This is a genomic window from Actinoplanes palleronii, assembly GCF_016862315.1.
GTDB classification, from domain to species: Bacteria; Actinomycetota; Actinomycetes; order Mycobacteriales; family Micromonosporaceae; genus Actinoplanes; species Actinoplanes palleronii.
Genome location: NZ_BOMS01000025.1, coordinates 1 through 56689 on the forward strand (window position 1 = coordinate 1; position 56689 = coordinate 56689).

The following is a 56689-nucleotide window of genomic DNA, read 5'->3' on the forward strand; positions in this document are numbered from 1 at the left end:
GGGGTGCCTCACGGGCCGTGAGGCACCCCTGAGCACCAGCCGGGACCGCACGCGGCCCACGCTCAGCGGGTGGCGCCGACCACCACCCATCGCGGGGAGCGCCAGCGGGTGACCGTCGCGACCAGGCGGACCATGACGAACAACGCCAGGCCGGCCCACACCCCGCCCAGGCCGAGGTCGAACGCGTACGCCAGCCAGATCATCGGCAGGAAGCCGCACAGCGCGCCGAGGATCGTGGTGGTCCGCAGATAGGCGATGTCGCCGGCGCCGATCAGCACCCCGTCCAGCGCGTAGACCACCCCGGCGAACGGCAGCAGCCCGACGAACCACGGCCAGATCACCGCGGTCTGCTCGCGCACCGACGGGTCACCGGTGAACCAGCCCGGGATCACCGAGGCGCCGGCCGCCACCAGCGCCGCGAAGACCACCGCGGCCGCACCGCCGGCGATCGTCACCCGGCGGGCGACGTCCTTGGCCTGGTCCACGTCACCGGCCCCGAGCGCCGCGCCGACCAGCGACTGCGCGGCGATCGCCACCGCGTCCAGCACCAGCGCGGCGAAGAACCACAACTGCAGCGCGATCTGGTGCGCGCCGACCGCGGCGACGCCGAAGCGGGACGCGACTGCGGTCGCGGAGAGGAAGCAGGCCTGGAACGCGGCGCCCCGGATCAGCAGGTCGCGGCCGAGCACCACCTGCTGCAGGATCACCGACGGCACCGGGCGCAACTGCCGGGTCTCACGGATCAGCGACCACAGGAAGAGCGCGCCACCGATCGACTGCGCGGTCACGTTCGCGATCGCCGAGCCGGTCAGGCCCAGCCCGGCCGGGTAGACCAGCACCGGGCAGAGGACCGCGGAGAAGACGTTCGCGCCGAGCACGATGATCAGCGGGCGGCGGGTGTTCTGCACGCCGCGCATCCAGCCGTTGCCGGCCGCGGCGAGCATCAGCCCGGGCGCGCCGAGGACGGCGATCCGCAGCCAGCCGGCCGCGGCGTCGGCGGTCTCCGGGTTCCCGGCCAGCGCGTGCGCGACCGGGCCGGCGAAGACCGTGCCGAGCACGACGAGCAGCAGGCCGAGGCCGAGCGCCAGCCAGGACGCCTGGACACCCTCGGCGACGGCGGCCGGGCGGTCACCCGCGCCGAAGCGGCGGGCGGCGCGTCCGGTCGTCCCGTACGCCATCAGCGTCCCGAACCAGACGGCGACCGACATCACCGTGCCACCGACGGCGACCGCGGCCAGCGGGACCGGGCCGAGGTGGCCGACCACCGCGGTGTCCACCAGGACGTAGAGCGGTTCGGCGGCGAGCACCACGAGCGCCGGCAGGGCGAGCTTGGCGATCTGCCTGGTGCTGGCGGAGGACTGGACGGACAGGCTCATGGTGTCCCATGATGCCCGCCCAGCGGTAAGGGTTACAAGCCCAGTTGAGGCCTTACAACCTACTGACGCGTGTCCAGTGAGGTCTGCAGCGCGCGACGCGCCTGCTCACGGGCGGCGTCGTCGGTGGGCTGCGGCTTCGGCTTGGCGGCCATGAGAGTGGTTCCTTCCAAAGTTTGGGTGGGGCGCACCGCGCAGCGGGCGCCCGGGAGCGGTCGAGCAGAGCGTCACGAGAGGCCGGTCCGGGATCGCCGGACGCCTGGCGGAGGTGACGCGCCCGGGGCGGTGGACCCGGGTGGGCTCGCGGTCTCGCGGTGGCGGAGGTGTCAGCCGCACGAAACCAAATCACCGTTCAGCACTCAAACTAACGTTCAGTCAGCCCCGCGCAGGGTGGGATCCCGGGATCCGGGAAGAAAAGAAGGGGGCCACCCCTTCGGGCGACCCCCTATGAGCTGTTGAAACAGCGTCAGGTCAGATAATCGTCAAGAAGCCGACGCACAGTGGCCACCACGTCACCCGCAGCACCGTGACCGGTGAAGCCGGCCGCCAGGCGGTGACCCCCGCCACCCTGCGAGATGGCCAGGCGGCTCACGTCGACAGCGCCCTTGCTGCGCAGCGACACCGCCCACTGCCCGTCGGCGATCTCCTTGACCAGCACCGTCACGTCCGCCTCGGCGACCGAGCGGACCGGGTCGATCAGGGTGTCCAGCACATAGGGCGGCTGCGCGTGCCGGGCCAGGTCGGCCAGCGTGGCATACGTCCAGACCAGACCGAGCCCGCCGGCCGCGGCCGGATCCAGCACCGCCCGGCCGAGCACCTCACCGGCCAGTTTCATCGCGCCGAACGGCTTGGTGTCGAAGATCCGCCGGGAGATGTCACCGGGCCGCAGCCCGGTGGCGATCAGCCGGGCGGCCAGCTCGTGCACCGCCACCGTGGTCATGTCGAACTTGAACGAGCCGGTGTCGGTCGCCAGCGCGACGTAGAAGCACTCGGCGATCGCCGCGTCCAGCGGCACACCGAGCCGGGTGATCAGCTGCTCGGCGAGCACCGAGGTGGCCGCGGCGTGCGGGTCCACCAGCCGGATCGTGCCGAACCCGGTGTTCGACGCGTGGTGGTCGACGACCACGCTGACCGGCGCGGCCTCGACCAGGGCCGCGAGGCCACCGAGCCGTGACTCACTGGCCACGTCGAAGACCAGGACCAGGGCGGGCTCCGGAAAGCTGTCCGCTTCCGGCACCAGCAGCTCGAGGCCCGGCATCTCGGCGTACGGATCGGGCACCCGGAAGTCGCCCGGAAACGTCGCCCGGACCCGCGAATACCCGAGCCGTCGCAGCCCCAGCCCGAAACCGAGCATGCTGCCGAGCGCGTCCCCGTCCGGGCTCACGTGGCAGATCAGCTGGATCTCGGCGTCACCGCCGAGCGCGCGGACCGCCGCGACGGCGGCGTCCCACTGCTCGGCGGCAGGCCCGCTGGACGACTCGGTCACCCGATTTCCTTGCGGGCACCGACCCGCTCGGACTCATCCTCGTCGTCGTCGACCTCGTCCTCGTCGCTCTTGTACGGGTCCGGCTCGCCGGCGTACTCCTTGCCGGCCGCGAGCCGCTCGATCTCCTCGTCGCGGTGCTTCGCCGCGGCCAGCAGATCGTCGATCTCCTTGACGTTGTCGAGCACGTTGTCGAGCTTGAACGCCAGGCTCGGTGAGTGCCGCAGCTTGAGCGCGTGACCGACCCGGGTGCGCAGCATCCCCTTGGCGCTCTCCAGCGCCGCCGCGGTGCCGGCCTGCTCGACCACGTCACCCAGGACGGTATAGAAAACGGTCGCCTCACGGAGGTCACCGGTGATCCGGGCGTCCGTGATCGTCACCATGCCGAGGCGGGGATCCTTGATCTCCCGCACCAGCGAAGCCACCAGCTCACGGATACGCTCCGCGTGCCGACGCGTCTTGGCCGGATCCGACATCTCGCCCACCTCCGACTGTGTAACCCGCGGGTTTCATGACCCCGCCCAACTGGTGAAGCGTACCCAGGCGACATTGCCTGGCCACTACCTGGTTTTGCCCATGACGGGCGTACTCAGTCGTCGTCGCCGTAGAGGCGACGCCTGACCGAGAGCAATTCGATCTCCGGGCGACCGGCCATCTGGTTCTCGCAGGTGTCGATCACCGCGCGCGCCTGCGCGGGATCGGGCGCGACGATGGCCACCCCGACCTGCGCCCGGCCGTGCAAGTCGTGGAAACCGACCTCGGCGACGCTCACCTCGAACTTCTTCAGCATCGCGATGATCGGGCGGAGGTACGAACGTTTCTGCTTCAAGGACCGGGAGTCGCCGGGCAGGAGCAGGTCGAAGACTGCAGTCTCGGTATACATCAGCGAGACAGGCTACGCCCCGGCCCGCCGCTGGTCAGCTCGTTTTCCGGGCCACCACCACGTCACGCTCGATGCCCTGGTCGACGCGGTGCGCCAGCGGCGCGTGCTCGACGAGTTCCAGACCGGCCGCCAGCAGGATGTCCTCGGCGAGCTCCCGCCGGGCGACCTTGGTGTTCCAGGACAGCCCGATCGCGCCGCCCGGGCGCAGCAGCGGCAGCCACTCCGGCACGGCCCGCTCCAGCAGGTCCAGCGGGCGCCGGGAGATCCCGCCGTTGTCGTCGTAGGAGCCGTGCGCCACCCCGTACGGCAGGTCGGTCACCAGCACGTCCGCGAAGTTGCCGCGGATCAGCCCGTCCAGCTGGGTGGTGTCGGCCTCCAGCACCGTCAGCTTCTGCACCGCGCCGGCCTTGTGGTCGTCCTTGCTGGCGGCCATGGTGACCTCCAGCCGGCGGGCGGCCCGGCGACCCTGGCGGCGCATCGGCACCAGCTCGGCGGTGTGCTTGAGCCGCTTGCGCTTCAGCCACGTCTGCAGGAACAGCTTGTACGCCTCGACGTCCTTGCCGTCGATCTCCACGCCCACCGCGTCGTAGCCGTACATCAGCGCCTGGTTGAGCGTGGTGCCGCGGCCGCAGAGCGGGTCGAGCACGGTGAGGTGACCGTCGAGCATCTTCTCCGCCGAGGCCGAGGCGAGCAGGGTCAGGTTCAGCACGAGCTTGGTGAACTGCTCGTTGGTCTTCCCGGCGTACTTCGGGATGGTGATCAGGTCGCTGTCGTACTGCGCCAGCGCGGTCATCGTGACCGGGCGCAGCAGGTCGCCGTCGAGCAGCTCGAACAGGGCGTAGGCCGACGACAGGTTGCTCAGGTAGGCGACGTCCCGCGCGCTCAGGGCGGCGGTGAACGTCACGTACTCCACCCCGCCGATCACAGCCAGCCCGATCTCGTCCAGCTCGCCGGAGAGCACCGGCGCGAACGCGGCCAGCTCCGCCTGGGACATGCGGGACGCCTGGTCGGCGTAGACACGGTTGGCGGACGGAGCGAGCAACATGGCGTAGCGGGACATGCCGCACATCCTCCCAGCCCCGGCCGCGCCGCCCCAAATCCGGGGCTCGGGGGTGACGCTCACGGCGTACCGGAAAAGAAGCGGCCCCGACGCCGAAGCGCCGGGGCCACCAGAAACTCAGCGGGGCATTACGCCCGCGGCTTCTCCCGCATCTCCCAGGTCTCGATCACGTCGCCGATCTGCGGCGTGCCGAAGCCCTGCAGCGTCAGACCACACTCGAAGCCCTCGCGGACCTCGGTCGCGTCGTCCTTGAACCGCTTGAGCGAGCTGATCGTGACGTTGTCCGCCACCACGGTGCCTTCCCGGAGGATGCGCGCCTTGGTGTTGCGACGGAGCAGGCCCGACCGGACGATACAGCCGGCGATGAGGCCGATCTTGGACGAGCGGAAGACCTCGCGGATCTCCGCGGTGCCCAGCTCGACCTCCTCGTACTCCGGCTTGAGCAGGCCCTTGAGCGCCGCCTCGATCTCCTCGATGGCCTGGTAGATCACGCTGTAGTAGCGGATCTCCACGCTGGCGCGGTCGGCCATTTCCTTGACCTTGCTGGAGGCCCGGACGTTGAAGCCGATGATCGTCGCGGTCTGCTCGGACGAGGCCGACGCCAGGTTGACGTCGCTCTCGGTGATCGCACCGACACCGCGGTGGATGACCTTGAGCTGGATCTCGTCCGGGATCTCGATCTTGAACAGCGCGTCTTCGAGAGCCTCGACCGAACCCGAGCTGTCGCCCTTGATGACCAGCGTGAGCGAGGTCTTCTCGCCCTCCTTCAGCTGGGCCATGAGCGTCTCGAGAGTGGCCTTGGCACCCGAGTTGGCGAACGAGGCCGCACGACGGCGAGCCTGCCGCTGCTCGGCGATCTGCCGGACCGTGCGGTCGTCCGCAGCCGCCAGGAACGTGTCGCCGGCGCTGGGCACCGACGTCAGACCCAGGACCAGCACGGGACGGGCCGGACCGGCCTCGGCGACGTTGTTGCCGTTCTCGTCGAGCATGGCGCGGACGCGACCGTGCGCGCCACCCGCCACGATCGAGTCGCCGGCCCGCAGCGTGCCCTTCTGGACCAGGACGGTCGCGACCGCACCGCGGCCCTTGTCGAGGTGCGCCTCGACCGCGACACCCTGCGCCGGCCCGTCGATCGGAGCGGTGAGCTCCAGCGACGCGTCGGCGGTCAGCAGGATCGCCTCGAGCAGCTCGTCGATGCCGATACCCGGCTTCGCGGCCACGTTCACGAACATCGTGTCGCCGCCGTACTCCTCGGCGAGCAGGCCGTAGTCCGTCAGCTGCTGCCGGACCTTGTCCGGGTTGGCGTCCGGCTTGTCGACCTTGTTGACCGCGACCACGATCGGCACACCGGCCGCCTTGGCGTGGTTCAACGCCTCGACCGTCTGCGGCATGACGCCGTCGTCGGCCGCGACCACGAGGATCACGATGTCGGTCACCTGGGCACCACGAGCACGCATGGCGGTGAACGCCTCGTGACCCGGGGTGTCGATGAAGGTGATCGCGCGCTCTTCGCCCTGGTGGGGGACGACGACCTGGTAGGCACCGATGTGCTGGGTGATGCCACCCGCTTCGCCGGCGACCACGTTGGTCTTGCGGATCGCGTCGAGCAGCTTCGTCTTACCGTGGTCGACGTGACCCATGACGGTCACCACCGGCGGACGAATGACCAGACGGTCCTCGGCCACCTCGGCGTCGAGGTCGATGTTGAACCGCGACAGGAGCTCACGGTCCTCGTCCTCGGGGCTGACGATCTGGAGCTCGAAGCCGAGGTGCTCGGCGAGGAGGCCCAGGGTGTCGTCGGAGCACGACTGCGTCGCCGTGACCATCTCACCCAGGTTGAACATCTCCTGGACGAGCGAGCCCGGGTTGGCGTTGATCTTGTCGGCGAAGTCGGAGAGCGACGCGCCGCGGGAGAGCCGGATCTCCTGGCCCTGACCACGCGGAGCGCCGGAGCTCATCTGCGGGGCGGACAGGTTGTCAAACTCTTGACGACGCTGCTTCTTCGACTTCCGGCCACGGGTCGGCCGGCCACCGGGACGCCCGAAGGCACCCGCCGCACCGCCACCGCGACCACGGCCACCGGCGCCACCGGGACGACCCGGAGCACCCGAGCTGGCCGGACCACCGGTACCGCCGCCGGGGCCACCACGGTAGCCACCGCCACCGCCGGCACCGCCGCCACCACCGGGACGGAAACCGCCACCGCCACCGCCACCGGGACGGAAACCGCCACCGGCACCGGCACCGGGACCACCCGGACGGAAGCCACCGCCACCGCCACCGGGACCGCCACGACCCGCACCGGGACCACCGGGACGGCCAGCGCCGCCACCGGGACCACCGCGACCGGCACCACCGGGACCGGCGGGCCGCTGCGAGGGCATGGACGCCGGGCTGGGCCGAGGCGGCATCGAGGCCGGGCTCGGGCGCGGCGGCATGCCGGGCTGGTTGGGACGCGGCATCTGAGACGGCGACGGCCGCTGCGCGGCACCGCCGGAGACACCGAACGGGTTGTTACCCGGACCACGAGCCGGGGGACGCGGAGCGCCACCGGCCGGACCCGGACGGGGACCACCCTGGCCGGGCTGGTTGCCACCGGTGCGGCCGGCGGCCGGGGAACCCGGACGCGGAGCCATGCCACCGGGGCCGCCAGGACCGCCCGGACGCGGGCCACGCGGGCCGGCGTCGGTGGGGTTCTGCGGGCTGGGGCGACGCTCGGCATCCCGGGTGCGGGCTGCCGACGCGGCCTGGGCCGCCTTGACGGAGGCCTCCTGCTCGGCCTTCAGCGCCGAGGCGCGCGCCTCGGCGGCCGCCACCTCGATGTCGTGCGCGCTGGCCGGCTTGGCGACCGGGCCGGGCGTCGGGCCCGGACGGCCGGGCATGGCCGGCTTCGGCCGCACGAACGGACCGGGCGCCGGAGCGGCCGGGGACGTCGGAGCGGCAGACGTGCCCGGAGCGGGCGGCGGGCCGGGACGGCGCGGCGGACCGGGCCGGGCGCCGGACGGGCCGGGACGCGGAGCCCCGGACGGAGTGGCGACGCCACCGGACGAGGCGGAGTCGGACGCCGCAGCGGCCGGAGCCGCCGGAGCGTTGCCGCCGGCCTCGAGGGCGCCACGGAGCCGGCGAGCCACGGGGGCCTCGACGGTGCTCGATGCGGATTTAACGAACTCGCCCATGTCTTTCAATGTGGCGAGCACGGTCTTGCTGTCGACCCCGAGCTCTTTGGCGAGCTCGTGAACGCGGGCCTTGCCTGGCACTGCACTCCTCATCTCGAGGTCGTGCGAGCAGTACCCGCACTGACCTCACTCGTGCACTAGAAGCCTGGTCATTTCAGGGACTTCATCGAGTGCTCATCTGGGTCGTCCTACCTTGCTGGGACGTGACGGGGCTTTGACGCCTCGTCATCGGTGGTTCCGGACGGCACGGAGACCGTTCGGATGTGCTCGGCAAGCAATCCGGCGTCAGCAACACCGGTGAGACGCAACGCACGCCCGAAGGCGCGACGGCGCTCCGCCTGCGCGAAGCAGGCCGGATCGGGATGCACATGTGCTCCCCGGCCCGGCAGTCGGCGGTTTGGATCTGGCAGAAGCCTGAGGTCTCCCTCGGATCCTGCCGCGACGAACCGGAGTAATGAAGCGGCCGGTGCGCGGTTGCGGCAGCCGACGCAGGTTCGCGTCGGTCCGACCGAGGAGAAGTCTACCCCTCGATCGCGGCGACCGCGTATCCGGTCAGTTCCCCGCCTCGGCCGCATGACGGTCCGCGCTCGGAGCGGGTTCGTTGTCCGGCCGGATGTCGATGCGCCAACCGGTGAGCCGGGCGGCGAGCCGGGCGTTCTGACCTTCCCGTCCGATCGCCAGCGACAGCTGGAAATCTGGCACGGTCACCCGGGCCGTCCGGGTGGCCAGATCGACCACGTCGACCCGCAGCGCCTTGGCCGGCGACAGCGCGTTGCCGACGAACTGGGCCGGGTCGTCCGACCAGTCGATGATGTCGATCTTCTCGCCGTGCAGCTCGCTCATCACCGCGCGGACCCGCTGGCCCATCGGGCCGATGCAGGCGCCCTTGGCGTTCACGCCCTGGACCGTCGACTTCACCGCGATCTTCGTACGGTGACCTGACTCACGCGCGATCGCGGCGATCTCCACGGTCCCGTCGGCGATCTCCGGCACCTCGAGCGCGAACAGCTTCTTGACCAGCGCCGGGTGCGAGCGGGACAGGGTGATCTGCGGACCGCGGAACCCCTTGGCCACGTGCACCACGATGCAGCGCAGCCGGGAACCGTGCTCGTACGACTCGCCCGGGACCTGCTCGGACTGCGGCAGCACCGCCTCGACCTTGCCCAGGTCGACGATCACGATGCCCTTCTCGGCACGCGCGGCGTCGGCCTGCACCACACCGGTGATCAGATCACCGTCGCGGCCCGCGTACTCACCGAAGTGCTGCTCGTCGGTCGCCTCGCGGAGCCGCTGCAGGATGACCTGCTTGGCGGTCATCGCGGCGATCCGGCCGAAGTCGTGCGGGGTGTCGTCCCACTCGCGGACCAGCGTGCCGTCCGCGTCCAGCTCCTGCGCCAGCACCGAGGCGACGCCGGTCTTGCGGTTGATCTCCACCCGGGCGTGACTCTCCGGCCCGTCGGTGTGGCGGTACGCGGTGAGCAGCGCGGTCTCGATAGCCGAGATGATCGTCTCGAACGGGATCTCCCGCTCGCGCTCCAGGGCGCGCAGCGCCGCGAGGTCGATGTTCACTCCTCGCCCTCCCCTTCGTCTTCTATTTCGTCGGCTTCTTCGTCGGTGTCGTCTTCGTCGCCGAAATCGGCTTCGTCCAAGCGCTTGAACTCGATCTGGACCTTGCCCGAACCGAGGTCGGCCCAGGCCACCTCGCGCTCGGCGCCGTCCACGTCCAGCGTCACGCCGGTGTCGTCGGTGCGCAGCACCCGGCCGGTCAGGCCGTTCACCGCGACCAGGCGGCCGGTGTTCCGGCGCCAGTGCCGCGGCTCGGTCAGCGGCCGGTCCACACCGGGTGAGCCGACCTCCAGCTGATATTCCCCGGCCAGCAGCTCGCCGCCGGATTCGTCCGCGGCGTCCAGCACGGCAGAGATCTCCCGTGAGACGATCGCCACGTCGTCCAGACCGACCCCGCCGTCCGTGTCCACCAGCACCCGGACCACGAACCGGCGGCCGGCCCGGGTCAGGGTCAGGTCCTCCAGGTCGTACCCCGCCGCGGTGACCACCGGCTCGACCAGCGCGCGCAACTTGGCGCGGGCGGCGGTCAGGTCGATGCGCGGGGCGACCGGAGTGCTCCGGGTCTCCTGCTGGCCTCGCCTGCCATCCTGGCGACCACCGGGCCGGGCCCCGGCGCGACCACGCTGCGTCATCGGGCTCGACCTCTCACTAGTTATTACGCTGCCACGACTATATGCCGCCGGGCAGTTCGTGGCCCCGCGGCTGACGCAGAGCGTAACGTGCCGGCCCTCCGGAGCTGGCGTCGCCGCTGGAGAATCACCTGTTCCGCAGGTCAACGGCCCCGGACATCATCCTCCAAGGTGATGGTGTTGACTGGCTCGGTGCGGATGAGCGATTCAGGACACACCCGCCGCCGGGTGCTGGGTGCGAGCGGCGCCCTGGCCGGCCTGGTCACCCTGAGCGGTTGCGGCCTCTTCGACGACGATCCGGAGCCCGCCCCGGCCCCGGACGCGCTGCAGCCGCTGCTGGACGAGGCGCTGACGCTGGCCGCGGCACACACCCGGGTGGCGCTGGCCCAGCCCGCCCTGGCCGCGAAACTCACCCCCCTCGCCGAGGCGCACCGGGCGCACGCCGTGGAGCTGGCCCGGGTGATCGGCACCACCCTGCCGTCCGGTGGCGCGGCCCCCTCGGCCGCCACCACCGGCGCCGACACCGCGGCCGCGCTGCGCAAGTCCGAGCAGGCCGCGCAGAAGACCGCGGCCGCCGCCTGCCGCAGCGCTCCGGCCGAGCGGGCCGCGCTGGTCGGATCGATAGCGGCCGCTCGCGCCTCGCACGCGGAGGCGCTGCGCTAGTTTCCCGGACTGCGCTAGTTTCTCGAACGTGAAAGAGCAACTGGCCGGCGCGCTCGCCGCCGAGGAGGCGGCCATCTGGGCGTACGGGCTGATCGGTGTCCACCTGCGCGAGGGCTCCGAGCAGAACCAGGCCCGGGCCGCCGAGGACGAGCACCGGGTCCGCCGCGACGACCTGGTCGACCGGCTCGCTCGCCTGCAGGCGAGCACCGCGCCCACCCCGGCCGGCTACGAGCTGCCGTTCCCGGTCGAGGACCGGGCCTCGGCGCTGAAACTCGCCGTCCAGATCGAGGACGGGGTGGGTCAGGCCTGGCGGGTGGTGCTGCCGGTGACCGAGAACGCCGACCGGACCGAGGCGCTGTCCGCGCTGACCGACGCCGCGGTGCGCGCGACCAAGTGGCGGAAGCTCGCCAAGATCACCCCGCTGACCCTGATCTTTCCCGGTCGCCCGACCGCCTGAGGGCCGAGAATGGGACGGTGATCGACGGGATCGACGCCTCCTCGCCGCGTGCCGCGCTCGCCGTCCGGCTCTCGGACGCCGTCCGGTCCCGCTGGCCGGCCGACGTGCACGCCGTCGGGATCCGCGGCTCGCTCGCGCACGGTGACGACTCGGAGACCAGCGACGTCAACCTGGTCGTGCTCACCCTCCGCCCGCGGACCGGCCCGAAGTCGAGCCTGCGCAAGGTCGACGGCGTCCCGGTCGAGCTCGAGGTGCTGACCGCCGACGAGGCGCTGGCACAGGCCCGGCAGCTCACCCCGCGCTGGCCGCTGCTCGCCGACCGGTACATGACCGTCTATCCGCTGCACGATCCGACCGGCTGCTTCAAGGAGCACCGCGAGGCACACCAGGACCTGCTCGCCGAGGCCCGCCCGGCCGAGTTCACCCAGCTGGCCCGGCACAACTGGGCGATCGCGAACGGCGCCCGCCAGCGAGCGATCCGCCTGGCCCAGTGGCACGACACCGACGCCGCGCTCGTGATGATCGCCCAGGCCCGGGTCAACGCCGCCCTGGTCACCGGATTCCTCACCCGCACCTGGTTCCGCAACGCCGTGGACGCGGTGAAGCACACCGGCGTCGCCGCCGCCGACATGCAGGAGCTCGGCGCCATCCTCCGCTACCAGGCCGAGGAGCTGGCCGCTCGCGGCCGCCCGATCGACGGCACGCTCGGCGCCCTCTTCGACTGACCGCTGTCCGCTTCCGGTCAACCCACGATCAACCCCATGTGGTACGAGTACGGAGCGGCCCGCCGCAGGCTACGAGCCACGCCCCGGGCCGGTCTCGCGCCAGACCCGCTCACCCCCGGACCGCAGCGCGCCTCCCGGTTCCCCGGCTGGTCCTCAGGGGTGTCTCAACGGCGTTGAGACACCCCTGAGAGCCAGCCAACCCCCGCAAGGCGCGTCACGGCCCGGACCGGCCGCGGCCTCGCGCGAGGCCTCACGGGCGGGACGTGGCTCGTAGCCTGCGGACGTGCGCTCCGTGTCCGTACCACATCAGGTGTTGACGCCGATCAGGGTGCCGATGGCGAAGGTGGCGCCGGCGGCCAGGGCGCCGAGGACCAGCTGCCGGAGGCCGCCCAGCCACCAGGGGCGGGCGGTGAGACGGGAGATCAGCGCGCCCACGGCGAACAGGCCCAGGCCGCCGGCCGACAGCGCCACCCACAGGTTGTCGTAGCCGAGGATCAGGGTGAGCAGCGGGATCATCGCGCCCACCGCGAAGCAGACGAACGACGACGACGCCGCGGTCCACGGGCTGGGCAGCTCGTCCGGCACCACGCCCAGCTCCTCCTGGGCGTGCACCCGCAACGCCTGCTCCGGGTGGACCTTGAGCACCTCGGCGACCTGACGGGCCAGCTCGGGTGGCAGGCCACGGGCGGTCCACACCTCGACCAGCTCGTCCGCCTCGCCCTCCGGGTTGACCCGCAGCTCGTGGAGTTCCTTGTCGAGCTCCGCGGCGATCTGCTCGTTCTGGGTGCGGACGCTGGTCCACTCGCCGATGCCCATCGAGATCGCGCCGGCGACCAGGCCGGCCACCCCGGTCAGCACCAGCAGGTGCCGGTCGGTGCTGGCGCCGCCCACGCCGGCGATCAGCGCGATGTTGGTGACCAGGCCGTCCATCGCGCCGAACGTGGCAGCGCGCAGCCAGCCGCCGGAGACGTCGGCGTGGTGGTGCTCGGCGACCGCGGTCACGGCAGGGTCAGGATCTCGGACCCCTCCTCGGTCACCACCAGGGTGTGCTCGAACTGGGCGGTCCACTTGCGGTCCTTGGTGACCACCGTCCAGTTGTCCTTCCAGACGTCGTACTCATACGTGCCGAGGGTGATCATCGGCTCGATGGTGAACGTCATGCCCGGCTCCATCACGGTTTCCAGACGCGGGTTGTCGTAGTGCGGGATGTAGAGGCCGGAGTGGAACGTCTCGCCGATGCCGTGGCCGGTGAAGTCGCGGACCACTCCGTAGCCGAACCGGCGGGCGTACGCCTCGATCACCCGCCCGATCGCGTTGATCGGCCGGCCCGGCGCGACCGCGCGGATGCCGCGCATCATCGCCTCGTGGGTCCGCTCGACCAGCAGCCGGGCCTCCTCGCTGACGTCGCCGACGCAGAACGTGGCGTCGGTGTCGCCGTGCACCCCGTTCAGATAGGCCGTGACGTCGACGTTGATGATGTCGCCGTCCTCGAGCACCGTGGTGTCCGGGATACCGTGGCAGATCACCTCGTTCAGCGAGGTGCAGCAGGACTTCGGGAAGCCCTTGTAGCCCAGGGTCGACGGGTACGCCCCGTGGTCCAGGATGAACTCGTGCACCACCCGGTCGATCTCGTCGGTGGTCACACCCGGCTTGCAGTGCTCACCGGCCAGCTGGGTGGCCTGCGCGGCGATCCGCCCGGCGATCCGCATCTTCTCGATCGTCTCGGGGGTCTGCACGTGGGAGCCGCGCCACTCCTTCGGGCGCTTCTTGCCGACGTACTCCGGGCGGACGATGGTGGCCGGGACCGATCGCTCACGCGACTGCTTACCCGGCACGAGAGGCGCACGTACGGTCATGCACACAGCCTATCCGCCGCCCGGGGCCTCGTTCGGTGGTGTCCTTGCCGCTCCCAGCACGCTGTGAAATCGTGTAATCGTGGATCAAGAGGGCGAGGACCCGACATTCTCGGCGACCGGCGTGGTCACCGGCGACCGGGTCACCGTGACCGTGACCGGTGAGGTGGACATGGCCACCGCGGACGCCCTCTTCCAGGCCGCCACCCCGGCCCGGATCACCGGCGCGACGATCGACCTGCGGGCCGTGTCGTTCTTCGACTCGGCCGCCATCCACACCCTGGTCCGGCTCGCCGAGGTCTACCCGGGGACGTTCGAGGTGTTCCCGTCCGACCGGGTCCGCCGGGTGCTGGACATCTCCGGCCTCGGTGAGCAGCCCTGGCTCAGGCCGGCGCAGACAGATCAGCCCGGCTGATCGGCCTTCGCAAGGTCACCGCGGTGCCCTCCGCGGAGCGGTGCACGGACAGCTCGGTCAGCGCGCCGATCAGCGCCAGCCCGCGCCCGCGGAAGCCGGCGTCGGTGGCCGGCCGCCACCGCCCGGTGTCCCGGACGATCACGATGATCGCGTCCGGCTCCACCGACGCCTCCACGACGATCACCGGTTCGGCCGGGTCGATCGGGTGCTCGATCGCGTTCGCCGCGGCCTCGGAGACCGCCACGATCAGGTCGAACAGGTCCGCCTCCGGGACCGCGTGCGCGGTCAGGAAGTCCTCCAGCCGCTTGCGGACCACGCTGAGCCGGGTCGGGTCGGAGGGCAGCCGCATGACGAACTCACGGGGCTCGGTCGCCTCCAGCGCGATCATCGCGATGTCGTCCCGCCTCTCCTGTCGGGTGGCCTTGGCCAGTAGTGCGTCCAGCAGATCTTCGACGTGCTCGGTGGGCGCCGCCGCGTCCGTGGTCAGCTCGGCCAGGCCGGCGTCGATGCCCTGCCTGCGGTCCTCGACCAGCCCGTCGGTGTAGAGCAGCAGCCGGTCGCCCGGAGTGAGCTGCGCCGTCCTGGTCGGGTAGGTCACGTGGCCGAGCGCGCCGATCGGCGGGCCGAGCGCGCTGGTGTAGACGAACACGCCCGGCTCGCCGCGAGTGATCCGGATCGGCGGCGGGTGGCCGGCCGAGGAGTACCGGATCACCCCGGTCCGTGGATCGAACCGTACACAGAGCACTGTCGCGAACTGCCGCCGGCCGAGCGTGTCCACCAGGCGGTTGAGGCGGCTCAGGGCCGCTCCGCAATCAAAACCTTCGAGTACGTACGCCCGGAGCGCGTTGCGCAGCTGGCCCATCGCGGCGGCGGCCTGCACGCCCTTGCCGACCACGTCGCCGATGACCAGGAAGAGCCCGCCGTCCGGGGCGGCGATCACGTCGTACCAGTCGCCGCCGACCCGGGCCTCGCTGCTGCCCGCGACGTACCGGCTGGCCACCACGGCGCCGGGGACCCGGGGCAGGGACTGCGGGAGCAGGCTGTGCTGCAGGGTGCTGGCGATCCGGTGTTCGCTCTCGTAGAGCCGGGCGTTGGCCAGCCGCAACCCGATCAGCCGGGCCAGCTGGGTGAGCACCATCGGCTCGACCGGCCCGTCCGGCCCGGACCAGACCCGCAGCTCACCGAGGGACACCCCGGCGGTGTCCGGCAGGGGCAGCACCAGGTCCGGTTCATCACCCACCTCGGCGCCGGCGTCCCGTTCGGCGTGCGCGTCCGGGCCGGCGGCCAGCACCACCCGGCCGGCCGAGGTCATCGCCAGCGCGTGCCGGGCGGCCAGGTCGAGCACCTCGGCGGTGCCGGCCACCGCGTTCAGCGCCACGGCCGCGTCGACGAGGCCGCGCAGCCGGTTGACCGTCTCCCGGCGCAGCTGGCCGAGTTCCAGGTTGGCCCGGACCCGCGCGGTCAGCTCCCGGGTGGAGAACGGTTTGACCAGGTAGTCGTCGGCGCCGGCGGCCAGGCCCTCGACCGCGGACTCCTCGCCGGCCCGGGCCGAGAGCACCACGATCGGCACGTCCCGGGTGCGCTGGTCGGCGCGGAGCGCGGCGATCAGCGCGAAGCCGTCCAGCCCGGGCATCATCACGTCCGTCAGCACCAGGTCGAACGGCCGTTCCCTGGCCAGCGCCAGGGCGGACTCGCCGTCCACCGCGCCGACCACCTCCCAGTACGGGCTGAGCAGCCGGGTCACGTGCTCGCGCAGGTCGGCGTTGTCGTCGGCGAGCAGGATCCGCCCACCGTGGCGGTCCGAAGCCGGCCGAGTCCCTGGTTCGTCCTCGTCGCCGCGGTCCGGCGCCGGGCGGGCCGCGGGTTCGCCGTCGCCGGCCCACCAGGCGGCCTCGTCGACCCAGAGGCGTGAGTCGGCGCCGGCCGTCACCGGGGCCGGGTCGTCGTCGATCCGCTCGGCCGGCAGGTGCGCGGCGCCGAACGGGATCCGGACCGTGAACTCGCTGCCGACGCCGAGCTCGCTGTGTACCTCGACCGACCCGCCGTGCAGCTCGGCCAGCTCGCGGACCAGTGCCAGCCCGATGCCGGTGCCCTCGTGGCTGCGCGACCAGGCGCCGGTGACCCGGTGGAACCGGTCGAACAGCAGGGGCTGCTCACTCGCCGGGATGCCGACACCGGTGTCCCGGACGCAGAGTTCGGCGTGGCTGCCGGTCACCCCGACACGGACGTCGACCCGTCCCTCGCGGGTGAACTTCACCGCGTTCGAGAGCAGGTTGAAGACGATCTTCTCCCACAGTTCGTGGTCCACGTGTACTCGTACGGGGGACGACGGCGTCTCGATCACCAGCTCCAGCCCGGCCCGGTCGGTGGCCGGCCGGAACGCGGTGGCCAGCCGCGCGGTGTGCCCGGCCAGATCGGTGGGCCGGTAGACCGCGCGCATCCGCCCGGACTCCAGCCGGGAGAAGTCCAGCACCGTGTTGACCAGCTTGAGCAGGCGCAAGCCGTTGCGGTGCACCGGGAGCAGCCGGTCGCGCAGCACGGGCGTGGTGTCCGGCGCGTCGAGCAGATCCTCCAGCGGCCCCAGGATCAGGGTCAGCGGGGTACGGAACTCGTGGCTGACGTTCGAGAAAAAGTCGATCTTGGACTGGTCCAGCGCGGCCAGCTCGGCGGCCCGGCGGCGCTCCTGCGCGTAGGCCCGGGCGGTGGCCACCGCCTGGGAGATCTGCGCCGCGGCCAGGTCGAGGAAGTCGCGGTAGTCGCCCTCCAGCCGCAGGAACCGGCTCACCCCGACGACCACCGCGCCGACCGTCTCCGCGCCGGCGCCGATCGGCAGCACCAGCGCCTCGTCGGCGGCCCCGGCGGCCGGCTCGGTCACCTCGGCGAGCGGCACCCGGCCCGGGCGACCGCTGGCGATCACCGCACGGATCGCCGGGTGCGCGCCCTGCCCGTCCAGCACCACGGCGGCGAACGGCACGTCGTTGGCGTTCTCGCCGAGCACCGCGGCGGCCTCGGCGGCCAGCGCGGCCGGGTCGGGCGAGCCGGCCAGGCGACGGCCCAGCGCGGAGAGGGTCCGCACCCGCCGCTCCCCCAGCACCCGGCCGGTGGTCTCGGCGACGATGCAGCTGATCCCGGTGATCGAGCCGTCCGCGCCCCGGATCGGGTCGTACGAGATGTCGAAGTACGTCTCCTCCAGGAAGCCGTACCGTTCCAGCATGAAGAGCAGGTCGCCGGCGTAGAACGCCTCGTCGGCGTCGTGCACCCGGCGGAACAGGTCGTGGATCATCTCCCAGGCCTCGGCCCACATCTCGGCGCCGGGACGGCCGAGGTGCTCCGGGTGCTTGCTGCCGGTCACCGGGATGTACCCGTCGTTGTAGAACACCGCGTGCTCGGGGCCCCAGAAGATGCAGATCTGCGCGCGGGAGGCGAGCGCCGTGATCACCGCACCGGCCAGCTCCGGCGGCCAGGTGGACGGGTCACCGGCCGGCGACGTGGACCAGTCCAGGGTGGCCATCCGGCGGCCCATCTCGCCGCCGCGCTCGAACGCGACGCGCAACCGGGCCGGCAGGGCACCCATCGAAGCCTCCGCGGGGGTTCGGTTGACCGGAAAGTCCGGCTCCCGACGCACGTTAACATCGGGTCGCCCGGCACGCTCAGCCGAAGATCGGCAACCCGTCGATGCTGGCGCCGTTCTTCACCCGACGGTACTCGGCGAGGGCCTCGTCGTCGCGGCGCTCGTGGGCGCGGATGAGCAGATCCCGATCGCCCTCGTACGCCATCAGCGGCACCGAGTATCCGCAGGAGTCACTGACCCGGTCGACCGCGACGTCGATGATCGACCGGCCGCCGTGGGTGTCCTCGGCCGCGCCGAACAGCGGCAGCATCGCGGCGTACTCCGGATCGGTGACCGGGATCGCCCGGCCGGCGCCGTGCAGCCGGACGATGTTCGGCGGGCCCTGGAAGGCGCAGAACATCAGCGTGATCCGGCCGTTCTCCCGCAGGTGCGCGATGGTCTCCGCGCCGCTGCCGTGGAAGTCGAGGTACGCCACCCGGTGCTCGCCGAGGATGGCGAACGTGCCGGTCATCCCCTTGGGTGAGACGTTGACCCGGCCGCCGTCGCCGGACGGCGCGGTCGCCACGAAGAACATCTGCTGGGCCGCGATGAAGTCCCGCAGCCGCCCGTTGATCCCCTCATGCACCTTCATGCCCGCCATGCTGCCCGGTGCGGCGCCGCCCGGCGACCCGGTATCCCGCTATACGGCCGCCGGGACCTCGCCCGGCACCGGCGCGACCCGGTCGGCCGGCCCGGCCCGGTTCACCAGCGCGGCCTGGACCAGCGCGGCGAAGACCCGCAGGTCGGTGGTGCGTTCCGGGTGCCACTGCACGCCCAGCGCGAAGCCCCGCCCGGGATGCTCGATGATCTCCACGACCCGGTCGTCCGGGCACCAGCCGGTGGCCACGAACTCACCCGGGTCGGCCACCGCCTGGTGGTGGAACGAGTTCACCGAGGTACGCCGGCCGAGCAGGTCGCAGGCCAGGCTGCCGGGGGTGGTCACCACGTCGTGCCGGCCGTAGTCGCCGGCGCTCGCGGCCAGCGGGTCGGTGCCGGCGTGGGCCCGGTGCCGGTCGTGGTTGATCAGGTCGGGCAGGTGCTGGTGCAGCGCGCCGCCGGTGGCCACCGCCATCACCTGCAGTCCGCGGCACACCCCGAGCACCGGCAGGTCGGCGGCGAGCGCGGCGCGCATCAGCATCAGCTCGGCCGCGTCGCGCACCGCGTCCACCTCGGTCTCCGGGTGCGGCACGGCGCCGTAGTGCGCCGGGTCGACGTCGCCGCCGCCGGTGAACACGATGCCGTCGAGGCACTCCAGCACGTCGGTGCCGGGGTCGTCCGGCGTGATCAGCAACGCCCGGCCGCCCGTCGCGTGCACCGCCTTGACGTAGGTCATCGGCAGCATGCCGGCCATCATGTCGTTGCGGCCGAACCGCACGTGCTGGGCGTACGAGGTGAGGCCGATCATCGGTCTGCGCATCAGGGTGGTGCCCTCCTCAGATCCGTTCCGCCGCCGCCCCCACCAGAGCTCCGAAGAGCCGCCGGTCCCGGCGCACCTCGGGGTGCCACTGCACGCCGAGCACGAACCGCCGCTCCGGGTCCTCGACCGCCTCGGGCAGGCCGTCCTCGGCCCGTCCGGTGACGGTCAGGGTCCCGGGATCGGAGACGCCCTGGTGGTGGAAGCAGTTGATGGTCACGTCCGCACCCATCAGTCCGGCGATCCGGCTGCCGGGGGTGAAGACGGCGTCATGGTCGCTGTAGACCCCGGGAGCGACCCGGTGCCGTTCGTGGCCGAGCACGTCCGGCAGGTGCTGGTGCAGGGTGCCGCCGGACGCCGCGACGAGCAGCTGCATGCCACGGCAGACGCCGAGGACCGGCAGGTCACGGTCCAGGGCGGCGCGCAGCAGCGGCATCTCGGCGGCGTCCCGGTCGGGATGGGTGACGGTGTGCGGGCCGGGTTCGGCGCCGTACAGCTCCGGGCCGATGTCCGGGCCGCCGGAGACCACCAGGCCGTCCAGCATCCGGAGCACGTCGGTGTCCAGGTCGTCCGGGGGCAGCAGCACCACCCGGCCGCCGGCCTCGGTGACCGCGGCGGTGTAGTCGTACGGGATCAGGGTGGTCGGGAGATCGCGCCACACGCCCCACGAGGCGGGCATCACATATGTCGTCATCCCGATGATCGGACGCATCGCACCACCGTAGTCACGCCGCGGCCGGATGCCCCGTACAGGCGCGCGGCGCCGGAGATCCGGCGCCGCGCCACGGGCCCCTTCCGACCTGCCTCAGACGGGGAGCAAGACCCGCCTGAACAGGGATTCGACCCCTGTACTGGGGATCTCGTGCCCGCACCGAGGGGTGCCTAAACGTTTACAGCGGAGTTACATACGCGCCGGTGATGCCGCCGTCGACGACGAACTGGGACGCGGTCATGAACGAGGCGTCGTCGCTGGCCAGGAACGCCACCGCGGCGGCGATCTCGGCCGGCTCGGCGAACCGGCCCATCGGCACGTGCACCAGCCGCCGGGCGGCCCGCTCCGGGTCCTTGGCGAACAGGTCCATCAGCAGCGGGGTGGCCACCGGGCCGGGGCAGAGCGCGTTGATCCGGATGCCCTCCCGGGCGAACTGCACGCCCAGCTCCCGGGTCATCGCCAGCACCCCGCCCTTGCTCGCGGTGTACGCGATCTGCGACGTCGCCGCGCCGAGCAGCGCCACGAACGAGGCGGTGTTGATGATCGAGCCCTTGCCCTGCCGCTGCATGTGCGGGATCGCGTACTTGCAGCAGAAGAAGACCGACGTGGTGTTGACCCGGAGCACGCGTTCCCACGCCTCGATGCCGGTGACCAGGATCGAGTCGTCGTCGGGCGGCGAGATGCCGGCGTTGTTGAACGCGATGTCCACCCGCCCGTGCCGCTCGGCGACCCCGTCGAAGAGCGCCTTGACCTGCTCCTCGTCGCTCACGTCGCAGGCCACGAACTCGCCGCCCACCTCCTCGGCGATGGCCTTGCCCGCATCCGCGGAGATGTCGACGCAGACCACGAAAGCGCCCTCGGCGGCGAACCGCCGGGCAGTCGCCAGCCCGATTCCACTGCCGGCGCCGGTGATCACGGCGACCCGGTCCTGAAGACGCTCCACTCAAGCTCCCATCGAAATGAACACGTTCTTGACATCGGTGAACGACAGCAGCGCGTCCGGACCCAGTTCGCGGCCGAGGCCGGACTGCTTCATCCCGCCGAACGGGGTCCAGTACCGCACCGACGAGTTGCTGTTGACACTCAGCGCGCCGGTCTCCACCGCACGGGAGACCCGCAGCGCCCGGCCCACGTCGCGGGTCCAGATCGAGCCGGAGAGGCCGTACTCGGAGTCGTTGGCGAGCCGGATCGCCTCGGCCTCGTCGCGGAACGGCAGCACGCTGACGACCGGGCCGAAGATCTCCTCGCGCCAGTGCCGGTCCTCCGTGGAGCCGGCCAGCAGCACCGTGGGCGGGAACCAGAAGCCGTCGCCGGTCGGGGCGTCACCCCGGAAAGCCACATCGGCCTCGGCGACAAACCCCGTCACCGTCTCCCGCTGACCGGAAGAGATCAGCGGGCCCATGTCCGACTTCTCGTCCGACGGGTCCAACACCCGGAATTTCGTGACGGAGGACTCGAACAGGGCGAGGAACTTGTCGTACACCGAAGCCTCGACCAGCAACCGCGAGCGGGCGCAGCAGTCCTGACCCGCGTTGTCGAAGACCGCGCCGGGCGCGGCCGCTGCCGCGGCCTCGAGGTCGGCGTCCGCGAAGACGATGTTGGCGCTCTTGCCGCCCAGCTCCAGCGTCACCCGCTTCACCTGGTCCGCACAGCCCGCCATGATCGACTTGCCCACCTCGGTGGAGCCGGTGAAGCAGACCTTGCGGACCGCCGGGTGGGTGACGAACCGCTGCCCCACCACGCTGCCCTTGCCCGGCAGCACCTGGAAGACGTGCTCCGGCAGGCCGGCCTCGAGGGCCAGCTCGCCGAGCCGGATCGCGGTCAGCGGGGTGAGTTCGGCCGGCTTGAGCACCACCGTGTTGCCGGCCGCCAGCGCCGGCACGAAACCCCAGCCGGCGATCGGCATCGGGAAGTTCCACGGCACGATGATCCCGACCACGCCGAGCGGCTCGTGGAACGTCACGTCGATGCCGCCGGCCACCGGGATCTGCCGGCCGGACAGCCGTTCCGGCGCGCCGGCGTAGTAGTTCAGCACGTCCCGGACGTTGCCCGCCTCCCAGCGCGCGTTGCCGATGGTGTGCCCGGCGTTGCGCACCTCCAGCTGTGCCAGCTCCTCCAGGTGGTCCTCGACCACCTGGGCGAAGCGTCGCAGCAGCCGCGCCCGGTCGCCGGGCGCGACCGCGCGCCAGGACGCGAAAGCTTGCTGGGCACGCTCGATCGCCGCGTCGGTCCCGGCCAGATCCAGCGACGGTACGGTCGTGAAGGCCGCACCCGTCGCCGGGTTGATCACCTCAGTAGTCCCCACGCCGAGATCCTTCCACGCGCCGTGTGAAGTTTCGGCGCCCAGCGCACCGAAACTTCACACACTCACCCCGCCCCCACCTTGCGTGTGAAGTTCAGGCGCGCAGCGCACCGAAACTTCACACGCTCGCCCCGCCCCCACGTTGCGTGGGGAGTTCGGGCGCGGAGCGCACCGAAACTTCACACGCTGGCCGGGGTCAGAGGCGTTCGAAGCCGCGGCGCAGCTCCCAATCGGTGACCGCGGCGTCGAAAGCGGCCAGCTCCACCTGTCCCATGTTGGCGTAGTGGGCGACCACGTCCGCCCCGAACGCCGCTTCCGCCACCGAGCTGGACGTCCACAACCCGGTCGCCTCCCGCAGCGTCGTCGGCACCCGCTCCGCGTCCGGATCCCCGTAGGCGTTGCCGGCGAACTCCGCCTCCAGCGACAGCCCGTTCTCGATCCCGTGCAGGGCGCCGGCCACCAGCGCCGCAATCGCCAGGTACGGGTTCACGTCCCCGCCCGGCACCCGGTTCTCCACCCGCATGCCCTCGCCGTGCCCGGCGATCCGCAGCGCGCAGGTCCGGTTGTCCACGCCCCAGCGCAGCGCGGTCGGCGCGAACGAACCCGGCTGGTACCGCTTGTACGAGTTGACGTTCGGCGCGAACAGCAGGCTGAACTCGCGCATGGTGGCGAGCAGCCCGGCGAGCACCTGCTGACCGATCTCACTGAGGTGGGCCGGCCCGTCGCCGAGCATCGCCGACCGGCCGTCCTCGCCGCGCAGCGAGAAGTGGATGTGGCAGGAGTTGCCCTCCCGCTCGTTCGGCTTGGCCATGAAGGTCAGCGCCATCCCCTCCTGGGCGGCGATCTCCTTCGCGCCGTTCTTGTAGATCACGTGGTTGTCGGCCGCGGTGAGCGCGTCGGCGTACTTGAACGCGATCTCGTGCTGACCGAAGTTGCACTCGCCCTTGGCGCTCTCCGGGAGCAGGCCGGCGCCGTACATGTCGTTGCGGATCCGGCGCAGCAGCGGCTCGACCCGGGCGGTGCCGAGCAGCGAGTAGTCCACGTTGTACTGGTTGGCCGGGGTGAGGTCCCGGTACCGCTTGCTGAACGCCTGCTCGTAGGTGTCCCGGTAGAGCACGAACTCCAGCTCGGTACCGGCGAACGCGGTCAGGCCGTGCGCCGCCAGCCGGTCCAGCTGGCGGCGCAGGATCTGCCGCGGGGAGGGCCGGACCGGTTCGCCCGCGGTGTCGTGCAGGTCGGCGAGGACCATCGCGGTGCCCGGCTGCCACGGCACCCGCCGCAGCGTGTCGAAGTCCGGCCGCATCACGAAGTCGCCGTACCCGGTGGACCAGGAGGACATCTCGTACCCGTCGACGGTGTTCATGTCGACGTCCACGGCCAGCAGGTAATTGCAGCCCTCGCTGCCGCCGCTGACCACCTCGTCCATGAAGTACCGGCCGTGCAGCCGTTTGCCCTGCAACCGCCCCTGCATGTCGGTGAGCGCGAGCAGCACGGTGTCGATCGATCCGTTGCCGACCGCTACGTCGAGGTCCTCGAGATCCATGGTCCAGTCCTATCAGTCGTTGGGCGTCGGCAGGGTGGGCTCGCCATGTGCCGCCTGCGGCTCTTCCATCAGCCGTCAGCAGCCGGCATGGTCGGCTCACCGTGTGCTGCCGCGTCCAGGAGGTTCGACTTGGGCCCGGTGAACCACTCGCGGGCACTCGCGAACCACCAGATCGTCGCCCCGCCGAGCACCACGACCACCGCGACGATCGTGTAGTTGAAGTTCGCCGCGGTGACCGGGCCACTGACCGGAAGCACGAACAGCACACAGATGACGATTACCCAGACGATCGACGCCCACCCGATCGGGGCGCTCCACTTTCCGAGGTTCCACGGACCGGGCTGGAAGTCCGGGAGGCGGCGGCGCAGGAAGACCGGTCCGACGTACGCGATGTAGAGGCCGATCACCGCGATCGAGGTGGCCGCCGCGTACGCCGTGGTGCTCCACAGCGACGGCAGCACCAGGAGCGTGGAGAGCGTCACGCACAGCCAGATCGAGTTGGTGGGCGTGCCGGTGCGCGGGTTGACCTGCTTCCACAGCCGGGAACCGGGCAGCGCGCCGTCGCGGGCGAACGCGTACGACATCCGGGAGTTCGCGGTGACCGAGGCCATCCCGCAGAACCACTGCGCGACCATGCAGATGAAGAGCAGGAACACCCCGACGTTGTGGCCGGCCGCGTCGATGAAGATCTGGGCCGGCGGCAGTGCCAGCGCGGTGGTCCGTTCGGCCTCGTAGTCCTGGATGGACCAGGTGATCGCGAACAGCAGCACGAACCCGGCGATCACCGAGACCACCACGGACATCACGATGCCGCGGGGCGCCGCGTTCGCCGCGTCGTGGGTCTCCTCGGCGACGTGCGCCGAGGCGTCGTACCCGGTGTAGGTGTACTGCGCCATCAACAGTCCGATCAGGACGGCGTAGACGCTCGCGCCGGCGAACCCGAACCCGGTCGAGTTCTTCACCTCGAAGAACACCTCGGAGATCGGCTTGTGCTGGTCCGGCAGCACGGCCAGCAGCACGACGATCACCGCGACGCCGACCAGGTGCCACCAGGCGCTGACGTCGGAGAGCACCCGGACCAGGTTCACGCCGAACGTGTTCAGCAGCCCGTGCACCACGATGATGACCAGGAAGATCAGGAAGGTCCGGCCCGGGGTGACCTCCATGTCGAAGGTCAGGCTCAGGAACGCCGAGGTGGTGATCGCCGCCCCGAAGTCGATCGCCGCGGTGACCGCGACCTCGCCGAGGAAGTTGAACCAGCCGATGAACCAGGCCCACGCGGCCTTGTTCCGCTTGGCCAGCGCGGCGGCCCACCAGTAGAGCGCGCCGGCGGTCGGATACGCCGAACAGACCTCGGCCATCGCGAGCGCCACCAGGGTGACCATGATGCCGACGAAGAGCCAGCCCAGGGTGATCGCCAGCGGCCCGCCGGCGTTCATCGCGATCCCGTACGAGGTGATCGCCCCGGCCAGAACCGAAATGATCGAGAAGGAGACGGCAAAGTTGGAGAAGCCGGACAACCGGCGGTGAAGTTCCTGTTTGTACCCGAGTTGGGCGAGACGCTCCTCATCGGTACTGCTGCTGACGGCGGCTGGTTCAGTGCTCATGCGCGAGCTCCCTTGCCGAAAGGTGTGACCTGAGCCACGGGTTCCGTGATGATCGCTCCGCTGTGTTACGGCCGTCAATGATCAGCGTTAACAACATTGCCGGTTGTCCTGCACGGTGCGAACCTTCGCCATCCGGATCGGGCTTGACCCTGACGCAGCGTCAACCCACCAACGGGGCTGCGCGAGCACGGCTGGGCACGGTGGACACGAGGGGAGCGGCTCCCGGAGTGACCCGGACGCCGCTCCGGTCGTACCGTAAGAAATCAGGCCTTGCGCAGCGCGGCCATGAACGAGGTCTTGACCTGGGTCCGCAGCAGCGACCCGGAGTAGACCCGGGCCCCGACGCCCAGCAGCACCACCGTCGTGGCGACCAGCAGCACCAGCGCCGCCACCGGCTCCCACAGCGCCACGTCCCCGTCGAACAGCCGGACCGGCATGGCGATCGGCGACGAGAACGGCACGAACGACAGCACCTTCATCGCCAGCCCGTCGTGCGGAACGCTGAGCACCGCGAAGAACGGGATCAGCACCAGCATCTGCACCGGCATCGTGGTGCTGGCCAGCTCCTCCTGCCGGGAGGCGAGCGCGCCCACCCCGGCCCACAGCGAGGCCAGCATCACGAAGCCGAGGGCGAAGAACGGCAGGAACCAGCCGACCGCCGGTGCGACCGCACTGAGCAGGCCGGGCGCCGTTTCGGTGACGGTCATGCCGACGATCGCGACCAGGCCGAGCAGCGCCACCTGGGCGAAGGCCAGCGCGGTCAGCGCGGCCACCTTGCCGGCCAGCAGCGCCCGGACCGGCACGCTGGCGACCAGGATCTCGACGATCCGGGTCTGCTTCTCCTCGACCACGCTCTGCGCGATCTGCATGCCGAAGGTGAACGAGGTGAAGAAGAACAACATCGCGAACGCCAGCGGCACCACGATGGCCGCGACCGGGTTGACGTCGCTGGGGTCGAGCAGCCGGACCTGCGGTTCGGTGCTGAGCGCCCGCACCACGTCGTCCGGGTCCTCGTCCAGCCCGATCACCTCCGGGCCGGGCAGCACCGCCGCGTCGACCTCGCCGTCGCGCACCAGCTGCTCGGCGGTCGCGGCGTCCGGCACCAGCCGGGCCTCCAGGCCCTGCTCCCGCAGCACGCTGACCGTGGCGCTGTCGGTGACCGCGACCTTGGTGGGTCCGCCGTCGAGCAGCGCCGGCAGCAGCATCGACGCGAGCACGATGAGCAGGAAGACCGCGGTGCTCCAGAGAAAGGCCTTGTCGCGCAGCTTGACCCGGATCTCCCGGGCCGCGACCAGCTTGGCGGCTTCGAACGTGGTCACTGGATCACCTCTCGGAAGATCTCGGCCAGCGAGGGGCGGACCGGGCCGAACGCGTGCACCGGGCCCCGGGCCAGGGCGGACCGCAGCACCTGCTGGTCCTCGGCGCCGTCACCCAGGTCGAAGACCGCGGTCCGGCCGTCCAGGTCGACCAGGGAGACACCGGGTTCGTCGCGCAGCCAGCCGGCGTCGCCACCGACCTCGATCCGGAACCGCGGCAGGGTGTACTGGTCGCGCAGCCCGGCGCGGTCGCCGGCCGCCCGGATCGTGCCGTCCGCAATGATCACCAGGTCGTCGCAGAGCCGTTCCACCAGGTCGAGCTGGTGGCTGGAGAAGAGCACCGCGGCGCCGGCGGCGGCCCGCTCGCGCAGCACGCCGAGCACGTTCTCGACGGCCAGCGGGTCGAGCCCGGAGAACGGCTCGTCCAGCACCAGCAGCTCCGGGTCGTGCACCAGCGCGGCGGCGATCTGCGCCCGCTGCTGGTTGCCCAGCGACAGCTTCTGCACGTGGTCGTCGGCGCGTTCGCCCAGCTCCAGCCGGTCCAGCAGGACCAGGGTGCGCTTGCGGGCCTCGGCGGCGCTCAGCCCGTGCAGCCGGCCCAGGTAGACGACCTGCTCCAGCACGCTCATCTTCGGGTAGAGGCCGCGCTCCTCCGGCATGTAACCGAAGCGGTGGCGGATCTCCCGGGTCAGCGGCTCGCCCTGCCAGGTCACCGTGCCACGGTCGGCGGCGAGGACCCCAAGGATGATCCGCATGGTGGTGGTCTTGCCGGCGCCGTTGGCGCCGACGAATCCGGTCAGCCGACCGGTCGTCACGGTGAACGACACATCCTTGAGGACCTGCCGGTCACCGAACGACCTGTCGACCGCGTCGACGGTGAGGACGGTGTTCATGCCGTAGACGCTAGGCGTCACGACCGCCCGCGGCGTCCGGCTCCCGGCGGAGGGCTGCGGGTCATCCCTGCGACGGACGCACGACCCCCATCTCGTACGCGAGGACGACCGCCTGGGTCCGATCCCGGGCGCCCATCTTCATCAGCACCCGGCTCACGTGCGTCTTCACCGTGGTCTCGCCCAGGTGCAACGCCGTGGCGATCTCCGCGTTCGTCGCGCCGCCGGCCAGCTCGACGAGCACCTCGTGCTCCCGCGGGGTCAGCTCGCCGAGGCGGACGCCCGGTTCCGGGGTGCGCTGCCGGGGCGCGCTGAACTCGGCGATCACCCGGCGGGTCACCGCCGGGGCGAGCAGCGCGTCACCGGCGGCCAGCACCCGGACCGCCTCGGTCAGCGCCTCCGGTGTGCCGTTCTTCAGCAGGAACCCGCTCGCGCCGGCCTGCAACGCCTCGAACAGGTAGTCGTCCCGGTCGAAGGTGGTCAGGATCAACACCGACGGACCACCGGCGGCGGCGATGCGGCGGGTCGCCTCCAGGCCGTTCATCTCCGGCATTTCCACATCCATCAGTACGACGTGAGGACGCAGCCGCAGCGCCATCTCGACCGCGGTGACCCCGTCGGCGGCCTCACCGACCACGGTGATGTCGTCCTCCAACTCGAGGATGACCCGGAACCCGGACCGGACCAGCCGGTGGTCGTCCGCAAGGAGGACCTCGATGCTCACGCTGTGCCAGCCTTCGGCATGCTCTCGTGGCCCTCGCCTGCGAGACCGTCGTTCGGCGCGGCGCGGTGCCGCTCGGTGCAGTCGATCATGCCGTGCTCCCGACGGTCGACGACGAATACGGCAGACGGACCCTGACCCGGAATCCACCGGTGCTGCGGCGGCCGGCTTCCAGGGTGCCGTCGTGCACGGTGACCCGTTCCCGCATCCCGATCAGCCCCATCCCGCTGCTCCCCGCGCCGGTGCCGCCCCGGCCGTCGTCGGCGACGTCCAGCTCCAGCTCGCCGGCGAGGTACCGCACGCGGATGTCGAGGGTGCCGGCCTGCGCGTGCTTGAGGGTATTGGTGACCGACTCCTGCACGATCCGGTAGGCCGCCTGGGACAGCGAATCGGGCAGCGCGGCCGGCTCACCGTACGTACCGAAATGAACCTCGAGACCCGCCTCCCGGGCCCGATCGGCGATCTCCTCGATCCGGTCGATCCCGGCGACCGGCCCCTCCACCGCGACCGGCGTGCTGGCCCGCAGCGCGCCCAGCATCCGGCGCAACTCGTCGACGGCGGTCCGCGCGCCGTGCTCGATCGCGGTCAGCGCGGTGACCGCCTTATCCGGGTCCTTGGTCAACGCCCGGCGGCAGGCGGACGCCTGGATGCCCATCACCGACACGTGGTGCGCGACCACGTCGTGCAGCTCCCGGGCGATCCGGACCCGCTCGTCGAGCACCGCCCGGCCGGCCGCCGCCTCCTGGGCCGCACGCAGCTCGGCGGCCTGCTCCTCGAGCTGGTGCCGGCGCCAGACCGAGTGCCAGGCCGCGTCGCCCATCAGGTACGTGAAGGCGAAGTACACGACGTTCTGCAGGTAGCCCACGAAGATCGCCGACCAGAACTGCGGCAGCTCACCGGAGGCGTCCGACGTCGAGACCGCGATGATGTCGCGATACAGCGCGTACGAGACGGTCAGCCAGGCGAACATCACCGCGATGATGACCAGCCGCACGATCCGCGCCCGCTGCCGGTCCGGCCCCCACGCGCCGAGCGTGTAGATCGCCGCGAACAGGGCGTACGTCGTGATCATCTGCTCCTGCGAGAACCGGACCTGCGCGATGATGAAGCACACCGAGATCACCACGGCGACCACGTCCGGGAACCGGCGGCGCCAGGCCAGCGGCAGCGTGGTGACCACCGCCCAGAAGATCTGCTCGGGGATCGCCGGGGCGTGGTCACTGTGGTAATAACCGGTGCTGCGCAGCAGGAACAGGCTGAAAACGGCGACCGCGGCGACCGCGAACCCGGTCCACAGGTCGCTGCTGCGCTGCCGGGCGGTCGGCCCGGGCCGGCGCCACTCTTCGATGGTCCACGATCGCATGCGGAAACGATTACACGTTTCGCCCCATGGTCACAGCCGGTGCCCGCGGCCTTTTGTCAGTCGCCGTCGGCCCTTTTGTCAATCGCCGTCGGCCCGCGGCCCTTTTGTCAGCCGGCGTCGGCCCGCGGCCCTTTTGTCAGCCGGCGTCGGCTCGCGGCCGGACCGCGCGGCGGACCTGCATCGGGATGGTGGCGTCCTCGCCCGGCCCGAGCGTGCCGCCGAGCTCGTGGATCCGCCGGTGTGCGGCGGCCAGCCGGTCCTCCAGGGTGACCACCCGGACCGCGGCGGCCAGCAGAAAACCCTGGTCGAGCAGGATCCGCACCCGGGCCGCGAGGTCGAGCTGATGCCGCGAATACCGCCGGTGCCCACCGGCCGACCGTTCCGGCTCGATCAGCCCGGTCCCGTCGAGGGTACGCAGAAAGGCCGGGGTGACGCCGATCAGCTCGGCGGCCCGGCCCATGGTGTACGCCGGAAGGTCGGCGTCGTCGGCAATGCTGGGCATCGTCCCCTCAGACGAACAGTCCAGGGCCCCGGCGGGTAACCGGGGCCCTGGATTTTCAATTCTGTTGCCGACTCATCTGGCCGGCTCAGGCGGTCGACCGGCTGCGTGCCGCTAGCAGTCGACCGGAGTGATGTGCATCGGCTGCGATCACCTCTCGTCGGGTCGGGGACGTCTCCAATACGCGTTGCTGCGGTATTTCGTCCTCCTTCTCCAACTCAGCGTCTGTGCCAGTTGCAGTGCCGGCCGAAGCCGACGCAATGAACATATGCCTGTTCCCCGCCGATTTCTAGAGTCGCCGCTGTAGATTTTTTAGCCACACCCCAACGTGACCTGCGATAACGCAAGCCCCCGTCAATGCCTGCAAGCACTCTCAACCGCGGTGCGAGACCGCTGGCGATCGCCGCTCGCCTGCTGGACCGCGGCTTCAGCAAGCATGAAGATGACGACTCAAAGACCGCCGGTCAAAAATCAGCAGGTGTCGATGAGCGGCGCCCTGCGATCGGGCCCGCTCTAGTCTTCTCCGGGAATCCACAGCGAATCCACCCGCCCGTCGCGATGCACCACCCAGATCCCGCCGGCGGGATTCGCCGCACAGATCATGTGCATCTGCCGCAGTCCTGCCAGGAAAGCGGCAGCCATCTCTGCGAAGCTCAAGTTCGCATTCGACAACGCAAAAAGGCAGACCCGGTGCGCTGCCACCGCTTCACGTTCCGAAGTGACATGCCGGATGCGCTTGTCCTTCGTCAGGGCGGCCCACCCTTGCGACCCGGCATACGCGATCCACGAGACGTCTTCCACCTGCTGGGACGCCGGCTCGCCGAACACGTCCGCCAAGGTGTGGACCCGCTCGCCGACGTCTCGCAATGCTGCGACGACACGGCGGCCAATGTTGCGATCGGCCAGGAATTCAAGCGGCACGCCGCGCCATCACACGAAGCACCGCCTCAACCTCGGCAGTGCCCAGCCCATACTCGTCGGCGATGTCCTCGACAGACTCGCGTCCGCCGTAGAACAGATCTGCCACCGTTTCGACGGGCACCTTACTGGCTGCGAAAACCGGCTGCCCGAAACCAAATCTAGGGTCGACGATGATGTCTGCGCCCTCGTACGGCCGCAACGTGATCCGGCTGGCGAAACCGTCCGGGGCGTACGAGACGAATCTGATCACCGTCTCCACAACCTGCCGGAGGGCCTGCTGTCCGTCGCGGGCACGAACCCATTCGGGCGCAACCCGGGTGGCAGCGTTGTAGAGCAGATCCCCACCATCGGAAGCGATGGTGTTCGTCGCCAGTACGTACTCGTTTCCCGTTTCCTGACGTAGACGCTCGACACCGGCTCGGATCTCTTGCATCGACAGGCCCGTGTTGCGTAGCTCTCTCAAGATCTGGGCTTCAGCAAGCGCGATGAAGGGCAGACGCGGGCCGCGCGGCGTGCGAGGGGACACGGAGTGCATCACTGATCGTTCCCGATCACTCGCGATCCACTGCTTGAGGGTGTTCGCGGGGATACCGAGATGCACCCCAGCGGCCTGGGCAGTGAGCAGCGGCGCGGTGAATCGCTGGTCCCGCTGCACACCATCTGCCATAGCTCCACCGTAGCGGCTCGCCATCGTCGGCTGGCACAACCATCCGGTCGCCATCGGCTACGCGACGCGGCGGACGATGGCCAGCAGGGCCTCCTCGACGTCCTCGATGGGGCGCTCCGGCTGGAAGACCAGCCAGTCCACCGCGACCACCAACCCCACGCCGAACAGTGCCGCCGACGCCACCCGCACGTCCAGCTCCGCCGGCAGCTCCCCCGAGTCCACGCCCGCCTGGACCGTCTCGGCGATCACGCCGATCGACTGCTCCCGGAGCAGCAGCAGGGTCTGCTGCCACTCCCGGTTCGTCCGCCACATCTCGGAGATCAGCAGCTGGGCGAAGGCCTGGTAGCGCCGGATGTACTCCAGCTGGGCCCGGATCAGCGCCCGCACCGCGTCGCGCGCCGGCAGGCCCTCGACCGCGGCGCGGAACTCGGCGGTGAGCAGGCCGACGCCGTGCCGCAGCAGCTCCTCGAAGAGGTCCGTCTTGGACTTGAAGTTGTAGTAGACCGTGCCCTTGGCCACCTTGGCGCGCAGCGCGATGTCGTCCACAGTGGTCGCCGAGAAGCCCTGTTCGGCGATCAGTTCGACCGCGGCCTCGTACAGCTTCTGGCGGGTGTCCTCACGCCGCCTGCTCCGCCCGTCCATCGCCATCAGACCAGGCTAGAGGACCAGATCGGGGTGCAGATCCGCGGAGCGCAGCCGGCGCTGCCGAGCGGCGACCAGCACGGTCAGCAGGAAGGCCACCGCGCCGAACCCGGCCAGGATCAGGGCGCCGTGCACGATCGGGGCGCTGTTGCCGCCGTCGACGGCGTGCCGCATCGCCTCCACCACGTACGTCATCGGGAGCAGCGGGTGGATCGCCTGGAAGATCCAGGGGGTGGTCTGCACCGGGTACGTACCGCCGGACGAGGTCAGCTGCAGCATCAGCAGGACCAGCGCGACGATCCGGCCGGGTGCGCCGATCGCCGCCCCGATCAGCTGCATGATCCCGGCGAAGACGGCCGCGGTGCCGAACAGCAGGCCGAGGCTCACCCACGGGTGGACCGGGGAGAGCCCGAGGCCGAACCGGACCACGACGTACAAAAGCAGTGCTTGAACCAGGCCCAACAGCACACCCGGCAGCAGACCGGCAAGCGTGACCCGGGGGGCCGGTGCGCCGGAGACCAGGTAGCGCCGGTTCAACGGGCGCAGCAGCATGTAGTTGATCATTGCGCCCACCCAGAGGGCCAGGGCCAGGAAGTACGGGGCGAAGCCCACGCCGTACGTGCCGGCCGGGTTGCGCACCACCCGGTCCAGCGAGACCGGGTCGGCCAGCACGCCGGAGCGCTGCGACGCGTCGTCGTACGCCGGAATCTCCTTCGCCCCGTCGGTCAGCTTGTCGGCCAGCTGGCCGGCGCCGTCCTGCAGGTCGGCCAGCCCGTTTGCGATCTTGTGGCCGCCGGTGGACAGCGTGGCCAGCCCGGAGTTCAACTCGCGGGCGCCACTGGCCAGCCGGTACACGCCGTTCCTCAGGTCGGTGGCACCGTCCGCGGCGATCGCGGTGCCGGTCTTGATCTTCTGGGCGCCGGCGGACAGCTTGTTCAGCCCGCTGGCGAGCCGGTCCACCTGGGCGCGCGCGGTGGCCACGTCGTCGGCCAGGTGCGGCGCGGCGGCGGCGATCGCGCGGGCGTCCTTCGCCACCTCGCGGAGCCGGGTGCGCAGCCCGTCCAGGTCGGCGGCGGCCACCTTGCGCTGGATCCGCGTGGCGTCGGCGACCAGCCGCGACGCGAGCCGTTTCGCGTCGGCCAGGCCGGGGGTGTCTTTGGGCAGCCCGTTCAGATAGCTGCGGAGTTCCTTGGCGTCGCTGAGTGCCTGGCCGGCCGCGTCGTCGATGGCGCCGACGTTCTTGGCGAGCAGGGTGGCGCCGTCGGCGACCAGGTTCGCGGCGAACTCGATGGTCTGCGCGTTCTCCCGGAGCTTCGGTTCGACCTTGTCGGCCACGCCGTCCACCGCCGAGGCCAGCCGGTTGCCCCCGGCCGCCGCCTCGGCGAGCTTCGCGGACAGCTGGGTGGTGCCGGACTCCAGCTCCTTCAGGCCGTCGGCGAGCTTGTTCGCGCCGCGCCCGGCGTCACCCAGGCCGTTGGCGATCTGCCCGGCGCCACGGTGCGCGTCGTCGATGCCGGCCGCTTCCTTCTGTGCGCCGGCGTGCAGCTTCCCGGTCGCGTCAGCGATCTTGCCGGCCGCGTCGGCGGCCTTCTCGGTCTGCGCCTTGAGGTCGGTGAACCCGATCAGCATCTGGTCGTAGTACTTCGCCGACGCGCTGGCCGACGCGGCCGACCGGACCTCGTCGAAGGCGGTCCGGGCGAAGACGCCGGACAGGTAGTTGGTCGAGTCGTCGCTGACCGCGCTGAGCTGCGCGTTCTCCGCGGTCTTGGCGTCGTTCGGCGCGGCCGCCAGGTTGCCGGAGAAGTCCGCCGGGATGCGCAGCTCGATCTGGTACTTGCCGTCCTTGAGCCCGGCGTCGGCGGTCCTCGCGTCGACCAGGTGCCAGTCGAAGACCTCCCGCTCGATCAGCTTGTCGGCCAGGTCCCGGCCGGCCTGCACGGTCTTGCCGTTCTGGTCGGTGGCCGGCTTGTCCTCGACGACGAGGGCGGCCGGGATGTGGTTCAGGTGGCCGTAGGGATCCCAGAACGCGTAGAGGTACAGCGCCCCGTAGAGCAGCGGCACCACCGCAAGGACCGCGAGGGCCGCCGCCGTCAGCCGGCTGCGGGTGAACCGGCGGAGCTCCAGCCCCGCCAGGGAGATCGTCGACAATCCGGTCACTGTTCTGCCCGCTTCCCGCCGTCATGGCCGCTCTCGACACGGCCTTCGGCCGATTCCCCGGCGTCCGCCGCCGGTCCCGCTTCCACCGGGGCGTCCGCATCCCCCGCTTGCGGTTCCTCTTCCGGTACGACCGGAGCCGCGTCCTCGTGCGGCGCGTCGTCGTGCGGCGCGTCGTCCGGCTGTTCCGCGTCCGCCGCCGGGACGTCCGCGGTCTCCGGGGCGGGCTGATCCGTTGCGGTCAGCGCGATCGGCTCCTCGGTCGCGGCGGGCTCGGCCGACGCGTCCGGCTCCCCCACGGCGTACTCCGCCGCGGTCAGCACCACCACCCGGCCCGCGTCCCCGCCCTGCGGGTCGTTCAGCCGCACCACCCGGTCCACCCGCGCGGGATCCACCTCCCGCGCCGTGACCAGCACCGCGACCCCCGCCGCGGTCAGTTCCCCGAGCAACCCCCACAGCTCGGCCCGCTCCCGCCCGTCCAGCCCGGCGTCCACCCCGTCCAGGGCCACCAGCGCCGGCGACGACAGCCCGGCCAGCACCAGCCCGAGCACCTGCCGCTGGTACGGCGTGAGATCCCGCCCGCGCAGCTCCGGGTCGAGTCCGTGCAACGGCACCGAGCCCGCTTCCCGCTGCGGACGGCCGAGCAGGGCGAGCCGTTCCTTGACGTGCTCGTGGACGGTGAACACCGGTTCCGGGTCGTTGACACCGGCCACGTGGCCCAGCACCGCCGTACCACAGTGGTCGATTTTGCCCTGGGACAACCGCAACCGGCGCGCCAACGCCAGCACCGCACTGGTCCGGCCGCTGCCCGGTGGACCGACCACCGCGACCGTCTCGCCCGCCTCGACCACCAGGTCGAGATCGCGGACGAGCCAGCGCCGATGGTGCCGGACCCCGGCGGCCGTCGCGCTCAGCACCGACATGATGTCCCCCAAACTGAACTGACCGGTCAGTGCAAAAACATACCCACGGCGGCGCGTCGGGATATCCACAGGTGGTGGACATCACGACGGTCGGCCCGGCAGGATCGGGACCATGTCGATGCGATGGGGCATGACCGTTCCGCTCGGTGGCGTTTCGCTCGCCGACCACGCCGCCGTCTTCCACGGCCTGGCCGACGCGGGTTTCACCGACGCGTGGACCGCCGAGGTGGCCGGCACCGACGCGTTCACCCCGCTCACCCTCACCGCCGCCTGGGAGCCCCGGCTGCGGCTGGGCACCGCGATCGCCCCGGTCTACACCCGCGGGCCCGGCCTGATGGCGATGACCGCGGCCGCGCTCGCCGAGACCGCGCCCGGCCGCTTCCAGTTCGGCATCGGCGCGTCCTCCCCGGTGGTGGCCGGCGACTGGAACGCCGCCGACTTCGTCAAGCCGTTCGCCCGCAGCCGCGACATGCTCCGCTTCCTGCGGGCCGCGCTGGCCGGTGAGGTGGTCGACGAGGCCTACCCGACGTTCACCGTGAAACGCTTCCGCCTGGAGCGCCCGCCGGCCGTCCCGCCGCAGCTCATGCTCGCCGCGTTGCGCCCGCAGATGCTGCACCTGGCGGCCGCCGAGGCGGACGGCGTGATCCTCAACTGGCTGTCCGCCGCCGACGTGCACACCGCGCTCGCCGAGACCAAGCAGGCCGGCCCGGACTTCAGCGTCGCCACCCGGATCTTCGTGGTCCCGACCGACGACGCGACCTACGCCCGCGCGGTCGGCCGCCGGCTGATCACGTCGTACCTCACGGTCCCGGCCTACGCCGCGTTCCACCGCTGGCTGGGCCGCGAGGAGCTGCTCACCCCGATGTGGGAGGCGTGGTCGGCGGGAGACCGCAAGGGAGCGCTGGCCGCGATCCCGGACTCTCTGGTGGACGATCTGGTGGTGCACGGCGCTCCGGATGAGGTGCGGGCGCGCGTGCAGGCCTATGCGGACGCGGGCGTGACGATCCCGGTGATGGCGCTGCTCCCGACTCCGGAGTTGGAGCGGGGCGGGATGCCGGCACTGAATGAGCTGATCACCGCGCTGGGCCGGTAAACTCAAGATCAAATTCTTGAGGTCGTGCGTCCGCTGGGGTGCGGACCGTCGCTCCCGCCGGGACCCCTGCGGGCTTCGCTGGCCGCTGGCGCGTCCAGAACGCGAAGCCCTCCGGGGCGATGTCCGCGGGTGGTCGCGGAAACCCCTGGTGGCGCCTGCCGTCGAGCGTGTTGCGGTTTCCACAGTTCGACGTCGTCCACAGCCCCTCAGCCCCCCACCCCCCTCCCCCGCCACACTGTCTAAGGGGGAGCCCCCTGGGAGGGTGGGCTTTGGTGTGGTCGACTCCCGGGGGATCTTGGGCATTGGCTGTCGCGGCTGCCGGCGGGCGAACAGTTCGCCGGGGACCGAAGCGTTGCCGCCGGAGAATGGGCGCCATGACTGACGCGTCGGGGCTCGCCGGGTTCGCGGCACTGCTGGCCGACCGGACCCGCGCGGCGATGTGCCTCGCCCTCCTCGACGGCCGCGCCTGGACCGCCGGCGAGCTGGCCGCCCACGCCGGGGTGGCCCGGTCCACCGCCACCGGGCACCTGGACCGCTTGATCGGCGGCGGCCTGCTCACCGAGGCCCGCCAGGGCCGGCACCGCTACGTCCGGCTCGCCGATCCGGGTGTCGCCGCCCTGCTCGAGGACATCACCGCCCGCCTGGAACCGGGTCTGCCCCCGGCTCGCGGCCTGCGCGCGGCCACCGCCGACGCGGCCCTGCGTCGCGGCCGCACCTGCTACGACCACCTCGCCGGCCGCCTCGGCGTAGCGGTCACCGACGCGCTGACCAGCACCGGCCGGCTCGACCAGTCCAGCGGTTTCGCCCTCACCGACGAGGGTCTGACCTGGCTCACCGACCAGCTCGGCGTCGCGCCGGATCAGCTCCGCGCGAGTCGCCGCCCACTGGCCCGAGCCTGCCTCGACTGGACCGAACGCCGCCCTCATCTCGGCGGCCTGGCCGGCGCCCGGATGTGCGAAACGTTCCTGACCCGCAAGTGGCTGACCCGCATCGGCTCCGGCCGGGCAGTCCGCCTCACCCCGGCCGGCCGCACCGCCCTCCACACCCTGCTCAACCTCACCGACCTCGACTGACCCCGATCTCCGCGCCCCGGCCGGGACCGGTCAGCAGCCCAGGCAGCTCGGGCCCGCTACGCGCAGGTCAACAGCCCAGCGCAGTACGCGCATGCGAAGTCGGCGGGGAGCCGATGAACACACCCACAACGAACGGCCGGGGCGATGGACGCACGCAGAACAGGCCCTCGGGGCGGTGAGCGCACGCGAAAGAGCGACCCCGGGGCGGTGAGCGCACGCGGACCGAGACTGCGTGAGCTGACCGCCCCCATGGGGGCGCCGACAGTCCGCGATCCAGGATTGCGTGCAACTGCCGCCCCTCGGGTCCGGCGAAAAGGAACCTCGGGTCGTGGTGCGATGCGAAGGGGTAGCCACGGCACATCGATCGGCAAGGCATGCGCACGCGGCGAGCCCCGGCCCGCGTGCACCGCCGCGGAGTCCGCGTCCGGGCGGGGCCCCACCGCGCTTCCGGTTCCCGGCTGGCGTTGAGGGCTGCCTCCAGGCGCGTGAAACAGCCCTCAGCACCAGCCGGCGATCTACAGCTGGTACTGGCGGTCGCCTCCGAACCCTTGAGGCACCCCTGAGCGCCAGCCGATGAGCCGCAACCGGCCCGGACAGGTGGTGGGTGGCTCGGGGCGTACACAAAAGGAGCGCAACCCGAAGGTTGCGCTCCTTTTCGCCTGGCCGAGGGCCGTCTCGCCCCGGGCCGCGGCGAGTGTCATTCGCTGTCGGCGAGGATGGCGTACAGCTTGCGCTTCGTGTCGTTCAGGACCTCGAGCGCCTTGTCCCGCTGCTCCGGCGTGCCGGAGAAACCGACCTGCTTGAGCGCGCTGAAGATGCCGACCGCGGCGTCGCGGAAATCCTGCACCTGGTCCTTGGTGTCCTCGCCGAAGCGGTTCCACGGCGGGTTCTCCGCGGCGGTCTCGGCCTCGGGGCGGCCGTCCGCGGTGAGGCGGTAGCTCTTGCGGCCGCCGTCGGCGGTCGCCTCGATCAGGCCCTCGTCCTCCAGCAGCTGGAGGGTCGGGTAGATCGAGCCGGGGCTCGGGCGCCAGATGCCGTTGGTGCGGGCGTCCAGCTCCTGGATCATCTCGTAGCCGTGCATCGGGCGCTCCACCAGCAGCGCCAGGACGGCAGGCCGAACGTTGGGCCGGCCGCGGCCACCGCGACGGCCACCGCCGCCGCGCCCGCCGAACTCGCCCGGGCCGAAACCGCCGCCAGGGCCGCCGAAGCCACCGCCGGGGCCGCCAGGGCCGCCGAAGGGGAATCCGGGCGGGAAGCCGAACCCACGCATGCGATGTCCGTGATGTCCCTCATGTTGGAACCTCATGTTCTTCTCCGTTCTGTTGTCGATAGTTAGACGATATATCGGCAACGTGTCGGGCGCAAGGGTTTCTGAACTGATGGGGTTGCCGTGCGTGTCGGACGGCCCCGATCTGGCAATGTGGTAGCTGTGTTGACGGTGCCCATTCGCCAGCTCGGTGAGCCGGAGCGCGCGGCAGTCCAGCGGATCCTGGACGCCGACCCCTACGCGGGCGCGCAGATCGCCGAACGGGTCGCCGCCCACGGGCTGAACTGGTGGCGCTCGGACGGCCGGATCTACGGGTACGACCCCGGCCGCCGAGTCGAGTCGATCATCTGGTCCGGCGCGCACCTGGTCCCGGTGGGTGCCACGCCGCCGGCCGTCGCGGCGTTCGCCGACCTGCTCGGCTCCGAGCCCCGGATCTGTTCGTCGATCATCGGGCGGGCCGAGGCGGTGCTCGACCTGTGGGACCGGCTGAGCGCGACCTGGGGGCCGGCCCGTGACGTGCGCCCGCATCAGCCGCTCCTGGTCACCGACCGGTCGCCGCTGGTGCCGGGTGATCCCGCGGTGCGCCTGGTCCGGCCGGGCGAGGTGGATCAGCTGTTCCCGGCCGCGGTGGCGATGTACACCGAGGAGGTCGGGGTGTCGCCGCTGCAGGACGACGGCGGGCGGGGCTACCGGCGGCGGATCTCCGAGCTGGTCAAGGGCAAGCGGGCGTACGCACGGTTCGTCGGCGACCAGGTGATCTTCAAGGCCGAGCTGGCGATCATCACGCGGCGGACCACGCAGGTGCAGGGCGTGTGGGTCCATCCGGAATATCGCGGGCGCGGCATCGCGACCGCGGCCATGACGGCGGTGGTGAACGACGCGCTGCGCCGGGTCGCTCCGACGGTGAGCCTCTACGTGAACGACTACAACACCGCGGCCCAGCGGGTCTACCAGCGCTGCGGCTTCGTCTCCGCGGGAGCGTTCGCGACAGTGCTCTTCTAAGTCCTTCAGCGGAGCGAGAAAGACGCCGCGAAAAGGAAGCAAAACGGAAAGACGCCGCGAAAAGGAAGCACGGCCGAGACAACACCGCGAAGCAAAAGCAGAAGGCCCCGGGAAACCCGGGGCCTTCTCACAACAGAGCAAAAAGCCGGCTCAGTGCACCGTGACAACCGGCCCCGGGAGCAGCTCGCGCAGCTCCTCCGGCAGCTCGGCGCCCATCTCGTCGGCGAGGCGCAGCGCCTCCTCGACCAGCGTCTCCACGATGATCCCCTCGGGCACGGTCTTGATGACCTTGCCCTTGACGAAGATCTGGCCCTTGCCGTTGCCGGACGCCACCCCGAGGTCGGCCTCCCGAGCCTCGCCCGGCCCGTTCACCACGCAGCCCATCACGGCCACCCGCAGCGGCACCGGGAACCCCTCGAGCGCCGCGGTGACCTGCTCGGCGAGGGTGTAGACGTCGACCTGGGCGCGGCCGCAGGACGGGCAGGAGACGATCTCCAGGCCGCGCTCGCGCAGGCCCAGCGACTCCAGGATCTGGTTGCCGACCTTGATCTCCTCGACCGGCGGGGCGGAGAGCGACACCCGGATGGTGTCGCCGATGCCCTCGGCGAGCAGGGCACCGAACGCCACGGCCGACTTGATCGTGCCCTGGAACGACGGGCCGGCCTCGGTCACACCCAGGTGCAGCGGGTAGTCGCACTGCTCGGCGAGCTGCCGGTACGCCCGGATCATGACGACCGGGTCGTTGTGCTTGACCGAGATCTTGATGTCCCGGAAGCCGTGCTCCTCGAACAACGAGCACTCCCAGAGCGCCGACTCGACCAGCGCCTCGGCGGTGGCCTTGCCGTACTTCTCCAGCAGCCGCTTGTCCAGCGATCCGGCGTTGACGCCGATCCGGATCGGGATGCCGGCGTCGCCGGCCGCCTTCGCGATCTCCTTGACCTTGTCGTCGAACTGCCGGATGTTGCCCGGGTTGACCCGGACCGCCGCGCAGCCCGCGTCGATCGCGGCGAACACGTACTTCGGCTGGAAGTGGATGTCGGCGATCACCGGGATCTGTGACTTCCTGGCGATCGCGGGCAGCGCCTCGACGTCGTCCTGGGACGGCACCGCGACCCGGACGATCTGGCAGCCGGACGCGGTCAGCTCGGCGATCTGCTGCAGCGTCGCGTTGATGTCGGAGGTGAGCGTGGTGGTCATCGACTGGACGCTGACCGGGGCGCCGCCACCGACCAGGACGCCACCGACGTTGATCTGCCGGCTCTTCCGGCGCGGGGCCAGCGGCGGCGGGGGCAGGGCCGGCATTCCGAGACTGATCGCAGTCATCTCACTACTCACTTGAAGATCGTAATCGGGTTGATGATGTCGGCGGTCGCGGTCAACAGGGTGAACGCGCCGCCTATCAGGATGACCGCGTAGGTCAACGGCATCAGCTTGTAGTAGTCGACACGCCCGGGATCGGGACGGCGAAGTCGCTGGTAGAGCCAGGAGCGGACCTTCTCGTACCAGGCGATGGCGATGTGGCCGCCGTCCAGCGGGAGCAGGGGCAGCAGGTTGAACAGGCCGATGAAGACGTTGAGCGAGATGAAGATCTGCCAGAAGATCTCCGGTACGCCCTTCTCGATCGCCTCGCCACCGAGCCGGCTCGCCCCGATCACACTGATCGGGGTGTCCGGGTCACGCTCGTCGCCGACGATCGAATTCCACAGGGCGGGGATCTTCTGCGGGATCCGGGCCATCGCCTTGAACGAGTTCTCGACGAGGTACCACCCGTACTCGCCGGACGCCTTGACGCCGCCGGCCGGGCTCGACTTGATCACGTACGGCTGGTCGGTGTCCCAGCTCAGGCCGGCGACCGAGACCGTGGAGGTCTTGCCCTTCGGGTCGTCGAGGGGCGCCCGCTCGTCGCTGATCAGCTTGACCGTGGTGGTGCGGGTCTGTCCGTCGCGGACGTACTCAAAAGGGGTGTCGCCGGGCTGGGACGCCCGGATCGTGGCGGTGAGCTCGCCCCACGTCGAGACCGGGGTGGTGCCGACCTTGGTGATCCGGTCCAGGCTCTGCAGGCCGGCGGCGGCAGCCGGTGCCGGCACCGCGCCGTTCACGCCGGGCACGCAGTTCTGGCTCGCGGCGGTCTGTGTCGCCTTGTCCAGGGTGGTGAACACCGACTGCAGCTGGTAGCAGTCGCCGACCCCGATGATCGCCGGGGAGGCGGCCCGCTGCGCGTCGGTCTGCGGGATGTCGATGTTGGGCAGGCCGACCGAGATGGCCATCACCCACGCGCCGGCCAGGGCCAGCATGAAGTGGGTGATCGAGCCGGCGGACATCACGATCGTCCGCTTCCAGACCGGGAACCGCCACATCGCGCGGTGCTGGTCCTCCGGCGCCACGTCGTCGTCCTGCGGCGTCATCCCGACGATCTTGCAGAAGCCGCCGAGCGGGATGGCCTTGAGGCCGTACTCGGTCTCACCGCGCTTGAACGAGAAGATCGTCGGCCCGAAGCCGACGAAATACTGGGTCACCTTCATGCCCAGGCGTTTGCCAGTGATCATGTGACCCAGTTCGTGCAGGCTCACCGAGATCAGGATGGTCAGCGCGAACGCCGCCGCACCAAGCCAGAACAGCATCAGGCTCCTTCAGCCACAGTCGCGATCGTCCGCTGCGCTTGGGCGCGCGCCCATGCCTCCGCGGCCAGCACGTCATCGACGGTACCCGGCTCCGCGAAATCCGGGGCGGCGCCGAGCACCCGCTCCAGGGTGTCGACGATGCCCAGAAAAGGTAGCCGACCGGCGACGAAAGCGGCCACACACTCTTCGTTCGCGGCGTTGAAGATCGCCGGACGGCAGCGCCCGGTCCGGCCGGCCTCCTTGGCCAGCTCGACCGCCGGGAACGCCTCGCTGTCCAGCGGGCGCAGCTCCCAGTTGTGCGCGAGGGTCCAGTCCACCCCGGCGGCCGCCGCCGGCACCCGGTCCGGCCAGGCCAGCGCGAGCGCGATCGGCAGCCGCATGTCCGGCGGGCTGGCCTGTGCCAGCGTCGACCCGTCGGTGAACTCGACGAGTGAGTGCAGCACCGACTGCGGGTGGACCATCACCTCGATGTCGTCGTACGACACCCCGAACAGCTCATGCGCCTCGATCACCTCGAGCGCCTTGTTCACCATCGTCGCCGAGTTGATCGTCACGACCGGGCCCATGTCCCAGGTCGGGTGCTTGAGCGCCTCCTCGGGGGTGACGTTCGTCAACTCCTGCCGCCGGCGGTCCCGGAACGCGCCCCCGCTGGCGGTCAGCACCAGCCGGCGCACCTCGTCGGCCCGTCCGCCGCGCAGGCACTGGGCCAGCGCGGAGTGCTCGGAGTCGACCGGGACGATCTGCCCTTCCTTGGCGATCCTCCGGACCAGCGGCCCGCCCGCGACGAGGGACTCCTTGTTGGCCAGGGCGAGGATCCGGCCGGACTCCAGCGCGGCCAGCGTCGGCGCCAGCCCGAGACTGCCGACCACCCCGTTGAGCACCACGTCACCGGGCCAGCGGGCCAGCTCGGTCATCGCGTCCGGACCGGCCACGATCTTGGGGAGCTTGAAGTCGCCGGACGACCAGCCACGCTTCTGCGCCTCGGCATAAAAAGCCAACTGCAGATCTTGTACGACCGAGGAGCGGGCGACCCCGACCACCTCGACGCCGAACTCCAGCGCCTGGGCGGCGAGCAGCCCGACGTTGCCGCCACCGGCACCGAGAGCGACCACCCGGAAGCGCTCCGGTTTGCGCCGCACGATGTCGAGGGCCTGGGTGCCGATGGATCCGGTGGAGCCGAGCAGGACGAGGTCTCGCATGCCGCCCATCTTCCTAGACGCCCGATCCACGGGTGAGCGCGGGACGCCGTCTGGGTACCAGGAGCGCGTGCCGATCAAGCTGTTCCGACTGTTGCGTGGGCGTGACCTCGCCCTGCACGCCGCCGCGGTGACCTTCTACAGCGGGATCGCGGTCGTCCCGGTCGCCCTGCTCGCCATCTGGCTGACCGGGCTGGTGGCCGGGGCCGACCGGGTCCGGCGGCTGACCGGCCGGACCATCGCGGCCCTGCCCGACCAGATCGGGGCGCCCCACGCGCTGTCCGCGCTGATCGAGGCGGGCCTGCACCTGACGCCGCTGTTCGCGCTGGCCAGCCTGCTCCCGGCCACCCTGTACGGCGAGGGCCTGCGCCGGGCGTTCGTCTCGCTGCGCCGCCCCGGCGAGTCGCTGGTCGGCTGGCGCGGCCGGGTGCTCTGGCTGCCGCTGCTGGCCGCCGCGCCGGCGCTGCTGCTCTCGCTGTTCCTGGCCCTGCCCACCACCAGCGCCCTGTGGATCCGCGGCGGCTGGTGGTCGGTGCTGGGCGTGGTGCTGTCCTTCCTGGCCGCCTGGCTGGTGCTCACCCCGGTGGTGATCTGGGTGTTCCGCTACGTCGCGCCGGGCCGGCCGCCGTGGCTGCCGACCGTGCTGATCGGCTCGTTCACCGCCGCCAACCTGTCCGGCTTCCTGCACGGGTTCGTGCTGTTCTGCTCGCTGCCACTGAACCTGGGCGCGCCGTTCGGCGGATTCGACATGATCGGCGGGGTGGTGGCGGTCGGCCTGTGGCTCTACCTGTTCCACACGATCGTCCTGGTCGGCTTCGCCGTGACGCACGCCGTCAAGCCGGACGCAACCGACGTTTCGCCCGACAGCAGGTGACCGGAACGCGAGGTAGCGTCGATCCACATGACCCCCCTTCCCGACCGCGCTGACGTGGTGATCATCGGAGCCGGTCACAACGGCCTGGTCTCCGCGATCATGCTGGCCCGCGCCGGGCTCGACGTCGTCGTGCTCGAGGCGGCCGGAGTGCTCGGCGGCGCGACCCGCACCGAGCACCCGTTCGCCGAGGTCCCCGGACTCGGCCAGTCCACCGGTTCGTACCTGCTCGGCCTGATGCCGCCGGAGCTGCTGCGCACGCTCGACGTCGACATCCCGATGCTGCGCCGCGATCCGCACTACTTCCTGCCGACGCCCGGCCCGGCCGGCTCGCCGTACCTGCTGTTCGGCCAGGACCGGCAGGCCACCCGGCAGCAGCTGGAGACGTTCTTCTCGGCCCGGGACGCGGCCGCCGACGAGGCCCTGGCCGTGGAGATCGGCGCGCTGCGCGCCGACCTGGCCCCGGCCTGGCTGGAGGAGCCGGCGTCGGTCGAGGCGATCGCCGACCGGCACATCCGGCCGCAGCTGCAGAGCACGTTCCTCGACCTGGTGCGCGGCTCGGTCGCCGACTACCTGGCCCGGTTCGGCTTCAAGAGCGAGCTGCTGACCAGCATGTACGCGGTCACCGACGGCCTGTCCGGGCTGACCGCGGGCCCGGACGACCCGGGCACCGGGCACAACTTCCTGGTGCACAACATGTGCCGGCTGCCCGGCGCGGACGGCACCTGGCTGATCGCCGAGGGCGGGATGGGCACGGTCTCCCGGGTCTTCGCCGACGCGGCGCGGGCGGCCGGCGCGAAGCTGTTCACCGATGCCGAGGTGACCTCGGTGACGATCGACGGCGGCGCGGCCAGCGGGGTGGTGCTGGCCGACGGACGGACGATCGGCGCCCGGGTGGTGCTCGGCAGCTGCGATCCGTACCGGCTGATGTCGCTGGTGCCGGACGGCACGCTGCCCGCCGCGCTGACCTCGCGGATGGCCGCGGTGAAACGGCCCGGCAGCACCCTCAAGATCAACCTCGCGCTGCGGGACCTGCCCACGTTCAGCTGCCTGCCGGCCGGGGCGCCGTCGCCGTTCGGGTCGACGATCCACCTGCTGCCCAGCGCCGGCGACTCGCCGATGGCCGCGCTGCGCGCCATGTGGGCCGACGTGCAGGCCGGGAAGCTGCCCGACGAGCCGACCATCGAGTGGTATGTGCACACCACGGTCGACCCGTCGCTGCGGGACGCCGCGGGCCACCACTCGTCCGCGCTGTTCGTGCAGTCGGTGCCGTTCCAGCCGGCCGGCTCGTCCTGGGACGCGGAACTCCCGGCGTACGTGGACCGTCTCCTGGCGATCTGCGACCGCTACGCGCCGGGCACGTCCGACCTGGTCGCGGACGTGTTCGCGCTCACCCCGCCGGGCATCGAGGAGCACTTCGGGATCACCGGCGGCCACATCCACCACGTGGACAACACTGTCGCCTTCGACCAGCGGATGCCGTATTTCACCGGCGTCGACGGGCTCTACGCGGGCTCGGCCGGCACCCACCCGGCGGGCAGTGTGATCGGCGCCGCCGGCCACAACGTCGCGGTGCGCATCCTCAAAGACCTTTAAGACCCTTTTTGTGTACGGCGGGGAGCCCCGATGCGGAGCTCCCCGCCGTACCAAAAAAAGGTCTCAGGGGTTGTCGGTCTTGTTGGCGCGGATCTTGTGACCGACACCGGTCAGGCAGCGGCCGCTCGGCAGGTCGAACTTCCAGCCGTGCAGCTGGCAGGTCAGCACGTTGCCGTCGAGCACACCGAAGCGGGACAGGTCGGCCTTGAGGTGCGGGCATCGGCGCTGCACGGTCCAGTCGCCGAACTGGATGTCCTCGGCGTCGACCGACTTCTCGTGCTCGTCGTACCAGCCCTCCGCGTACTGCAGACGCTCCTCGGAGAGGCACTTGAAGAACGCGTAGACGAACTCGTTGTACTGACCGATCCGGGCCGCGGCGAAGCGGCAGGACAGGAACAGCGAGTTGACCCAGTCACCCTCGTCGATGAAAATCAGGTGCTCGATCAGCGCGCGCCCGGTCTTGAAGCGGTAGCGGACCTTCTCGTCGGCATACGCCCGGACCTGCTTGCCCGGGAAGTCCACCACGATCGACTCGACGACCTCGCCGTCCGGCCCGAACGAGTCGGTCAGGTCGAAGCGGACCGGGCCGCCGACCCCGTTCGCCATGTAGATCGACTCTTCGAGCAGCGGCTCGATCCGCTTCTTCATGGCGCCCAGCACGTCGATCTCCGGGTGCCGCCAGGACGCCTTCTCGGCGGCGATGACCGGCGCCTTGCGCTCCCGCATCTCCTCGAGGTGGGCGACCTTGTTGGCGAAGAACTCGTCGACCGGCATCGGGTGCGTGGTGGTCTGCGTCGCGCCGCCGTCGGAGAGCGTCGTCACGCTGCCGGGCAGCTGCACGACGGCGTTGGTGCCGCCGACCTTCGCGTACTCGGTCAGGAACACCGACTGGTCCGGGAAGATGTTGCCCTCGTCACCGTGGATGTCGTTGAACTGCCACAGCGAGTCGTCGAGGAAACACGGCGGGCCGGCGATCGGGAAGACGAAGTCGGCCTTCAGGTCGTCGATGTAGCGCCAGGTGCGGTCGAACTGCCGCTCCCGCTTCTGCTTGCCGAACGCGGTCTTCGCGTTCTCCGGCAGCTCGTAGACCATCGGGTACCAGATCGCGCCGGAGAACTGCAGCAGGTGCGCGTGCACCCGGCCCAGCTCGTTGAAGCGGACCAGGTCGGTGGGACGGGCGTCGTTCTGGTTCAGCACCCGGATGCCGTCGTGCTCCACCCAGAGCGACGAGTCGCCGATCGGGCCGTCGGTCGGGCTGATCAGCGCCTGGATCATCACCTTGAGCCCGCCGTCGAGCTCGTGCACCTCGTCGGACTTCGTCCGGAAGAAGCTGGTGAAGCCCAGGTCGCGCAGCTCGTCCTCGAGCTGGCTGGTCGGGTACTCCGGCAGCAGGACGGTGGCCTTCTTGCTGATGAAGCGCTTCAGGTGCTCCGCGTCGAAGTGGTCCCGGTGCAGGTGGGAGACGTAGAGGTAGTCGACGTCACCGAGGGTCTCCCAGTCGAGCTGGGAGTTGTCCGGGAACGGGAACCAGGAGGCGAAGTACGCCGGGTTCACCCACGGATCGCACAGAATGCTGCCCGCGGCGGTGTCGATCCGCATGCTCGCATGGCCGGTGCCGGTGATCCGCACTTTGTCGCTCCTTCGTTCGGCGCCGTTGTGACCGCCTCGAAAGTACAGCCGGGTTGCCGGGTTCCGCCCGGCGACCCCGTGACAGACTGAGTACCGACGTACCGAGCATCGACGAGGAGGACCGACGTGTCCGCGGAAGAACACCACGAGGTCTACGCCCCGGACCAGCTGAAGCCGACGAACCGTCGTCGGGCCCAGCGTGGCGCGATCATCTCGGCCGTGGTCCTGCTGATGTTTTTCTGGGGCAACCAGTCCGGCAACACCGAGAAGGTGTGGCTCGTCGTGATCGCGGTCCTGCTCGTCGCCACCGTGATCGGCGACGTGGTGCTGCGCAAGGCCGGCCTGCGGCCCAACGACTGACCCGTTCTCCACAGCACGAAAAAGGGGCCCCGCTCAGCGGGACCCCTTTTTTGACACGTCTTACCGGTGGCGCAGCAGGATGTCCTTGACCTGGCGCAGCGCCGCGTCGACCTCGGCCTCGAAATACCCGTTCGGCACCAGGCCGAACTGCAGCATGTCCAGGTCGTTCTCGTTCACCGGCATCGGGCCACGCCCGGTCATCGCCTGCAGGATGCCCTCGAACAGCCGGTCGACCTGCATCGGGTCGTACCCGCTGCCGAACCGTCGCGGCTGGAACGTGCGACGCAGCTGGTCGACCAGGTAGAGCTCGCCGCCCGGCTCGCCGATCGGCGGGCCCAGGTGCGACTGCTGCTGCGGCGGCGGGGGCTGCTGCTGGCCGTACCCGGCGGGCGGGCCGCTCATCGGAGCGCCCTGCGGCGGCCCGGGCGGCTGCATCGGGCCACCCATCGGAGGGCCGGGCGGCATCTGCTGGCCGCCGTACCCCCGTGGGTCACGCTCACGCTCCGGCATCCGGATCTCGGCGGTCATGTCGGTCCGGCCGTGCCGGCCCGGCTCGAAGCCGCCGAACGAGGTGGGCTCGTCGTACGCGCTCTGGTCGTACTGCGCGTTGCGCTGCGGCAACTGGGGCTGCTGCGGCTGCGGAGGCAGCTGCTGCTGACCGCCGTACGAGGTGGGCTCGTCGTACCGGCCGTACTGGTCGGGCGGGGGCATCTGGGGGCGCTGCGGCATCTGCGGCGGCATGCCCCGGTCGTCCCGGACCGGTGCGGGGATCCGCTCGGTCTGCGCCATACCGGGGTTGCTCATGCCGGGGTTGCCGAACTGCTGACCCTGACCGCCGAACTGCTGGCCCTGGCCCTGACCGGGGCCCGGACCGCCGAACTGCTGGCCCTGGCCCTGACCGCCGAACTGCTGGCCCTGACCGGGACCGCCGCCCGGAGCGCCCATGCCGGCGCCGGCCATCCCGTTGCGCGGCATGCCGCTGCCCGGGCCGCCGGAGAGCGCGGGCGGGCCGCTCGGCTGCCCGATCGGACCGGACCGGTCGATGGAGCCACGGTCGATCGCACCGGACCGGTCAGCCGACAGGCCACCACGCATCGAGTCACGCATCGGGTCGACCGGACGGCCGCCCCGCTCCTCGAACTCGGCGAGCTGACGCTCGACCCGGTCGAGGTGCAGGTCCACCTGCCACTCGTCGTAGCCGCCGAAGCGCACCCGGAAGACGACGTCGTGCACTTCCTGAGCGGCGACCGGCGGACCGGCCTGCTCGCCGGCCAGGGTCGCCTCGACCCGGTCCAGGAAGGCGTCGACCTCGTCGACCTTGTAGCCCCGGCGCAGCGCGCGCCGCCGGAAACGCTGTCCCTGACTCGTCACAACGTCTCCCACTCCGCTCGCTGGGACCTACGCCCAGTCACTGTGCCACCTCCGCGTCGGCTGCGACGCCGTCTGCGCCTGCCTGCGTCAACTCCCCCGCGGCCAGCTGGCCGCAGGCGCCGTCGATCTCCCGGCCGCGGGTGTCGCGCACCGTTGTCTCCACACCGGCCGCGAGCAGCCGCCGGACGAACTCCCGCTCGACCGGCTTCGGGCTGGCATCCCACTTGCTGCCCGGGGTCGGGTTCAGCGGGATGAGGTTCACATGGGCCAGCTTGCCGTGCAGTAGGCGGCCAAGCAGGTCGGCACGCCAGGGCTGATCGTTTACGTCCCTGATCAGGGCGTATTCGATGGAGACCCGACGGCCGGTCTGCGCCGCGTAGTCGAACGCGGCATCGAGCACCTCGGCCACCTTCCAACGCTGGTTGACGGGCACAAGCTCATCGCGCAGATCATCATCGGGGGCGTGCAGTGACAACGCAAGAGTCACTGAGAGCTGTTCGGCGATCAACCGGCGCATTGCGGGCACCAAACCCACCGTGGACACCGTGATGTGCCGTTGTGAAAGTCCGAGACCCTCCGGAGCAGGGGTTGTCAGGCGGCGGACCGCCTCGATCACCCGGGGATAGTTGGCCAGCGGCTCACCCATCCCCATGAAGACCACCCGGGACAACCGGGGCGGTGAACCGGTGACCACGCCGGAGGCGGCCACCCCGGCCAGATAGACGCACTGGTCGACGATCTCGGCCACCGAGAGGTTGCGGGTCAGGCCCTGCTGGCCGGTCGCGCAGAACGGGCAGGCCATCCCGCAGCCGGCCTGGCTGGAGACACAGGCCGTCACCCGGTTCGAATACCCCATCAGCACGCTCTCGACCAGAGCGCCGTCGTGCAGCTTCCACAGCGTCTTACGGGTCGCGCCGTCGTCGCAGTCCTGCTCCCGGATCGGGGTCAGCAGGGTGGGCAGCAGATCGGCGGTGATCCGGTCACGCGAGGCGGCGGGGAGATCCGTCATCGCCGAGGCGTCACGGACGAACCTGCCGAAGTAGTGGGTGGAGAGCTGCTTGGCCCGGAACGCCGGCTCGCCCAGGGCGGCGACGGCCGCCTTGCGCGCGTCGAGGTCGAGATCCGCCAGGTGGCGCGGGGGCATGCTGGGACGGCGGCGAGTGATGACCGCGTCGGGCTTGTCGGGACTGATCGGGATGACCGGAAGAATCGTCATGGCGTATCCAGTCTCCCACGCTCGCTGAGTACGTCGCCCATAGCTAGTTCGGCGCGATGATCGCGAAGAGCAGGTAGGCCGTGGGGACCGCGAAGAGGATGGAGTCCAACCGGTCCATCAGCCCACCATGGCCGGGCAGCAGGTTGCTCATGTCCTTCACGCGGAGGTCCCGCTTCAGCATCGACTCGAACAGGTCGCCGAGAACCGCGACCACCGAGATCACCGCGCCGAACAGGAGGCCGTAGTAGACCGGCACCTCCATCAGGAAGAACAGCAACGCGCCGCTGCCGATCGCGGCCGCCGTGACCGAGCCGGCGAAGCCCTCCCAGGACTTCTTCGGGCTGATCTTCGGGGCCATCGGGGTCTTGCCGAAGAAGACGCCGGCCGCGTAACCACCGGTGTCCGAGAGCACCACGGCGACGACGGTGGCGAGCACCCGCCACTGTCCGTCGTCCTCCGGCCGGACCAGCATCGCGGCGAAGCTGAGCAGGAACGGCACGTAGACGGCGATCAGCGTGATCGCGGTGAAGTCGCGGCGCACCGCCTGCATACCGTCGGCGAGACGCCAGAGGGCCGCGGCGCCGATCGTGGCGACCAGGCCGAGGGTGAGCGCGTCGGTGCCCTCGTACCAGGCCAGGCCGGTCATCACCACGGTGCCGGCGATCAGCGGGACCAGCGGCGGGCGGGCGCCGGTCACGGTCAGCGCGCGGGCGGTCTCCCAGACCCCGACGGCTGCCGCCACGACCACCACGCCCAGCAGGGCCGGCGGCCAGACCAGCAGCGACGCCAGGACGACCAGGCCCAGGCTGAGCCCGACCGCGATGGCGGCGGGCAGGTTGCGCCCGGCCCGGCTCTTGCCCTGCTCACCCTGGCCACGGCCGGCACGACGCCGGCCCTTGACCCGTTTGCCGGCCGGCGGCTCGAGCGGGCCGTCCGGCGCGTTCATCGGAGCGGGCCGCTCGTCCACGTGCCGGACCGGATCGGGGTAGGCCTGCGCGGCGGGACTGCGCCGGTGCTCGGCATACGGATCCTCCGGGGTGGCGGGGGTGCGATGGGCGTACGACGCCGGCACGCTGGTGTCGTCGCCGGAGGCCTGCCCGGCACGCGGATCGAGGTAGGACATCAGACTTCGAGCAGCTCGGCTTCCTTGTGCTTGAGAAGCTCGTCGATCACCGCGACGTACCGGTGGGTGACGTCGTCGAGCTCCTTCTCACCACGACGGCCGTCATCTTCCCCGGCCTCGCCGTCCTTGACCAGCTTGTCGATCTGATCCTTGGCCTTGCGGCGCACGTTGCGGATCGCGACCCGGCTCTCCTCGGACTTGCCGCGCGCCACCTTGATCATCTCGCGACGACGTTCCTCGGTCATCTGCGGGAGGTGGATGCGCAGCTGGGTGCCCTCGTTGTTCGGGTTGACCCCGAGGTCCGAGTCGCGGATGGCCCGCTCGATCGGGCCGAGCTGGGTACCGTCGTACGGCTTGACGATGACCATGCGCGGCTCCGGAACACCGACCGAGGCCATCTGGGTCACCGGGGTGGGCGCGCCGTAGTAGTCCACCATGATCTTCGAGAACATCGCCGGAGTCGCCCGGCCGGTACGGATGGCGGCGAACTCCTCCTTGGCGTGCTCGACCGCGCTTTCCATCTTCTCTTCGGCCTCGAAGAGGGTTTCCTCGATCACCGGCTCTTCTCGCCTCCTTGCTGGCTTCGGTGGTGCGGGATGTGGGGACGTCCGCGGGTCAGCGAGCTCACGCGGTGATCAGGGTGCCGATCTTCTCGCCGGCACACGCGCGCACGATGGTGTCGTCACCGTCGGCGCCGAACACCAGCATCGGGAGCTTGTTCTCCTCGCAGAGGCTGAACGCGGCCTGGTCGGCCACCCGCAGCCCGCGCTGGAGGATCTCCTGGAAGGTGATGTTGTCCAGCTTGCGCGCGTCCGGGTCGACCCGCGGGTCGGCGGTGTACACCCCGTCGACGCCGTTCTTGCTCATCAGCACCATGTCCGCGTGGATCTCCAGCGCACGCTGAGCGGTCACCGTGTCGGTGGAGAAGTACGGCATGCCGGCCCCGGCGCCGAAGATCACGACGCGGCCCTTCTCCAGGTGCCGGATCGCCCGCAGCGGGATGTACGGCTCGGCGACCTGTGCCATGTGAATGGCCGTCTGCACCCGGGTCTCGATGCCCTCCTTCTCCAGGAAGTCCTGGAGAGCGAGGCAGTTCATCACCGTCCCGAGCATGCCCATGTAATCCGCGCGGTTCCGGTCCATGCCACGCTTCTGCAGCTCGGCGCCCCGGAAGAAGTTGCCGCCACCGACGACCACGGCCACCTGGATACCCCGCTGGTTGACCGTGGCGATCTGCCTGGCCAGCGCGGACACCACGTCGGGGTCGACGCCGACGGCGCCGCCACCGAATACCTCGCCGGACAGCTTCAGCACCACCCGGCGCGGCCGCATGGTCGGCGGGTTCGGATCGTCCACCGCGGCGGACTGTTCGGTCACCATCGTCATGAGACCCGCCTTCCCTTCACTTTCTGCAGGAGACCTTATGCGACCGGGAGGCCGGACGCTCAATCGCGTGACCGACCTCCCGTGCCATAACTTGTGGTGCCTTACTCCTGGCCGACCTCGTACCGGACGAACCGGGTGATCTCGATACCGGCCTCGGAGGCGATCTGCTTGACCGTCTTCTTGTTGTCGACGACCGAAGCCTGCTCGAGCAGGACGTAGTCCTTGAAGAAGGAGTTCACCCGGCCGTCAACGATCTTCGTGATGGCCTGCTCGGGCTTGCCCTCCTCGCGAGCGGTCTGCTCGGCGATCCGGCGCTCCGACTCGACGACCTCGGCGGGGACGTCCTCGCGGGTCAGGTACTTCGGCCGCATCGCGGCGGCCTGCATGCCGATGCCACGGGCGTCCGCGTCGGCGGCCTCGTCGTTCTTGCCCGAGTACTCGACCAGAACGCCGACCTGCGGCGGCAGGTCCTGCGCCTTGCGGTGCAGGTAGATCGCCACGGTGCCGTCGAGGATCGTGAAGCGGTTCACCACGATCTTCTCACCGATCTTGGCGGCGTACTCCTGAACGGTGTCGGCGACGGTCTTGCCGTCCTCCAGCGTCGCAGCGAGCAGCGCGGCGGCGTCGGCGATCTTGTTGGCCGCGCCGAACTCGACGAAGCGCTGACCCAGCGCGACGAAGTCCGGGGTCTTGGCGACGAAGTCGGTCTCACAGTTCAGCTCGAGCAGAGCCCCACCGGAGTGGCTGACGATGCCGTTGGCCGCGGTCCGACCGGCGCGCTTGCCGACGTCCTTGGCACCCTTGATGCGCAGGAACTCGACGGCCTTGTCGAAGTCGCCCTCGGACTCCTCGAGCGCCTTCTTGCAGTCCATCATGCCGGCACCGGTGAGTTCGCGGAGCTTCTTCACGTCCGCGGCGGTGTAGTTAGCCATGACTCTTCTCTCGATGTCAGTCGGGATTCGGCCGCCGTCACCGGCAAGTGACGGCGGCCGGAAGCACGTCGGTTGACTTACTCGGCGGGGACGGCGGCCGGAGCAGCGGCGACCGGCTCGGCGGCCGGCTCGGCAGCAGCGGGCTCGGCGGCAACCGGCTCAGCGGCGGCGACGGCGGCGACAGCAGCGGCCGGCTCAGCGGCGGCGGGCTCGTCGGCCTTCTTCTCGGCACCCTCGTAGAGGTCCCGCTCCCACTCGGGCAGCGGCTCCCCGGCGGCGACGGCGCCGGCCTCGGGCTTGGCGTCCGCGTCACCGCGGTTGCGGCCGGAGCGCTGGATCAGACCGTCGGCGACCGCGGTCGCGATGACCCGGGTCAGCAGCTCGGCCGAGCGGATCGCGTCGTCGTTGCCCGGGATCGGGAAGTCGACCTCGTCCGGGTCACAGTTGGTGTCCAGCACCGCGATGACCGGGATGCCCAGCTTGCGGGCCTCGTCGACGGCGATGTGCTCCTTCTTGGTGTCCACGACCCAGATCGCCGACGGCGTCTTGGTCATGTCACGGAGGCCACCGAGCGTCTTGGTGAGCTTGGTCTTCTCGCGGAAGAGCTGGAGGGTCTCCTTCTTGGTGTAACCCGCGGCAGTGCCGGTCAGGTCACCCAGAGCCTCGAGCTCCTTCATGCGCTGCAGACGCTTGTACACCGTCTGGAAGTTGGTCAGCATGCCGCCGAGCCAGCGGTGGTTCACGTACGGCTGACCGACCCGCGTCGCCTGCTCGGCGATGGCCTCCTGAGCCTGCTTCTTGGTGCCGACGAAGAGGATGTGACCACCCTCGGCGACGGTGCCCCGCACGAAGGCGTACGCCTTCTCGATGTACTCGAGAGTCTGGCGCAGGTCGATGATGTAGATACCGTTGCGCTCGGTGAAGATGAAGCGCTTCATCTTCGGGTTCCAGCGGCGGGTCTGGTGCCCGAAGTGGACACCGCTCTCCAGCAGCTGACGCATGGTCACTACGGCCATGGTGGTGCTCCCTGATCTACCCTGGTTGTCACGCCCACCGGCGATGGGCGTCCTGGCGCCCGGTCAGCAGCCACAGTCGGACCCGAAAGATCTTCAGGACCAGGGAGGGCCGTCGCCGTCGGTCTTCGCTGAAGAAACAGCATGCAGACCTTCGGAGGGCGCGCGAGGTCGACCGCGTGGGCGGTCGCCGTCGTCCAGCATACGCCAACCCGCCGGGCGCTCTTCTGCTGGCCTTTCGCAGGGTCGCGTCGTCCCTTATCAGAGGGCTGTGTCGGCTTTCGTCAGGGGCGCCGGGGTGCTTCTGCCGGGGTGCCTGGAGGCTTCGGCTCATCCCCGTCTTTGCCGGCCGCTCGTCTCCACGGTTCGTCCTGGCAGGCCGGCCGCTCATCCCCGTCAGGCTCACGGCCAAGCCGGCCGCTGATCCCCGTCAGGCTCACGGCCAGGCCGGCCGCTCAGGCTCACGGCCAAGCCGGCCGCTCAGGCTCACGGCCAAGCCGGCCGCTCAGTCATTGTCAGGCCACGGCAAGGCCGGCGGCGAGCAGCAGGAGCACGCCGGCCGGGAGGTAGATCAGCGGCGCGCGCAGCCAGGCGTCCCGGGTCGCCGGGCCGCCGCCGGCCGCCGCGTTGCCGGCCGAGAACAGGCCGAACCCGGTGAGCGCCAGGCCCAGCGCCAACAGCACGGCGGGCACGATGCCCCGGGCGGTGGCATCGGCGGCGAAAGTCACTGTCATCAGCAATCGCAACACCGGGACGAACAGGACGAGCACCGCGACCGCGACGATCACCGAGGAGAGCGGACGGCGGACCGACGCCTTACCGGGCTGCGGTACCGGTTGCTGGATCGGCTGCGGCGCCGGCGGCAACGCGGGCGGCGGGATCGTCGGATACTCCGGGCCGCGGATCGGGATACGACCTGATTCGTACGGGCCACGCGGCTCCGGACCGGCCGGACGCTGCTCGGGCAGTCGCACGGCGCCGGTGTCGTGCCGTCCCTCGCCGAGTGCGTGCGCGCCTGTCGACTCCGCCTCGGGGTATCCCGGCGGGCCGCTGTACCGGCTTCCGGAATACCAGCTCGGGCCGGACTCGTCGGCGTATCGATGCTCCACGAATTCGCACCGTAGGCGACCCGGGCCGCCGATGCCACCGGTGAGCACTTATCACACCTGATCGGTGACCGTACGGGAATCCACAGTCACGCTGTGTCCACAGGCGGATCCACTCCGAGTGGCCGGCCCTGCCACCGTCCGGCCTCATGACGACACAGCGACAGGCGATCGGGGCGTACGGCGAACGACTCGCCGCCCGGCACCTGGAGAACCGCGGGCTTCGGGTGCTGGCCCGCAACTGGCGGTGCTCCGACGGCGAGGTCG

53 protein-coding genes (1 of these 53 cut by a window edge) are annotated in these 56689 nt (G+C 70.8%); 11 read left to right on the forward strand and 42 right to left on the reverse strand.

Features of this window, described 5'->3' with window-relative positions; all coding sequences use genetic code 11:
- Positions 1-62: 62 nt before the first annotated feature.
- The 9 genes from Apa02nite_RS09405 to rimP all read right to left on the reverse strand — a co-directional run bounded on the left by Apa02nite_RS09405 (position 63) and on the right by rimP (position 10173).
- Complete coding sequence (locus tag Apa02nite_RS09405; RefSeq protein WP_203824699.1) at positions 63-1376, reverse strand: MATE family efflux transporter; 1314 nt, start codon at positions 1374-1376, stop codon at positions 63-65.
- A 463-nt stretch (positions 1377-1839) separates the two neighbouring features.
- On the reverse strand, positions 1840-2859 hold the full coding sequence (locus Apa02nite_RS09410) for a DHH family phosphoesterase (protein ID WP_203824700.1): 1020 nt from the start codon (positions 2857-2859) through the stop codon (positions 1840-1842).
- Positions 2856-3332: a 30S ribosome-binding factor RbfA gene (rbfA, locus tag Apa02nite_RS09415; protein WP_203824701.1), complete on the reverse strand. Its 477-nt coding sequence runs from the start codon at positions 3330-3332 to the stop codon at positions 2856-2858. Before rbfA ends, Apa02nite_RS09410 begins: the two co-directional genes overlap by 4 nt.
- 113 nt (positions 3333-3445) lie before the next feature.
- Entirely contained in the window at positions 3446-3739 is a 294-nt protein-coding gene (locus tag Apa02nite_RS09420) for a DUF503 domain-containing protein (RefSeq protein ID WP_067689231.1), read from the reverse strand.
- Between the two features lie 34 nt (positions 3740-3773).
- Positions 3774-4799, reverse strand: coding sequence for a TRM11 family SAM-dependent methyltransferase (locus Apa02nite_RS09425; RefSeq protein WP_203824702.1), 1026 nt, complete (start codon positions 4797-4799; stop codon positions 3774-3776).
- Positions 4800-4927: 128 nt separating this feature from the next.
- A complete protein-coding gene (infB, locus tag Apa02nite_RS09430) occupies positions 4928-8056 on the reverse strand; it encodes a translation initiation factor IF-2 (protein ID WP_203824762.1) in 3129 nt (1042 codons plus the stop codon).
- 107 nt (positions 8057-8163) lie between these two features.
- Positions 8164-8550 (reverse strand): YlxR family protein, encoded by a 387-nt coding sequence (locus tag Apa02nite_RS09435; RefSeq protein ID WP_083971207.1) that lies wholly within the window; start codon positions 8548-8550, stop codon positions 8164-8166.
- Positions 8528-9544: a transcription termination factor NusA gene (gene nusA, locus Apa02nite_RS09440; protein ID WP_067689219.1), complete on the reverse strand. Its 1017-nt coding sequence runs from the start codon at positions 9542-9544 to the stop codon at positions 8528-8530. Before nusA ends, Apa02nite_RS09435 begins: the two co-directional genes overlap by 23 nt.
- Complete coding sequence (gene rimP, locus Apa02nite_RS09445) at positions 9541-10173, reverse strand: ribosome maturation factor RimP (protein WP_203824703.1); 633 nt, start codon at positions 10171-10173, stop codon at positions 9541-9543. The genes nusA and rimP overlap by 4 nt, the downstream gene beginning before the upstream one ends.
- Positions 10174-10368: 195 nt before the next feature.
- Between rimP and Apa02nite_RS09450 the strand changes: the two genes are divergently transcribed.
- Genes Apa02nite_RS09450 through Apa02nite_RS09460 form a run of 3 tightly spaced genes read left to right on the forward strand, consistent with a single transcriptional unit; the run spans position 10369 to position 12015 of the window.
- A complete protein-coding gene (locus Apa02nite_RS09450; RefSeq protein ID WP_239164217.1) occupies positions 10369-10833 on the forward strand; it encodes a hypothetical protein in 465 nt (154 codons plus the stop codon).
- Positions 10834-10861: 28 nt separating this feature from the next.
- On the forward strand, positions 10862-11290 hold the full coding sequence (locus Apa02nite_RS09455) for a ferritin-like domain-containing protein (RefSeq protein ID WP_203824704.1): 429 nt from the start codon (positions 10862-10864) through the stop codon (positions 11288-11290).
- Positions 11291-11307: 17 nt separating this feature from the next.
- Positions 11308-12015: a nucleotidyltransferase domain-containing protein gene (locus Apa02nite_RS09460; protein WP_203824705.1), complete on the forward strand. Its 708-nt coding sequence runs from the start codon at positions 11308-11310 to the stop codon at positions 12013-12015.
- Between the two features lie 306 nt (positions 12016-12321).
- Here Apa02nite_RS09460 and Apa02nite_RS09465 read toward each other — a convergent pair whose 3' ends face one another.
- Both Apa02nite_RS09465 and map read right to left on the reverse strand, forming a co-directional pair.
- Complete coding sequence (locus Apa02nite_RS09465; protein ID WP_203824706.1) at positions 12322-13017, reverse strand: VIT1/CCC1 transporter family protein; 696 nt, start codon at positions 13015-13017, stop codon at positions 12322-12324.
- The gene (map, locus tag Apa02nite_RS09470; RefSeq protein WP_203824707.1) at positions 13014-13871 is read right to left on the reverse strand and encodes a type I methionyl aminopeptidase; all 858 of its coding nucleotides are present in this window, start codon (positions 13869-13871) and stop codon (positions 13014-13016) included. Before map ends, Apa02nite_RS09465 begins: the two co-directional genes overlap by 4 nt.
- 79 nt (positions 13872-13950) lie before the next feature.
- Between map and Apa02nite_RS09475 the strand changes: the two genes are divergently transcribed.
- Positions 13951-14283, forward strand: coding sequence for an STAS domain-containing protein (locus Apa02nite_RS09475; RefSeq protein WP_203824708.1), 333 nt, complete (start codon positions 13951-13953; stop codon positions 14281-14283).
- Here Apa02nite_RS09475 and Apa02nite_RS09480 read toward each other — a convergent pair.
- The 18 genes from Apa02nite_RS09480 to Apa02nite_RS09565 form a co-directional block, all read right to left on the reverse strand.
- A complete protein-coding gene (locus Apa02nite_RS09480) occupies positions 14252-17857 on the reverse strand; it encodes a SpoIIE family protein phosphatase (RefSeq protein ID WP_203824709.1) in 3606 nt (1201 codons plus the stop codon). The two genes, Apa02nite_RS09475 and Apa02nite_RS09480, sit on opposite strands and share 32 nt — an antisense overlap.
- Before the next feature lie 76 nt (positions 17858-17933).
- The gene (locus Apa02nite_RS09485) at positions 17934-18485 is read right to left on the reverse strand and encodes a pyridoxamine 5'-phosphate oxidase family protein (protein WP_067689750.1); all 552 of its coding nucleotides are present in this window, start codon (positions 18483-18485) and stop codon (positions 17934-17936) included.
- Positions 18486-18533: 48 nt separating this feature from the next.
- On the reverse strand, positions 18534-19310 hold the full coding sequence (locus tag Apa02nite_RS09490; protein ID WP_203824710.1) for a gamma-glutamyl-gamma-aminobutyrate hydrolase family protein: 777 nt from the start codon (positions 19308-19310) through the stop codon (positions 18534-18536).
- A gap of 16 nt (positions 19311-19326) precedes the next feature.
- Entirely contained in the window at positions 19327-20019 is a 693-nt protein-coding gene (locus Apa02nite_RS09495; RefSeq protein WP_067689193.1) for a gamma-glutamyl-gamma-aminobutyrate hydrolase family protein, read from the reverse strand.
- Between the two features lie 178 nt (positions 20020-20197).
- Positions 20198-20962 (reverse strand): 3-oxoacyl-ACP reductase, encoded by a 765-nt coding sequence (locus Apa02nite_RS09500; RefSeq protein WP_067689189.1) that lies wholly within the window; start codon positions 20960-20962, stop codon positions 20198-20200.
- Positions 20963-22324 carry an aldehyde dehydrogenase family protein gene (locus tag Apa02nite_RS09505; RefSeq protein WP_203824711.1) on the reverse strand — a complete coding sequence of 454 codons (1362 nt, stop codon included), beginning with the start codon at positions 22322-22324 and terminating at the stop codon, positions 20963-20965. It lies immediately after the preceding gene.
- A gap of 193 nt (positions 22325-22517) precedes the next feature.
- A complete protein-coding gene (locus Apa02nite_RS09510) occupies positions 22518-23864 on the reverse strand; it encodes a glutamine synthetase family protein (RefSeq protein WP_203824712.1) in 1347 nt (448 codons plus the stop codon).
- Positions 23865-23932: 68 nt separating this feature from the next.
- Complete coding sequence (locus Apa02nite_RS09515; protein WP_203824713.1) at positions 23933-25471, reverse strand: amino acid permease; 1539 nt, start codon at positions 25469-25471, stop codon at positions 23933-23935.
- Positions 25472-25734: 263 nt separating this feature from the next.
- A complete protein-coding gene (locus Apa02nite_RS09520) occupies positions 25735-26790 on the reverse strand; it encodes an ABC transporter permease (protein ID WP_203824714.1) in 1056 nt (351 codons plus the stop codon).
- The gene (locus Apa02nite_RS09525) at positions 26787-27680 is read right to left on the reverse strand and encodes an ABC transporter ATP-binding protein (RefSeq protein WP_067689169.1); all 894 of its coding nucleotides are present in this window, start codon (positions 27678-27680) and stop codon (positions 26787-26789) included. Before Apa02nite_RS09525 ends, Apa02nite_RS09520 begins: the two co-directional genes overlap by 4 nt.
- A 61-nt stretch (positions 27681-27741) precedes the next feature.
- Positions 27742-28401: a response regulator gene (locus Apa02nite_RS09530; RefSeq protein WP_203824715.1), complete on the reverse strand. Its 660-nt coding sequence runs from the start codon at positions 28399-28401 to the stop codon at positions 27742-27744.
- Between the two features lie 85 nt (positions 28402-28486).
- Complete coding sequence (locus tag Apa02nite_RS09535) at positions 28487-29761, reverse strand: sensor histidine kinase (RefSeq protein ID WP_203824716.1); 1275 nt, start codon at positions 29759-29761, stop codon at positions 28487-28489.
- Between the two features lie 136 nt (positions 29762-29897).
- The gene (locus tag Apa02nite_RS09540) at positions 29898-30263 is read right to left on the reverse strand and encodes a MerR family transcriptional regulator (protein WP_203824717.1); all 366 of its coding nucleotides are present in this window, start codon (positions 30261-30263) and stop codon (positions 29898-29900) included.
- Between the two features lie 510 nt (positions 30264-30773).
- A complete protein-coding gene (locus Apa02nite_RS09545) occupies positions 30774-31181 on the reverse strand; it encodes a DUF5615 family PIN-like protein (protein WP_203824718.1) in 408 nt (135 codons plus the stop codon).
- Positions 31171-31848 carry a DUF433 domain-containing protein gene (locus tag Apa02nite_RS09550; protein WP_203824719.1) on the reverse strand — a complete coding sequence of 226 codons (678 nt, stop codon included), beginning with the start codon at positions 31846-31848 and terminating at the stop codon, positions 31171-31173. Before Apa02nite_RS09550 ends, Apa02nite_RS09545 begins: the two co-directional genes overlap by 11 nt.
- 57 nt (positions 31849-31905) lie before the next feature.
- A complete protein-coding gene (locus tag Apa02nite_RS09555) occupies positions 31906-32490 on the reverse strand; it encodes a TetR/AcrR family transcriptional regulator (protein WP_067689744.1) in 585 nt (194 codons plus the stop codon).
- A 15-nt stretch (positions 32491-32505) separates the two neighbouring features.
- The gene (locus tag Apa02nite_RS09560; RefSeq protein ID WP_239164218.1) at positions 32506-34647 is read right to left on the reverse strand and encodes a YhgE/Pip family protein; all 2142 of its coding nucleotides are present in this window, start codon (positions 34645-34647) and stop codon (positions 32506-32508) included.
- Positions 34644-35567, reverse strand: coding sequence for an ATP-binding cassette domain-containing protein (locus Apa02nite_RS09565; RefSeq protein ID WP_203824721.1), 924 nt, complete (start codon positions 35565-35567; stop codon positions 34644-34646). The genes Apa02nite_RS09560 and Apa02nite_RS09565 overlap by 4 nt, the downstream gene beginning before the upstream one ends.
- 112 nt (positions 35568-35679) lie before the next feature.
- Between Apa02nite_RS09565 and Apa02nite_RS09570 the strand changes: the two genes are divergently transcribed.
- Both Apa02nite_RS09570 and Apa02nite_RS09575 read left to right on the forward strand, forming a co-directional pair.
- Positions 35680-36660, forward strand: coding sequence for an LLM class F420-dependent oxidoreductase (locus Apa02nite_RS09570; RefSeq protein WP_239164219.1), 981 nt, complete (start codon positions 35680-35682; stop codon positions 36658-36660).
- 365 nt (positions 36661-37025) lie between these two features.
- Complete coding sequence (locus tag Apa02nite_RS09575) at positions 37026-37733, forward strand: ArsR/SmtB family transcription factor (RefSeq protein ID WP_373872881.1); 708 nt, start codon at positions 37026-37028, stop codon at positions 37731-37733.
- A gap of 697 nt (positions 37734-38430) precedes the next feature.
- Here Apa02nite_RS09575 and Apa02nite_RS09580 read toward each other — a convergent pair.
- Entirely contained in the window at positions 38431-39039 is a 609-nt protein-coding gene (locus Apa02nite_RS09580; RefSeq protein WP_203824723.1) for a PadR family transcriptional regulator, read from the reverse strand.
- A 123-nt stretch (positions 39040-39162) separates the two neighbouring features.
- Here Apa02nite_RS09580 and Apa02nite_RS09585 point away from each other — a divergent pair, with 123 nt between their 5' ends.
- Positions 39163-40002: a GNAT family N-acetyltransferase gene (locus Apa02nite_RS09585; protein ID WP_067698628.1), complete on the forward strand. Its 840-nt coding sequence runs from the start codon at positions 39163-39165 to the stop codon at positions 40000-40002.
- Between the two features lie 150 nt (positions 40003-40152).
- Here the strand turns inward: Apa02nite_RS09585 and ispG are convergent, their stop codons facing one another.
- Genes ispG through dxr form a run of 3 tightly spaced genes read right to left on the reverse strand, consistent with a single transcriptional unit; the run spans position 40153 to position 43831 of the window.
- Entirely contained in the window at positions 40153-41325 is a 1173-nt protein-coding gene (gene ispG, locus Apa02nite_RS09590; RefSeq protein ID WP_067698630.1) for a flavodoxin-dependent (E)-4-hydroxy-3-methylbut-2-enyl-diphosphate synthase, read from the reverse strand.
- Between the two features lie 8 nt (positions 41326-41333).
- The gene (locus Apa02nite_RS09595; RefSeq protein ID WP_203824724.1) at positions 41334-42623 is read right to left on the reverse strand and encodes a M50 family metallopeptidase; all 1290 of its coding nucleotides are present in this window, start codon (positions 42621-42623) and stop codon (positions 41334-41336) included.
- Entirely contained in the window at positions 42623-43831 is a 1209-nt protein-coding gene (gene dxr / locus Apa02nite_RS09600) for a 1-deoxy-D-xylulose-5-phosphate reductoisomerase (protein ID WP_203824725.1), read from the reverse strand. Before dxr ends, Apa02nite_RS09595 begins: the two co-directional genes overlap by 1 nt.
- Here dxr and Apa02nite_RS09605 point away from each other — a divergent pair.
- Positions 43821-44693 carry a YhjD/YihY/BrkB family envelope integrity protein gene (locus Apa02nite_RS09605; protein ID WP_203824726.1) on the forward strand — a complete coding sequence of 291 codons (873 nt, stop codon included), beginning with the start codon at positions 43821-43823 and terminating at the stop codon, positions 44691-44693. The two genes, dxr and Apa02nite_RS09605, sit on opposite strands and share 11 nt — an antisense overlap.
- 27 nt (positions 44694-44720) lie before the next feature.
- Positions 44721-46286, forward strand: a complete 1566-nt coding sequence (locus Apa02nite_RS09610) for a phytoene desaturase family protein (protein ID WP_203824727.1) — start codon at positions 44721-44723, stop codon at positions 46284-46286.
- A gap of 63 nt (positions 46287-46349) precedes the next feature.
- Here the strand turns inward: Apa02nite_RS09610 and Apa02nite_RS09615 are convergent, their stop codons facing one another.
- Positions 46350-47915 (reverse strand): Rieske 2Fe-2S domain-containing protein, encoded by a 1566-nt coding sequence (locus Apa02nite_RS09615; RefSeq protein WP_203824728.1) that lies wholly within the window; start codon positions 47913-47915, stop codon positions 46350-46352.
- A 126-nt stretch (positions 47916-48041) separates the two neighbouring features.
- On the opposite strand from Apa02nite_RS09615, the gene Apa02nite_RS09620 reads away from it, so the two are divergent.
- Positions 48042-48275 carry a DUF2631 domain-containing protein gene (locus tag Apa02nite_RS09620; protein WP_067698640.1) on the forward strand — a complete coding sequence of 78 codons (234 nt, stop codon included), beginning with the start codon at positions 48042-48044 and terminating at the stop codon, positions 48273-48275.
- 60 nt (positions 48276-48335) lie between these two features.
- Here Apa02nite_RS09620 and Apa02nite_RS09625 read toward each other — a convergent pair whose 3' ends face one another.
- The 8 genes from Apa02nite_RS09625 to Apa02nite_RS09660 form a co-directional block, all read right to left on the reverse strand.
- The gene (locus Apa02nite_RS09625; RefSeq protein WP_203824729.1) at positions 48336-49646 is read right to left on the reverse strand and encodes a DivIVA domain-containing protein; all 1311 of its coding nucleotides are present in this window, start codon (positions 49644-49646) and stop codon (positions 48336-48338) included.
- Between the two features lie 37 nt (positions 49647-49683).
- Complete coding sequence (rlmN, locus tag Apa02nite_RS09630) at positions 49684-50862, reverse strand: dual-specificity RNA methyltransferase RlmN (RefSeq protein WP_203824730.1); 1179 nt, start codon at positions 50860-50862, stop codon at positions 49684-49686.
- 43 nt (positions 50863-50905) lie between these two features.
- Positions 50906-51985: a phosphatidate cytidylyltransferase gene (locus Apa02nite_RS09635; RefSeq protein ID WP_203824731.1), complete on the reverse strand. Its 1080-nt coding sequence runs from the start codon at positions 51983-51985 to the stop codon at positions 50906-50908.
- Positions 51985-52542 (reverse strand): ribosome recycling factor, encoded by a 558-nt coding sequence (gene frr / locus Apa02nite_RS09640; protein ID WP_067698648.1) that lies wholly within the window; start codon positions 52540-52542, stop codon positions 51985-51987. Before frr ends, Apa02nite_RS09635 begins: the two co-directional genes overlap by 1 nt.
- 67 nt (positions 52543-52609) lie before the next feature.
- Positions 52610-53317 carry a UMP kinase gene (gene pyrH, locus Apa02nite_RS09645; protein WP_232344577.1) on the reverse strand — a complete coding sequence of 236 codons (708 nt, stop codon included), beginning with the start codon at positions 53315-53317 and terminating at the stop codon, positions 52610-52612.
- 155 nt (positions 53318-53472) lie between these two features.
- Entirely contained in the window at positions 53473-54303 is an 831-nt protein-coding gene (tsf, locus tag Apa02nite_RS09650; protein WP_067698653.1) for a translation elongation factor Ts, read from the reverse strand.
- A 77-nt stretch (positions 54304-54380) separates the two neighbouring features.
- Complete coding sequence (gene rpsB, locus Apa02nite_RS09655; RefSeq protein ID WP_067698655.1) at positions 54381-55319, reverse strand: 30S ribosomal protein S2; 939 nt, start codon at positions 55317-55319, stop codon at positions 54381-54383.
- Between the two features lie 512 nt (positions 55320-55831).
- Positions 55832-56425 (reverse strand): hypothetical protein, encoded by a 594-nt coding sequence (locus Apa02nite_RS09660; RefSeq protein ID WP_203824732.1) that lies wholly within the window; start codon positions 56423-56425, stop codon positions 55832-55834.
- Between the two features lie 146 nt (positions 56426-56571).
- Between Apa02nite_RS09660 and Apa02nite_RS09665 the strand changes: the two genes are divergently transcribed.
- Positions 56572-56689, forward strand: the 5' portion of a protein-coding gene (locus tag Apa02nite_RS09665) for a YraN family protein (protein WP_067698658.1). It continues 242 nt past the right edge of the window; the window shows 118 of its 360 coding nt (coding positions 1-118); the start codon lies at positions 56572-56574; its stop codon lies off the right edge, out of view.

What these genes read in the sequence shown, in the direction of transcription:
- Apa02nite_RS09405 (WP_203824699.1), bottom strand. Translation starts at nt 1,376, where the DNA reads ATGAGCCTGTCCGTCCAGTCCTCCGCCAGCACCAGGCAGATCGCCAAG.
- rbfA (WP_203824701.1), bottom strand. Translation starts at nt 3,332, where the DNA reads ATGTCGGATCCGGCCAAGACGCGTCGGCACGCGGAGCGTATCCGTGAG.
- Apa02nite_RS09420 (WP_067689231.1), bottom strand. Translation starts at nt 3,739, where the DNA reads ATGTATACCGAGACTGCAGTCTTCGACCTGCTCCTGCCCGGCGACTCC.
- Apa02nite_RS09425 (WP_203824702.1), bottom strand. Translation starts at nt 4,799, where the DNA reads ATGTCCCGCTACGCCATGTTGCTCGCTCCGTCCGCCAACCGTGTCTAC.
- Apa02nite_RS09435 (WP_083971207.1), bottom strand. Translation starts at nt 8,550, where the DNA reads ATGCGGCCGAGGCGGGGAACTGACCGGATACGCGGTCGCCGCGATCGA.
- rimP (WP_203824703.1), bottom strand. Translation starts at nt 10,173, where the DNA reads ATGACGCAGCGTGGTCGCGCCGGGGCCCGGCCCGGTGGTCGCCAGGAT.
- Apa02nite_RS09450 (WP_239164217.1), top strand. Translation starts at nt 10,369, where the DNA reads ATGAGCGATTCAGGACACACCCGCCGCCGGGTGCTGGGTGCGAGCGGC.
- map (WP_203824707.1), bottom strand. Translation starts at nt 13,871, where the DNA reads ATGACCGTACGTGCGCCTCTCGTGCCGGGTAAGCAGTCGCGTGAGCGA.
- Apa02nite_RS09480 (WP_203824709.1), bottom strand. Translation starts at nt 17,857, where the DNA reads ATGGGTGCCCTGCCGGCCCGGTTGCGCGTCGCGTTCGAGCGCGGCGGC.
- Apa02nite_RS09485 (WP_067689750.1), bottom strand. Translation starts at nt 18,485, where the DNA reads ATGAAGGTGCATGAGGGGATCAACGGGCGGCTGCGGGACTTCATCGCG.
- Apa02nite_RS09490 (WP_203824710.1), bottom strand. Translation starts at nt 19,310, where the DNA reads ATGCGCAGACCGATGATCGGCCTCACCTCGTACGCCCAGCACGTGCGG.
- Apa02nite_RS09495 (WP_067689193.1), bottom strand. Translation starts at nt 20,019, where the DNA reads ATGCGTCCGATCATCGGGATGACGACATATGTGATGCCCGCCTCGTGG.
- Apa02nite_RS09510 (WP_203824712.1), bottom strand. Translation starts at nt 23,864, where the DNA reads ATGGATCTCGAGGACCTCGACGTAGCGGTCGGCAACGGATCGATCGAC.
- Apa02nite_RS09515 (WP_203824713.1), bottom strand. Translation starts at nt 25,471, where the DNA reads ATGAGCACTGAACCAGCCGCCGTCAGCAGCAGTACCGATGAGGAGCGT.
- Apa02nite_RS09525 (WP_067689169.1), bottom strand. Translation starts at nt 27,680, where the DNA reads ATGAACACCGTCCTCACCGTCGACGCGGTCGACAGGTCGTTCGGTGAC.
- Apa02nite_RS09535 (WP_203824716.1), bottom strand. Translation starts at nt 29,761, where the DNA reads ATGCGATCGTGGACCATCGAAGAGTGGCGCCGGCCCGGGCCGACCGCC.
- Apa02nite_RS09540 (WP_203824717.1), bottom strand. Translation starts at nt 30,263, where the DNA reads ATGCCCAGCATTGCCGACGACGCCGACCTTCCGGCGTACACCATGGGC.
- Apa02nite_RS09550 (WP_203824719.1), bottom strand. Translation starts at nt 31,848, where the DNA reads ATGGCAGATGGTGTGCAGCGGGACCAGCGATTCACCGCGCCGCTGCTC.
- Apa02nite_RS09555 (WP_067689744.1), bottom strand. Translation starts at nt 32,490, where the DNA reads ATGGACGGGCGGAGCAGGCGGCGTGAGGACACCCGCCAGAAGCTGTAC.
- Apa02nite_RS09565 (WP_203824721.1), bottom strand. Translation starts at nt 35,567, where the DNA reads ATGTCGGTGCTGAGCGCGACGGCCGCCGGGGTCCGGCACCATCGGCGC.
- Apa02nite_RS09570 (WP_239164219.1), top strand. Translation starts at nt 35,680, where the DNA reads ATGTCGATGCGATGGGGCATGACCGTTCCGCTCGGTGGCGTTTCGCTC.
- Apa02nite_RS09575 (WP_373872881.1), top strand. Translation starts at nt 37,026, where the DNA reads ATGGGCGCCATGACTGACGCGTCGGGGCTCGCCGGGTTCGCGGCACTG.
- Apa02nite_RS09580 (WP_203824723.1), bottom strand. Translation starts at nt 39,039, where the DNA reads ATGAGGTTCCAACATGAGGGACATCACGGACATCGCATGCGTGGGTTC.
- ispG (WP_067698630.1), bottom strand. Translation starts at nt 41,325, where the DNA reads ATGACTGCGATCAGTCTCGGAATGCCGGCCCTGCCCCCGCCGCCGCTG.
- Apa02nite_RS09595 (WP_203824724.1), bottom strand. Translation starts at nt 42,623, where the DNA reads ATGCTGTTCTGGCTTGGTGCGGCGGCGTTCGCGCTGACCATCCTGATC.
- Apa02nite_RS09605 (WP_203824726.1), top strand. Translation starts at nt 43,821, where the DNA reads ATGCCGCCCATCTTCCTAGACGCCCGATCCACGGGTGAGCGCGGGACG.
- dxr (WP_203824725.1), bottom strand. Translation starts at nt 43,831, where the DNA reads ATGGGCGGCATGCGAGACCTCGTCCTGCTCGGCTCCACCGGATCCATC.
- Apa02nite_RS09610 (WP_203824727.1), top strand. Translation starts at nt 44,721, where the DNA reads ATGACCCCCCTTCCCGACCGCGCTGACGTGGTGATCATCGGAGCCGGT.
- rlmN (WP_203824730.1), bottom strand. Translation starts at nt 50,862, where the DNA reads ATGACGATTCTTCCGGTCATCCCGATCAGTCCCGACAAGCCCGACGCG.
- Apa02nite_RS09635 (WP_203824731.1), bottom strand. Translation starts at nt 51,985, where the DNA reads ATGTCCTACCTCGATCCGCGTGCCGGGCAGGCCTCCGGCGACGACACC.
- pyrH (WP_232344577.1), bottom strand. Translation starts at nt 53,317, where the DNA reads ATGCGGCCGCGCCGGGTGGTGCTGAAGCTGTCCGGCGAGGTATTCGGT.
- tsf (WP_067698653.1), bottom strand. Translation starts at nt 54,303, where the DNA reads ATGGCTAACTACACCGCCGCGGACGTGAAGAAGCTCCGCGAACTCACC.
- rpsB (WP_067698655.1), bottom strand. Translation starts at nt 55,319, where the DNA reads ATGGCCGTAGTGACCATGCGTCAGCTGCTGGAGAGCGGTGTCCACTTC.